At 72.0% G+C, this 57,671-nt stretch carries 43 protein-coding genes and 1 pseudogene (2 of these 44 running past the window's edge); 15 read left to right on the forward strand and 29 right to left on the reverse strand.

Annotation, left to right across the window (positions count from 1 at the left end):
- From ABZY45_RS01735 to ABZY45_RS01810, 16 genes are all read right to left on the reverse strand, one after another.
- Window positions 1-1,989: the 5' portion of an FtsX-like permease family protein gene (locus ABZY45_RS01735; RefSeq protein ID WP_356735029.1), read on the reverse strand. Its footprint begins 1,359 nt before the window's first position; only the first 1,989 of its 3,348 coding nucleotides appear in the window; it begins with the start codon at window positions 1,987-1,989; its stop codon lies beyond the left edge, outside the window.
- Window positions 1,990-2,154: 165 nt separating this feature from the next.
- Entirely contained in the window at window positions 2,155-2,559 is a 405-nt protein-coding gene (locus ABZY45_RS01740; protein ID WP_356735031.1) for a globin, read from the reverse strand.
- An 84-nt stretch (window positions 2,560-2,643) separates the two neighbouring features.
- Entirely contained in the window at window positions 2,644-4,050 is a 1,407-nt protein-coding gene (locus ABZY45_RS01745; protein ID WP_356735033.1) for an FHA domain-containing protein, read from the reverse strand.
- A 111-nt stretch (window positions 4,051-4,161) separates the two neighbouring features.
- Window positions 4,162-5,526: a VWA domain-containing protein gene (locus tag ABZY45_RS01750; RefSeq protein WP_356735035.1), complete on the reverse strand. Its 1,365-nt coding sequence runs from the start codon at window positions 5,524-5,526 to the stop codon at window positions 4,162-4,164.
- A 130-nt stretch (window positions 5,527-5,656) separates the two neighbouring features.
- On the reverse strand, window positions 5,657-7,018 hold the full coding sequence (locus ABZY45_RS01755) for a protein phosphatase 2C domain-containing protein (protein WP_356735037.1): 1,362 nt from the start codon (window positions 7,016-7,018) through the stop codon (window positions 5,657-5,659).
- A gap of 2 nt (window positions 7,019-7,020) precedes the next feature.
- Window positions 7,021-9,753, reverse strand: a complete 2,733-nt coding sequence (locus tag ABZY45_RS01760; RefSeq protein WP_356735039.1) for a tetratricopeptide repeat protein — start codon at window positions 9,751-9,753, stop codon at window positions 7,021-7,023.
- Window positions 9,750-11,081 (reverse strand): hypothetical protein, encoded by a 1,332-nt coding sequence (locus ABZY45_RS01765; protein WP_356735041.1) that lies wholly within the window; start codon window positions 11,079-11,081, stop codon window positions 9,750-9,752. The genes ABZY45_RS01760 and ABZY45_RS01765 overlap by 4 nt, the downstream gene beginning before the upstream one ends.
- A 47-nt stretch (window positions 11,082-11,128) precedes the next feature.
- A complete protein-coding gene (locus ABZY45_RS01770) occupies window positions 11,129-12,163 on the reverse strand; it encodes a glutamate ABC transporter substrate-binding protein (RefSeq protein WP_356735043.1) in 1,035 nt (344 codons plus the stop codon).
- An 11-nt stretch (window positions 12,164-12,174) separates the two neighbouring features.
- Window positions 12,175-13,563, reverse strand: coding sequence for a hypothetical protein (locus ABZY45_RS01775; protein WP_356735045.1), 1,389 nt, complete (start codon window positions 13,561-13,563; stop codon window positions 12,175-12,177).
- Between the two features lie 289 nt (window positions 13,564-13,852).
- Complete coding sequence (locus ABZY45_RS01780; protein WP_356735047.1) at window positions 13,853-14,821, reverse strand: BadF/BadG/BcrA/BcrD ATPase family protein; 969 nt, start codon at window positions 14,819-14,821, stop codon at window positions 13,853-13,855.
- Complete coding sequence (locus ABZY45_RS01785; protein ID WP_356735049.1) at window positions 14,812-16,077, reverse strand: 6-phospho-beta-glucosidase; 1,266 nt, start codon at window positions 16,075-16,077, stop codon at window positions 14,812-14,814. Before ABZY45_RS01785 ends, ABZY45_RS01780 begins: the two co-directional genes overlap by 10 nt.
- A 5-nt stretch (window positions 16,078-16,082) precedes the next feature.
- Complete coding sequence (locus ABZY45_RS01790) at window positions 16,083-16,985, reverse strand: carbohydrate ABC transporter permease (protein WP_356735051.1); 903 nt, start codon at window positions 16,983-16,985, stop codon at window positions 16,083-16,085.
- A gap of 1 nt (window position 16,986) precedes the next feature.
- Window positions 16,987-17,985, reverse strand: coding sequence for a sugar ABC transporter permease (locus tag ABZY45_RS01795; protein ID WP_356735053.1), 999 nt, complete (start codon window positions 17,983-17,985; stop codon window positions 16,987-16,989).
- A gap of 11 nt (window positions 17,986-17,996) precedes the next feature.
- Window positions 17,997-19,337: an ABC transporter substrate-binding protein gene (locus ABZY45_RS01800; protein ID WP_356735055.1), complete on the reverse strand. Its 1,341-nt coding sequence runs from the start codon at window positions 19,335-19,337 to the stop codon at window positions 17,997-17,999.
- A gap of 152 nt (window positions 19,338-19,489) precedes the next feature.
- A complete protein-coding gene (locus ABZY45_RS01805; RefSeq protein ID WP_356735057.1) occupies window positions 19,490-20,650 on the reverse strand; it encodes an ROK family transcriptional regulator in 1,161 nt (386 codons plus the stop codon).
- 248 nt (window positions 20,651-20,898) lie between these two features.
- Window positions 20,899-21,966, reverse strand: coding sequence for a mechanosensitive ion channel family protein (locus ABZY45_RS01810; protein WP_356735059.1), 1,068 nt, complete (start codon window positions 21,964-21,966; stop codon window positions 20,899-20,901).
- A 319-nt stretch (window positions 21,967-22,285) separates the two neighbouring features.
- On the opposite strand from ABZY45_RS01810, the gene ABZY45_RS01815 reads away from it, so the two are divergent.
- Window positions 22,286-22,822 (forward strand): HNH endonuclease, encoded by a 537-nt coding sequence (locus tag ABZY45_RS01815; protein WP_145801502.1) that lies wholly within the window; start codon window positions 22,286-22,288, stop codon window positions 22,820-22,822.
- A gap of 37 nt (window positions 22,823-22,859) precedes the next feature.
- On the opposite strand, the gene ABZY45_RS01820 is transcribed toward ABZY45_RS01815, so the two are convergent.
- Entirely contained in the window at window positions 22,860-25,844 is a 2,985-nt protein-coding gene (locus ABZY45_RS01820) for a beta-N-acetylglucosaminidase domain-containing protein (RefSeq protein WP_356735061.1), read from the reverse strand.
- Window positions 25,845-26,115: 271 nt separating this feature from the next.
- On the opposite strand from ABZY45_RS01820, the gene ABZY45_RS01825 reads away from it, so the two are divergent.
- From ABZY45_RS01825 to alc, 5 genes are all read left to right on the forward strand, one after another.
- Window positions 26,116-26,430 (forward strand): hypothetical protein, encoded by a 315-nt coding sequence (locus ABZY45_RS01825; RefSeq protein WP_356735063.1) that lies wholly within the window; start codon window positions 26,116-26,118, stop codon window positions 26,428-26,430.
- Window positions 26,431-28,608: a 4-alpha-glucanotransferase gene (malQ, locus tag ABZY45_RS01830; RefSeq protein WP_356735065.1), complete on the forward strand. Its 2,178-nt coding sequence runs from the start codon at window positions 26,431-26,433 to the stop codon at window positions 28,606-28,608.
- A 38-nt stretch (window positions 28,609-28,646) separates the two neighbouring features.
- Window positions 28,647-28,859 carry a hypothetical protein gene (locus ABZY45_RS01835; protein WP_356736544.1) on the forward strand — a complete coding sequence of 71 codons (213 nt, stop codon included), beginning with the start codon at window positions 28,647-28,649 and terminating at the stop codon, window positions 28,857-28,859.
- Between the two features lie 77 nt (window positions 28,860-28,936).
- Window positions 28,937-29,890 (forward strand): LysR substrate-binding domain-containing protein, encoded by a 954-nt coding sequence (locus ABZY45_RS01840; protein ID WP_356735067.1) that lies wholly within the window; start codon window positions 28,937-28,939, stop codon window positions 29,888-29,890.
- Window positions 29,891-29,949: 59 nt separating this feature from the next.
- A complete protein-coding gene (gene alc, locus ABZY45_RS01845; protein WP_356735069.1) occupies window positions 29,950-31,095 on the forward strand; it encodes an allantoicase in 1,146 nt (381 codons plus the stop codon).
- A gap of 64 nt (window positions 31,096-31,159) precedes the next feature.
- On the opposite strand, the gene pepN (ABZY45_RS01850) is transcribed toward alc, so the two are convergent.
- Window positions 31,160-33,736 (reverse strand): aminopeptidase N, encoded by a 2,577-nt coding sequence (gene pepN / locus ABZY45_RS01850; protein WP_356735071.1) that lies wholly within the window; start codon window positions 33,734-33,736, stop codon window positions 31,160-31,162.
- Window positions 33,737-33,850: 114 nt separating this feature from the next.
- Between pepN (ABZY45_RS01850) and ABZY45_RS01855 the strand changes: the two genes are divergently transcribed.
- From ABZY45_RS01855 to ABZY45_RS01865, 3 genes are read left to right on the forward strand one after another with little or no spacing between them, the layout of a single operon-like run.
- The gene (locus ABZY45_RS01855) at window positions 33,851-34,351 is read left to right on the forward strand and encodes a DUF1203 domain-containing protein (RefSeq protein WP_356735073.1); all 501 of its coding nucleotides are present in this window, start codon (window positions 33,851-33,853) and stop codon (window positions 34,349-34,351) included.
- A 46-nt stretch (window positions 34,352-34,397) separates the two neighbouring features.
- On the forward strand, window positions 34,398-34,628 hold the full coding sequence (locus ABZY45_RS01860; RefSeq protein WP_033299349.1) for a ribbon-helix-helix domain-containing protein: 231 nt from the start codon (window positions 34,398-34,400) through the stop codon (window positions 34,626-34,628).
- Window positions 34,615-34,962: a type II toxin-antitoxin system PemK/MazF family toxin gene (locus ABZY45_RS01865; RefSeq protein ID WP_356735075.1), complete on the forward strand. Its 348-nt coding sequence runs from the start codon at window positions 34,615-34,617 to the stop codon at window positions 34,960-34,962. The genes ABZY45_RS01860 and ABZY45_RS01865 overlap by 14 nt, the downstream gene beginning before the upstream one ends.
- Window positions 34,963-35,029: 67 nt before the next feature.
- Here the strand turns inward: ABZY45_RS01865 and ABZY45_RS01870 are convergent, their stop codons facing one another.
- The 4 genes from ABZY45_RS01870 to pepN (ABZY45_RS01885) all read right to left on the reverse strand — a co-directional run bounded on the left by ABZY45_RS01870 (window position 35,030) and on the right by pepN (ABZY45_RS01885) (window position 43,462).
- A complete protein-coding gene (locus tag ABZY45_RS01870; RefSeq protein WP_356735077.1) occupies window positions 35,030-36,058 on the reverse strand; it encodes an aspartate-semialdehyde dehydrogenase in 1,029 nt (342 codons plus the stop codon).
- A 184-nt stretch (window positions 36,059-36,242) separates the two neighbouring features.
- Window positions 36,243-39,551 carry a S8 family serine peptidase gene (locus ABZY45_RS01875; protein WP_356735079.1) on the reverse strand — a complete coding sequence of 1,103 codons (3,309 nt, stop codon included), beginning with the start codon at window positions 39,549-39,551 and terminating at the stop codon, window positions 36,243-36,245.
- 143 nt (window positions 39,552-39,694) lie between these two features.
- Window positions 39,695-40,702, reverse strand: coding sequence for a hypothetical protein (locus tag ABZY45_RS01880; RefSeq protein WP_356735081.1), 1,008 nt, complete (start codon window positions 40,700-40,702; stop codon window positions 39,695-39,697).
- Between the two features lie 171 nt (window positions 40,703-40,873).
- Complete coding sequence (gene pepN / locus ABZY45_RS01885; RefSeq protein WP_356735083.1) at window positions 40,874-43,462, reverse strand: aminopeptidase N; 2,589 nt, start codon at window positions 43,460-43,462, stop codon at window positions 40,874-40,876.
- 133 nt (window positions 43,463-43,595) lie between these two features.
- Between pepN (ABZY45_RS01885) and ABZY45_RS01890 the strand changes: the two genes are divergently transcribed.
- From ABZY45_RS01890 to ABZY45_RS01900, 3 genes are all read left to right on the forward strand, one after another.
- A complete protein-coding gene (locus tag ABZY45_RS01890; RefSeq protein WP_356735085.1) occupies window positions 43,596-44,246 on the forward strand; it encodes a DsbA family protein in 651 nt (216 codons plus the stop codon).
- A gap of 144 nt (window positions 44,247-44,390) precedes the next feature.
- The gene (locus tag ABZY45_RS01895) at window positions 44,391-45,764 is read left to right on the forward strand and encodes an MFS transporter (RefSeq protein WP_356735087.1); all 1,374 of its coding nucleotides are present in this window, start codon (window positions 44,391-44,393) and stop codon (window positions 45,762-45,764) included.
- Window positions 45,754-47,223 carry an aminotransferase class V-fold PLP-dependent enzyme gene (locus ABZY45_RS01900; protein WP_356735089.1) on the forward strand — a complete coding sequence of 490 codons (1,470 nt, stop codon included), beginning with the start codon at window positions 45,754-45,756 and terminating at the stop codon, window positions 47,221-47,223. Before ABZY45_RS01895 ends, ABZY45_RS01900 begins: the two co-directional genes overlap by 11 nt.
- A gap of 136 nt (window positions 47,224-47,359) precedes the next feature.
- On the opposite strand, the gene ABZY45_RS01905 is transcribed toward ABZY45_RS01900, so the two are convergent.
- From ABZY45_RS01905 to ABZY45_RS01925, 5 genes and pseudogenes are all read right to left on the reverse strand, one after another.
- Complete coding sequence (locus tag ABZY45_RS01905) at window positions 47,360-48,001, reverse strand: superoxide dismutase (protein ID WP_124276476.1); 642 nt, start codon at window positions 47,999-48,001, stop codon at window positions 47,360-47,362.
- 125 nt (window positions 48,002-48,126) lie between these two features.
- Window positions 48,127-48,779, reverse strand: a pseudogene (locus tag ABZY45_RS01910) (glycerophosphodiester phosphodiesterase family protein); the annotation flags it as partial.
- Between the two features lie 8 nt (window positions 48,780-48,787).
- Window positions 48,788-49,435, reverse strand: a complete 648-nt coding sequence (locus ABZY45_RS01915; RefSeq protein WP_356735092.1) for a CatB-related O-acetyltransferase — start codon at window positions 49,433-49,435, stop codon at window positions 48,788-48,790.
- Between the two features lie 36 nt (window positions 49,436-49,471).
- Complete coding sequence (locus ABZY45_RS01920) at window positions 49,472-50,887, reverse strand: amino acid permease (protein ID WP_356735094.1); 1,416 nt, start codon at window positions 50,885-50,887, stop codon at window positions 49,472-49,474.
- Window positions 50,888-51,005: 118 nt separating this feature from the next.
- Entirely contained in the window at window positions 51,006-52,451 is a 1,446-nt protein-coding gene (locus ABZY45_RS01925) for an amino acid permease (protein ID WP_356735096.1), read from the reverse strand.
- A gap of 263 nt (window positions 52,452-52,714) precedes the next feature.
- Here ABZY45_RS01925 and ABZY45_RS01930 point away from each other — a divergent pair, with 263 nt between their 5' ends.
- A complete protein-coding gene (locus tag ABZY45_RS01930; RefSeq protein ID WP_356735098.1) occupies window positions 52,715-53,308 on the forward strand; it encodes a biotin transporter BioY in 594 nt (197 codons plus the stop codon).
- Here ABZY45_RS01930 and ABZY45_RS01935 read toward each other — a convergent pair.
- The gene (locus ABZY45_RS01935; RefSeq protein ID WP_356735100.1) at window positions 53,289-54,596 is read right to left on the reverse strand and encodes an FAD-dependent oxidoreductase; all 1,308 of its coding nucleotides are present in this window, start codon (window positions 54,594-54,596) and stop codon (window positions 53,289-53,291) included. The genes ABZY45_RS01930 and ABZY45_RS01935 overlap by 20 nt on opposite strands.
- Before the next feature lie 90 nt (window positions 54,597-54,686).
- Window positions 54,687-56,126: an amino acid permease gene (locus ABZY45_RS01940; RefSeq protein ID WP_356735102.1), complete on the reverse strand. Its 1,440-nt coding sequence runs from the start codon at window positions 56,124-56,126 to the stop codon at window positions 54,687-54,689.
- A gap of 250 nt (window positions 56,127-56,376) precedes the next feature.
- Between ABZY45_RS01940 and ABZY45_RS01945 the strand changes: the two genes are divergently transcribed.
- The gene (locus ABZY45_RS01945; RefSeq protein WP_356735104.1) at window positions 56,377-56,865 is read left to right on the forward strand and encodes a ribose-5-phosphate isomerase; all 489 of its coding nucleotides are present in this window, start codon (window positions 56,377-56,379) and stop codon (window positions 56,863-56,865) included.
- Window positions 56,866-56,938: 73 nt separating this feature from the next.
- Window positions 56,939-57,671, forward strand: the 5' portion of a protein-coding gene (locus ABZY45_RS01950; protein ID WP_356735106.1) for a DNA-formamidopyrimidine glycosylase family protein. The gene runs 89 nt beyond the window's last position; only the first 733 of its 822 coding nucleotides appear in the window; its start codon is at window positions 56,939-56,941; the stop codon falls past the right edge of the window.

Below are 57,671 nucleotides of genomic sequence, written 5' to 3' on the forward strand. Positions count from 1 at the left end.
CAGCACCCGGGTGCTGCCCTCGGGCAGCACCACCCCCGTCCGCGCGGTCCTCGGCGGGGCGATCGCGGCGAAGAGCCGCTCCGCAGACGCGCCCGCCAGGTCCTTCCGCATCAGCATCCCCTCGTCCGCGTGCGCGGTGTCGAGGGCCAGCACCTCGGCCGTCCGTCCCCCGGAGAGCTCCGCCGTCGTGCGGAACGCGGGAGCCGCCTCCCGTACGCCCGGGAGATCCGTGTACGCCGCCGACTTCGCCGGGTCGCCGGCCGGCGCCCCCACCACGCGTACCGAGGCGCCCGACCTGAAGTCCGCCTGGTCGCCCTGCGAACGGTCCCAGGACGCGCTCTGCCCGACGGCCAGCATGCCCATCGCGACCGAAAGGACGAGCAGCAGCACGGGGCCCGCACCCCGCAGCGGCCGGCGGCTGAACTGCCAGCCCGCCAGCGCCGTGAACAGCCCTCGCCCGCCGGCCGCGCGCCGCTCGGCGAGCCGGGCCGCGGGGGGAAGCAGCCGCAGGGTCAGTACGGTGCCGGCCAGCAGGGCCAGCGCCGGAGCGGCCACCAGCAGGGGATCGATGCCCAGCTCGCCCTTGCGGTCGCCGGTGAGGGCGCCGCCGCCCGAGGACCCGGTCTGCCGGTCCAGCTGCCAGTACGCCACCCCCGCGACGAGCAGCAGCCCGAGGTCGGCGCCGGCGCGTACCGGGGTGGGCAGCGCCGTGGCCCGGGAGCCCCGGCGCCCGGCCGCTCCCGCCGTCAGCGCGGGGGCGACCACCGCGAGCGCGCAGGCCAGCGCGACGGCCGCGGCGACCAGCCAGACCGTGCCGTCCACACCGCCGTCGAGCCGCAGCCCGATCCGCCCGAGGTCGCTGCGGTCCGCGAGCAGCCGGGTCAGCGGCCCGGCGAGCAGCGGGGCCACCACGGCGGCCGGTACGGCGAGCAGCAGCGCCTCGATCGCGGCGAGCGAGGTGATCCGGCCCCGCGAACCTCCCCGCGCGCGCAGCAGTTCCGTCTCACCGCCGCGCTCGCTGCTGAGCAGGCGGGCCACGAGCAGCAGGGCGTACCCGGCGAGCAGGACCAGCTGGACCGCCACGATCATGATCGTGGAACGGGAGACCAGCAGCGCCCGGTCGATCTGGTCGATGACGGTCGGCAGCGACGTCCGTACCGTGGCCCCGTCGCCGAAGACCGGGGCCGCCGACAGCGCCTTCGGCCCGTCCGTCGCGGCCCGGCGCAGCGCCTCGGTCCGGTCGGTCGTGACCGTACGGAAGTCGGCGGCGGCCAGCCAGGAGACCGGGCCCGCGGTGAGCCGGCCCGAACCCAGCACGGCCGGGTCGGCGAGCAGCGGGCCGTAGGTGGTGAAGACGACCTCGCGGACCCCGCGCCCGCTCAGCGGGTCCAACTGCCAGTAGGGATCGGTCTGGTCGGACGCCTCGTACAGACCGGTGACCTCGATCCGCAGCGGTGCGTCCTTCAGCCGGTCGGTGAGGGTCAGCCGGGCGCCCGGCCGAAGTTCCAGGGCCTCGGCGGAGGCGCGTGGCAGGGCCACCTGCACGGGGTCCCCGGCGGCTCCGGCCCCGGCGTCCGGCATGCGGCCGTCGGTGAGGCGGACACGGCTGCGGTCGAGGGAGGCGAGATGCGTCAGATCGGGCTCGCCACGCCGCTCGGCGGGCGTCTGGAGACTGCGGGGGAGGGCGTACGGTCCGGAACTCTCCAGCTTCCGTACGGTCACCGGCAGCCCGCCGAAGGTGTCGCGGGCCGCCCGGCGCACCGTGGCGTCGGCCTCCTCGCGGCGCTCGCGGTCCACGTCGGCGGAGACGAAGAGCGATGCCTGCGCGGCGGAGCGGTGGGTGAGTGTGTGCCGCAGGGCGGCGTTGCCTATGGAACCCGAGAACGCGGTGAGGGCGGCCAGCACACAGGTGGTGAGCAGGACGGCCAGCACGGCCGCCGTGAGCAGCAGCCGGTGCGCGCGCACCCGCAGAAGGACGAACCCCGTCACCTGATCCCCCGAACCTCAGCAGCGCCACGCCCCGTACACCCCGTACGCCCCCGACGTCCCCCGGATGCTTTCAGAGCGCGCGGGTCCTGGAAACCGCCTGTGGGCGCACCTTGATGGGATCGTGACCGTTATGCGGCGGTGGAGTACCGGAATCCGCACACGGAGTCAGTCCGCCGTGTTGACCATCGAGGCGGCGGCGTAGGTGAGGTAGTCCCACAACTGCCGCTCCAGCTCCGGGGGCAGCCCGAGCTCGTCGAGCGCCACCCGCATGTGACCGAGCCAGGCGTCATGAGCCGCCCTGTCCACCTGGAAGGGGGCGTGACGCATCCGCAGCCGGGGATGCCCCCGCTGGTCGCTGTAGGTGCGCGGACCGCCCCAGTACTGCATGAGGAACAGGGCGAACCGCTCCTCGGCGGGGCCGAGATCCGCCTCCGGGTACATCGGACGCAGCAGCGGGTCGTCCGCGACGCCCTGGTAGAAGCGGTGGACCAGGCGCCGGAACGTCTCCTCGCCGCCGACCTGCTCGTAGAAGGTCTGCTCCTGAAGCGTGTCGCGCGGAATCTCTGTCACCCGTCCATCGTCGCAGACGCACCGGCCGAGGACCGGGGTCCTAGGACCCCGGTCCTCGGCCGCGCGCTTCCCCGGCCCGCCTGATCAGTCGCGGCGGACCGTGATGGTCGTCCACGCACCGACGTGCACCTGGTCGCCGTCCTGGAGCGGGACGGGGACGTACGGCTGGATCGGGTCCTCGGCGCCGTTGAGCGTGGTGCCGTTCGTGGAGTTCTGGTCGACGACCGCCCAGCTGCCGTCCGGCTGCTGCACCAGCACGGCGTGCTGGTGCGAGACACCCGGGTCCTCCGGCGGCCTGGCCAGGTCGATGTCGGGGGACTCGCCGGTGCTGTGCCGGCGGCGGCCGATGGTGATCTGGTTCCCGGTGAGCGCGAGGCGCTGCTCCGGGGAGTACGCCGGCAGGTTGAGCCCGGTCGCCTCGGGGCCGCTGCGCTGCATCATCGCCAGGAAGTAGTCACGGTCCGGAGCGATGACCGCCGTCCAGCTGCCCGGCCCCTGGTCCCTGCCGCTCTGGACGGGGCCCTGCCCCGGAGCCTGCCCGTGAGCCTGGCCCGGGAACTGCTGCTGGGGTGCCTGGGGCTGCGGCGCCTGCTGCTGCGGTGTCTGCGGGCCCTGCTGGAAGCCCTGCGGAGGCTGCTGGCGCGAGGGCGGCGGCAGCATCCAGTCGTCCTCGCCGCCGGGCTGGGGTGCCTGGGGCTGCGCGGGCGCGGGCGGCGCGGACTGCTGCTGGAACGACGGCGGGGCCGGCGGGCCCGGCCGCTGCGGGTCGAAGGGCGAGGGCGGGGCCTGCGTTCCGCCCTGCTGACCCTGCGGACCGCCGGGCTGCCCCTGCGGAGCGAACGGTGAGGGCGGGCCGGGCGGGCTCTGCTGCCCCTGCCGGCCCTGCTCCTGCTGCTCGAACGGCGACGGCGACTGCTGCTGGAAGGCCGGCGGAGGCGGCGGTCCCTGCTGGAACGCCGGGGGCGGAGGGCCCTGCTGGAACGAGGGCGGCGGAGGCGGTCCCTGCCGCTCACCCTGCTCCGGAAGACCCGGCCGGGAACCCTGCTCCGGCGAGAGCGGCTCGGCGGGCCGGTTCACCTGCGAGGGCCGGGAGCCCTGGTACTCGAACGGGTCCCGCTGCTGCTGCGGCGGCGGACCCTGCTGGGCCTGGAAACCCGGCGGGAGGTTCAGCCCCGGCACTCCCGAGCCCACGCCGCCCTGCGGGGCGAGCGGGGTGTACGACGTCGCCGTGTTCGTGAGGAAGTTCCAGCGGCACTCCTCGCAGAACGGCGCCATCGCCTCACGCGGGGTACGGCACTGCGGGCAGAGCTCGGCCTGGGCGGTCGGCTCCCCGGAGCCGGGCCCCTGCGGGTAGCCGTAACCGGGTGCGGGCGGCGGGGGAGGCGGCGGCGGGACCGCGCCCGCGGGCGCGCCCGCTCCGGCCATGCGGTGTCCGCAGACCTCGCACCAGTCCTCGGAACCCGACTGGTGTCCGTTCGGGCAGGTCGGCATGTCGGCGCTTCCCCCTCTCCTCGTCCGGCCCGGAGGCCGCCATGCTTGTCGGTGCACCGTCCGGTCGGCCGGGTCGGCTCTCCGTGCGGTTGTGTCGTTGTCGTTGGCCTGCTACTTCTTTACGCGAACGGTCTTGGTCGAGCGCGTTTCGAGTGTCATCTCGTCCGCTTCGGCCACCCTCGCTTTCAGTCGCACAGTACCGGTCGCCGCGTCGACGACGTCGACCACCTTCGAAAGCAGTTTCGCAGTATCCGCGTTTCCGGAAGCCGACGCGAGCTGCACCGCCCGGCCCAGTTTCGCCGTGGCCCCGTCGAAGTCTCCCGATTTGCGCGCATCGAGCCCCTGCTGGATGACTTGCGCCAGTTCCGCCTGTCCCGTGTAGTGCGCGACCTGGGGATTGATCGAGGTGGACGCCGCCATGTCGTCCGTCCAGACCGCCCGTACGAGGCCCTGCGAAAGGGTCTGCGCCGGGGTGCCGTCCGAGGCGGGCGGCAGGATCAGGGACACCCGCGCCGCCAGCATCTCCTGACCGATGCCGGCCTCCGGAACCCTGACGCACACGTGGTAGTCCCGGGACTCGTCGCCCCAGGAGCCCGTCGGATAGTCCCCGGCGCGCGGTCCGGCCTCCGTGCGGCGGCCGGTCAGGTCGGTGACCGTGGGCGCCACCTGCTTGACGAACATGATCTCGACGCCGACGGGGGTCCAGAGCCGCAGGGCCACGTCCGCGACCTCCTTGCCCATCGCGTTCTCCATCATCCGCGTGAAGTCCGCGGTGAGGCCCGCCGGATCGGCGACGATGTCGGCCGTGCCGAGCAGCGCGGACGCTATCCCTGTGACCTCCTTCACCTCCCAGTCGGTGCCGACACCTCGTGCGTCACAGGTGAAGCGGCCCGCGCAGGACTCCAGGGCGGCCCGCAGGTCCTCGGGGGACTCGTGCTCGTTGCGCCCGTCCGTGAGGACGATCCCGTGCCGGATGTCCACATCGGCGGCCCCCAGCAGCCGGTCCGCCAGCCGGAGCCAGGTCCCGATCGCCGTGCCGCCGCCCGCGCTCAGCCGGCGCAGGGCTTCCTTCGCCTGCGCCTTGGTCCGCGCGTCGGCGGTCGCCAGCTGCCCGTTGCCCGGGTACACGTCCTTGGCCACATGGGTCCCCGCGACGACGGCGAACCGCGTGCCGTCGCGCAGGGTCTCGATGGCCGCCGCCGTCGCGTCGCGGGCGTTGCGCATCTTGGTCGGCGGGTAGTCCATCGAGCCCGAGCAGTCGACCATGAGCACCACCGCGGCGTCCGGTGCGCGCCCCGGTGCGTGCGTGTGTCCGGGCGTCGCATCACCGGGCAGCGGCACGCCGCCGGTCGTACCCCCGCCCGTCGAGGTGACGGTGACGATCGCGTTCACCTCACGCCCGCCTTCGGGCAGGTAGGCGTTCTGGTACACCTCGACGGAGAACTGCGGCACGTTGGACTTCGAGAAGTTGGCCATCTGATCGGCTCCTTGAGGCTCCACATAGGTCAGACGAAGACAGAGGTGCGGACCGCGTTCCGGACGGGGAACGGGCAGGGCGGGCGCGCGAGGAGACGGGACGGGCAGGACGAGGGGGCCGTGGCCCGGCTCAGGCCGATCCTGCCCCTCGGGCCGCCACGGCGAACGGCAGCAGGGCCACTGTTACGTTGTCGTGGCCCCCGCCGTCGAGCGCGTGCCCGACCAGCACCCGGGCGCCGTGCAACGGCCGTTCGTACGCGTCCGCCGGAACGGCCGCGGCCATGTCCGCCGCCGCCTCGGCGTAGTTCCAGAGGCCGTCGGTGCACACGACGACGAGGCCGGGCCGGTCCGGTTTGAACGACGCGGTGTGCGGCTCCAGTTCGTAGGCGTCGGCGCCGAGCCAGCCGGTGATGGCGTGGGCGCGCTCGTCGGCGTACGCCTCCGCCTCGCTCATCAGGCCCGTCGCCACCATCTGCGCGGCCCAGGAGTCGTCCTCCGTGAGCCGGGCGGGCGGGCTGGAGCGGTCCTCGGGAACCCAGTAGACACGGCTGTCGCCGACCCAGCCGACGACGAGCAGGTCACCCGCCGTGATCGCGCCGACCAGGGTGCAGGCCGGGGCGTTCTGATGGCGGTGCTGGTCGTGTTCCATCGCCTGGCCGGGCTCCTGCGCGAGGGAGTTGACGGCCTCGGAAGCGGCCAGGATGGCCTCGTGCAACGCCTGCTGCGGATGCGTGCCGCGCGGCAGCGACTCCAGCAGCGACTCGTTGGCGGCGCTCGCCGCCGCGGCCGACGCCTCGTCGGGGCGGCTCGCGGACGAGACGCCGTCGCACACGATCGCGACGACGGCGGGCGAGCCGTCGGGCAGAGCGGTCGAGGACACCGCGAACGCGTCCTCGTTGCGGTGGTGGCGCAGGCCCCGGTCACTGACCGCGGCCACCGAACCGAGCTCCTGCTCCATGTGGTCCCGCTCGCGCGGCTGGGCGTGGCCGCAGTTCTCGCAGTAGCCGTCCGCGTCCACATGGCCCGAGCGGCACGCCACGCACAGCTTGGCACCGGCCACCGACCCGGCGGCGGAGTGCTCCACCGTACGGGGATCGGGCGCGGCCGGCCCGAAGTCGCCCGAGGCGTCGCCCGACTCGTCCCCGGAGGCGGCCGGGCCGTCCGGTTCGTCGAAGCGGACCGCCGCCGGGGCGGCGGTGGGCAGGGGCGTGCCGCCCGAGTCCACCCCCGGCAGGTCGGCGGGACGGTGCGTGGGGGCCGGCAGATCGGAGCTGTCGGTCTCGGAGGCACGCGGCCACTCCACCTGACCGGCGCCAGGCGCGCCGGCGCTCCGCGCGGGCACCGTGATGGCGACCGTCGGACGGTCGTCCGGCGGCGCGGGCACAGCCGACAGGTCGTACCCGCACGCACCGCAGAACAGGTCGCCCGACTCCAGCGGTTCCTCGCAGCTGGGGCATCCCGGCAAGGAGGCCTGCTGGTGGCTCTGTGACATCTTCACACCCAGGTCCGGGGGCGGAAACGGTTGGCCCGCTCCACCAGTTCGATCCTCTCGTCGCCCCGCTGCGCGAGCCGGGCGAGCATCCGGTACGAGCGTTCCAGGCCGAACCTGAGGCCCCGCTCGTCCAGTTCGCTGCCCAGCACCGCCCTCGGGCCCGCGGCAGCGGGCGAGGCCGGACCGGACGGCTGAGCTGTGGGACTACCGGAGAGTACCCAGTCGAGTGCCGTACCCAGTACCTCGGTCGACAACCGCTCACGCCGCACCGCGTCCAGGCCGAAACCCTTCAGCGCCGTCACCTGGTCGGCGGCGGCCGAGAGATCGTGGATCAACGGCTCCTGCGGGGCCCGCCCGCGCAGCCGGGCCCGCACCGCCGCCACCCGCGCCGCCGTGTAGTGGATCGACGACTCCGGTACGGATTCCAGCGTGCGCACCGACCCGGCCCGGTCGCCCGCGGCGATCTGCACCCGGGCCAGGCCGAAGGCGGCGCTGACGAAGCTGGGATCGGTCGCCCACACCAGCCGGTAGTACTCCGCCGCGTTGTCCAGCTGGCCCAGCACCTCGGCGCAGATGCCCAGCGCCAGCTTCGGAGCGGGCTCACCGGGGAAGGCGTCGTAGACCGCGTCGAACGACAGGGCGGCGTTCTCCTTGTCGCCGGTCACCAGCGAGGTGATCCCGCGATACCAGACGACCCGCCAGTCGTCCGGGTGCTGCGCCTCGACCGCCGTCAGGGCCCGCACCGCGGAGTCGAGGTCGCCCAGCTCCAGACGGGCGCGCAGCTCCCGCAGCCTGGTCTCCAGCGAGGCGGCCGGAACCGAGTGCAGCGCCGAGATCAGCTCCGCCGGCGCCGAGGTCATCACCCCGGCGAGGAACCCGGCGTTGGGATCGTTCGGATCGACCCGGGGGACCGGAAGGGCCAGCGAGGTCGCCCGCGCGTCGAACACGGTGAGCCGGAGGCCGGCCGCCGGGAGCCGCACGGGCTCGGAGAGCGCGGCGCGCGGCGCCGGGACGGCCGGCTGGGGCTGCGCGTACACGGCCCCGCCGCCCCCGGTGCCGCCCCGGACATGGGTGTCGGGCGCGTACACCGGGCCCGCGCCCGCCGGTACGTGCTGCGGGGCCGCGAAGGAAGAGGGCACGGCCGCCACGGCCGCCGGAGCGGGAGAGGGGAGGGCGGCGGCGGAGGCGGCCGTGCGACGGCGGCCGAAGCCTCCCCGCCCGCCCGCCCGGTCCCCGCGCACGCCGAGCAGGGACACCTCGCCCGTCAGCTCCGCGAACAACTCCGTGTCCGTCACACGCAGTTCCGTGCCGAACAGCGTCGAGAGGGCCGGGCGGGGCCGCCCCGTCTGCAGGGCCACCACCTCCCGCAGCACCCCGGTCAGCTGCTCCGCCATCTCCGAGGCCGAAGCGAACCGGCGGGCCGGATCCGGGTCCGTGGCCCGCACGAGCAGCCGGTAGAACGACTCGTATCGCCGGAACACCTCGATGTTGTCCGGGTCGGGCAGCGAGTCCACGAAGACGTTCGTGTACCCCTGGAAGTCGAAGGTGAGCACCGCGAGCGTCCGCGCGACGGTGTAGAGGTCGGAGGCGACGGACGGGCCTGTCTCGGCCACCTCCGGAGCCTGGTAGCCGACGGTGCCGTAGATGGCCGACTCGTCGTCGTCCATCCTGCGCACCGCGCCCATGTCGATGAGCTTGAGCTGGTCCTCGGTCTGTATCGCGTTGTCGACCTTGAAGTCGCAGTACAGCAGATTGCGGCTGTGCAGATGGCCGAGGGCCTCCAGCGCCTCGATGCCGTACGCACACGCCTGCTCGACCGGCAGCGGATCGCGCTTCCCGGCCGGGGTGCGGCGCTCGTTGGCGATCTCCTTGAGCGCCTTCCCGCCGACGTACTCCATCACGATGTAGCCGTCGAGCGAACCGGTGCGCTGGTCCAGGTGCTCCACGAAGTTGTAGATGCGCACGATGTTGGAGTGCTCGATCTCCGCGAGGAAGCGCCGCTCCGAGATGGCCGCGGCCATGGCGTCCTGGTCACCGGTGTCCAGCAGGCCCTTGAGGACCACCCAGCGGTCGGAGACCGCGCGGTCCACCGCGAGATAGACCCAGCCGAGCCCGCCGTGCGCCAGGCAGCCCGCGACCTCGTACTGCCCGTGCACGATGTCGCCGCCGCGCAGCTTGGGCACGAAGGAGTAGGGATGCCCGCACTTGGTGCAGAACCCCTCGGTGCGGCCGGGCCGATCGCCACGCGACCGGCCCACCGGGGCACCGCAGTCGGAGCGCGAGCAGAAGCGCTTCCGCTCAGGCACCTCGGGATTCTCCATGACCGCCGTGTACGGGTCGGGCCGCGGCACGTCGGGCACGAGCACCAGTCCCGCGCCCAGCCTGCCGCGCCCCGAGGCGGCGCTGGTGGACGATCCGGAGGAGCGCACCGACACCGAACGGGACGTGGAACCGCCCGACAGTGAACGCGAGAGCCGCCCGGAGACCGAACGCCGGGACGTCGAGGAGCGGGACGAGGAGCGCGAGGACGGCTGGGAACCGGTGCGCCGGGAGGTGCTGGCGCTGTCCCGCCCACCGGGGGCCCTGCCGCCGCCCGCGATGCCCGTGGGCGGCGAACTCACCATGCCCGTCGGTGACACGACCGGCGCGAGGCCGCAGGTGTCGCAGTACAGCTCACCGCCGCCCATGTCCTCGTAGGCGCCCTCGCACGAGGGGCGCTGGCACTGCGTACTCATGATCTCTCCCCCAGTCCGTCGTGCTCGTCCCGGCGGCGCGGTGTCAGCAGGTCCGCGGCGGCCTGCTGATAGCGCAGCACCGCCTGCCCGGCGACCCGCAGATCGCACGGCGCGCTCCACAGCATCCGGCGGGCGGCGTCGTACCGCTCGATCAGGAGCGGATCCTCCGCCATGCCGTGCCGGGCAACCTTCGCCTTGTACGCGTCCAGCCGGCCGCGCAGTTCCGCACGGACCGCGAGCGGCGCGGTCACCGAGGTCAGCGAGTCCCGGGCGCGCAGCAGTTCGTCCTCGGCCTCCCGCTCCAGCGAGTCAAGCAGCGGCGACAGCCGGTTCCACTGGGCGTGCCTGCGGTACTCCGACGCGGCGGCCAGCCGCTCCTGCAGCGCGGTCGGCGGCCCGCTGACCGCGGGCACCTCGGACGCGGCGATCTTCGCCAGCACCTCACCGCGGGCGGAGCGGGCCTCGGCGAGCGTGCGGTCCGCCCGCGAGAGCACGTCCCGCAGCCGCGCCAGGCGCTGTTCGGCGTCCTGCCGGACCGCGAGCACCGCCTCGACCTCCCGGCGTACGTCCTCGAGGGCCCGGGCCGCCCGGTCGTAGCGCGAGGTGTCGGGGCGTCCCCCGCCGGGCGCCGCGCTTCCGGGGCCGGGCAGCCAGAACGCCAGCGGATCGGAGATCACCTGCACCCGCAGCGTGATCAGCTCCTGGGTGATCGACTCCAGGTCGTCCCCCGCCGGGTGCTCCCCGGGCCGCACGCCGACGGAGTGCGCCAGCGAGCGGGTGCGGCGCAGCTCCGCCGCGAGCAGGTCTATCCGGGCGGGCAGTGCCGACCACACGGAGTCCGCGGCGACGACCATGTCCAGCGAGCCGGCGTACAGGTCGTTCATCCGGGCGACCAGTTCCTCCAGCGTGAACCGCTCGGCGAGCCTGGCCGGACCGCCGGCCGAAGCCCTCGCACCGGCCGGGTTGGCGACCGTCACGCTGTCGCCGCGCAGCAGCTCGGTCAGCGCCGCCAGATCGTCCCTGCTGGGGTGACGGCGCGCGGCACGGATCTCACGAGCCCGGACGAGCGCGCCCGCATAGGCGTCGAAGTACCCCCACAGCAGCGTGATCGACTGCTCGGTCGCGGCCCAGCGTTCCTTGGTGACGCCGGTCAGGTCGGCGCCCTCCAGGAGCCGGCGGCCGGCGTGGTCCTGCAAGGCGAGCAGCGAGGTCTCGATGGCCTCGTGCTCCGCACCGAGCCGGGCCAGCGCACGGTCCGCCTCGTCCCGGTCCATGACCGGGCCGGGGGGCCTCCCCGCGAAGCCGGGGAAGGATCCCGCCACGCCCATCGATCACCTCTCCACTCGTGCCGCCGGGCCTGCGGGCCCGGACAGGTTCAGTTGCTCCGGTACTTGGGCGCCGGGGGACCCTTGATGCCGGGCAGTCCCTCCGCCAGCCACTGCCGGTACGACTTCATCCAAGGACTGTCCGCGCCACCCGCGCGGTATTCGACCAGCACGTGGTTGACCCGGGCCACCAGGTCGTCGGCGCCGAGCTTCGTTGCGACGCCGTAGTACTCGGTGGTGAACGGCTTGTCGCCCTTCAGCTCCACCGAGGGGTCCTGCGCCGCCTGGCCGGCCGCCAGCGCGTTGTCCGTGACCACCGCGTCGACCTCGCCGAGCTGCAGGCGCACCAGGCAGTCCAGCTGGTTGGGGACGGTCAGCTGGTCCTTGTCGCGCTCGGTCCCGTCGTGCTCGTCCTCGAAGACCGCGCCGAAGGAGTTCTCGTGCAGCGCGTCGTACGCCGTCGAGCCCTCGGCCGTGCAGACGCGCTTGCCCTTCAGCGACGCGTCGTAGCCGTCGATCCCGGACTCCTTGGGGGCCAGGACCTGCTGGCCCGCCTGGAAGTACGCCGTGGAGAAGGAGACCTGTTCGAGGCGCTTGCAGTTGATCGTCATCGTGCGCACGACGACGTCGACCCTGTCGTTCTCCAGCGCGGCGATGCGCTGGTTGGTGGGGATGGCGCGGAAGATCACCGCGTCGGGGTCGCCGAGGATGTCCTTCGCGATGGCCCGCACGAGATCGATGTCGAAGCCTTCGAGGGTGCCCGTCTCGGGGTTTCGGTAGCCCCAGCGGAAGCTGTTCTGGTCGACGCCCGCTATCAGCTTCCCGCGCTCCCGGATCTTCGCGATGCTCGGGCCGTCGGCGTCCTGCGGGGGAAGACTCGCCTCCGGGTCCGTGCACTCCTCGGCCACGGCGGGCACCGCGGACGTGGTGCCGTGGCCCGCGCTCAGGCCGCCGAACGTCCCGTCGCCGTGCGCGAGCGGCAGCAGGGTGAGGGAGGCGGTGACGGCACAGGCCACCGCCATGCCCGTCACCCCGCCCCAGCCGCGCAGCCTTCCCCGTGCGGCCCAGCCTTTCGCCCTGGTCATCCCTCGTCCCCTCACCGGTACTCCGAGAGCCTGCGGTTGACCCCGAGGATCGCGGCCACCGCGCCCAGCACGGCGAGGACCGCTGCCCCGGCAGGCAGCCCGCCCAGCGCCCCGCGGCCGTCCCCGGCCGCCGCGTCGAACTCGTCCTGTTCATGGGCGAGCGCCCGCTGCAACGCGGCGTCGACCTGTTCGAAGCACTCACCCGTGGAGTCCTTCGGCCCGATGATCTGCTCCAGCGCGCTCTCGTACTCGCCCCGGTCGTCCGTCGTCCGGGCCTTGCCGTGGCGGTCCTGCCACTCGGACACACCGCGCACGGCCGCCGCCACCGGCTCGCTCCCGCGGGAGTCGTCCGCGAGCCTCTCCGCGCTCTCCAGCTGCGCGCCGAGGGCCTTCATGCCCGTGCTGTAGTCGGTCTCGTACTTGTCCTGCGTGCCGTCCGGGGTGAGTACGGCACCACGGGCGACCAGCGTGAGGTTCTCATTCGCGCGCGCTTTCAGCGAGTTGATCCGAGCCTTGTTCAGGACGTCGAGTGATTCCTGCCCGTGCACCATCGCGCCATGCAGCTCGGCCCTGGCCACCGTGTGTCCCACCGCCAGCCAGAGCAGGACCACCGTGGCCGCGGCCGTCGCCGCGAGCAGCCCGTGGTTGAAGACGCGGTTCGTCCTGCGGTAGTTGCGTCGCTGCGCCCAGACCAGCACCGCCAGCGCCAGGATCCCGGCGCCCAGCGAGAGGAAGGGCCACCGCCGTGCGTCGGCCGAGTCCGTGCCGAGCCGGCCCGTCTCCGCCGCGTACAGCCGCTCGGCCGCCGGGAGCAGCTCGTTCGTCATCTTCTGGTTGGCGTAACGGAGATAGGCCCCGCCGAGCGGCAGTCCCTGCCGGTTGTTGGCCCTGGCACGCTCGACCAGGCCCGTGTACTCGGGGAGCAGCTCGCCCAGCGTCGTGATCTCCCGGTGCGAGGAGGTCGAGGCGTCGGTGCTCGCCGCCGCCCGGACCAGCAGCCGGGAGGCCTCCTTGATGTCCCGTTCGTACCGCGCGTGCACGTCCGCGGGTTCCTGGGCCCCGGCGAGGAAGCCGCTCGCCGCCATCGTGTCCGCGTCGGCGAGCGAGCGGTAGATGCTCGCCGCGTCCGCGCTCAGCGGCTGACTGCGCTCCACCACGTCGTGGGCCGCCGAGGCCCGGGCGGAGATCTCCAGATAGGTGACCGCCCCGAACACCACGACCAGCAACGCCAGAGCCGCGCCGATGAACTGCAGCCTGCCCGGCTCGGTCGTCGCGGCGGCACGGATCCGGTGCACGGCCTCGGACGCGACGGCACGGCGCTGCGCGGGTACGGTCACTGGCGCGGACGGCCGGTCCGGACCGGGCTCCCGCGGCGCGGTCCCGCTCGGCGGGTATGTCACTTGACCTCCCCCTGGGTCACTGACGGCGGCCCCACCCCCCGGCCGACGGGGGACTGGTGCCCGGCCAGAAGTATGGCCGCAGGGAACGGCATTCACCAGGAATACCCCGATCCCGCGTCGTTCCCCGTATTCGATCAGGGCGCGCGCGAGTGATCAAGGCGATCGGCCGGGCCGCTCCCGGTGGACTGATCTCCCCACCATGAACACGTCCGGGGCGACCGATCGGTTCCCGCACACGCGAGGGGCGCCCCGTGCGGTCGATGCCACGGGACGCCCATGTCAGCAGGGTTCAGACGTACTGGGCCCGCAGCCTGTCGTGCGTACGGGGACCGGCACCCGTCCGGTCCAGGCCCAGCAGCGCGGCGCCCAGCACCGGCGGCGCCGAGACGACGCGGACGACCGCCTTCGGGGCGCGTACGGCCAGGAGTTCGGCGATCCTGCTGTCCAGCGCCGGGTGGCGGGCCGCCAGCACGCCGCCGCCCAGCACCACCGGCACCTCCTCCTCCAGCAGGCCGAGCCGGGCCAGCGCGACCGAGGCCATCGCCACGACCTCGTCGCCGAGCCGGTCCACCAGGCCGCGCGCGACCGGGTCGCCGGCCGCTCCGGTGGCGAACAGCACCGGGGTCAGTTCGTGCCGGCGTCCGGGCGGGATGTGCCCCAGGTGCAGTGCCTCGATCAGCGCGTACATCGATTCGAGCCCGAAGTGCCCCGGCAGGGTCCGCGCCAGTTCGGTCGGCTCCCCGCGGCCGTCCTCGGCCCGCGCCGCGAACCACATCGCCTCCTCCGCGAGCCCCGAACCGCCTCCCCAGTCACCGGAGATACGGCCGATCGCGGGGAACCGGGCGGTGGCACCGTCCGGCCGCATGCCGACGCAGTTGATCCCGGCGCCGCACACCACGGCCACCCCGCGGGGCTCGTCCACCCCCGCGCGCAGGATCGCGAACGTGTCGTTGCGCACCTCCACCGTCCGGCCCCAGCCGCGGGCCCGGAGGGCGTCGGCCAACTCGGCCTCCTCGACCGGGAGATCCGCGTTGGCGAGACAGGCCGACACATGCTCGACTCCGGTGACCCCGGCCTGTTCGAGCGCGGGAAGCACCGCCTCCGCCAGCCCGTCCACGGCCACGTCGATCCCGACGACCGGCGGCTGGAAGCCACCACCACGCCCGGCCCCGAGGACCGTGCCGTCGGCGCCGATCACGGCCACGTCGGTCTTGCTGTTGCCCGCGTCGATCGCGAGCACATGTGCGGTCAGGCCCACGCCAGGTGCTCCCGGTTGTGCGCGATCAGCTTGTCGGTGAGTGCTTCCGCGTACTCGAACTGGCCGATCAGGGGGTGGGCGAGCAGAGCCTTGAACACCCGGTCGCGGCCTCCGCGCAGCGCGGCGTCCAGGGCCAGGTCCTCGTAGGCGGTGACATGCCCGATCAGCCCGGCGTACATCGGGTCCAGCGCCGGCACGGCGAGCGGAGCCGCGCCGGAGCCGTCGACCCGGGCCTGCACCTCGATCACCGCGTCGTCCGGCAGGAACGGCAGCGTCCCCTTGTTGTACGTGTTGACCACCTGCACCGCGGAGCCGCCGCCGCCGAGCAGCGAGGACGCCAGGTCCACGGCTGCCTCGGAGTAGAAGGCCCCACCCCGCTTGCCGAGCAGCGCGGGCTTCTCGTCCAGGGCCGGGTCGCCGTACATCTCCAGGAGTTCCTTCTCCATCGCGGCGACCTCGGCGGCACGGGACGGCTTCGTGCCGAGCTCCCTCACCACCTCGTCGTGCGCGTAGAAGTACCGCAGGTAGTACGAGGGGACGACACCGAGCCGGTCCACGATCTGCCGGGGCATGCGCAGGTCGCCGGCGATCGCGTCGCCGTGCTCCGCGAGCAGCTTCGGCAGGACGTCCTCACCGGCCGGGCCGCCCACCCGCACCCCGAGCTCCCACGTCAGGTGGTTCAGCCCCACGTGGTCGAGGTGCACCTCACCGGGCGTCACGTCGAGCAGCGCGGCGAACTTGCGCTGGAAGCCGATCGCCACGTTGCACAGGCCGACCGCCTTGTGCCCGGCCTGGAGCAGCGCCCGGGTGACGATCCCCACGGGGTTGGTGAAGTCGATGATCCAGGCATCGGGATTGGTGCGGCGCACCCGCTCGGCGATGTCGAGGACGACCGGCACCGTGCGCAGCGCCTTGGCCAGACCACCCGCGCCGGTGGTCTCCTGGCCGACGCAGCCGCATTCGAGCGGCCAGGTCTCGTCCTGGTTGCGGGCGGCCTGCCCGCCGACGCGCAGCTGGAGCAGCACCGCGTCGGCGCCGGCGACCCCGGCGTCCAGGTCGGAGGTGGTGACGATCCTGCCCGGGTGGCCCTGCTTGGCGAAGATCCGCCGTGCGAGGCCGCCGACCAGTTCCAGGCGGTCGGCCGCCGGGTCGACGAGCACGAGCTCCTCCACCGGCAGGGTGTCCCGCAGCCGCGCGAATCCGTCGATCAGTTCGGGGGTGTAGGTGGACCCGCCACCAACTACTGCGAGCTTCATGGTTCTCAGCCCTTTACTCCGGTGAGGGTGACGCCTTCTACGAAGGCCTTCTGTGCGAAGAAGAACACGATGACGACCGGCGCCATGACGAGCAGTGTCGCCGCCATCGTCAGGTTCCAGTTGACCGCGTGGGCGCTCTTGAAGGACTCCAGGCCGTAACTCAGGGTCCAGGCGCCCGGATTCTGCGCCGCGTAGATCTGCGGCCCGAAGTAGTCGTTCCAGCAGTAGAAGAACTGGAAGAGTGCCACGGCCGCGATTCCCGGCTTGGCCATCGGGACGACGATCTTGAGCAGGGTGCGGAACTCGCCGCACCCGTCGACCTTCGCCGACTCGATGTACTCCTGCGGAATGGTCAGCAGGAACTGCCGCAGCAGGAAGATCGAGTAGGCGTCGCCGAACGCCATGGGGATGATCAGAGGCCACAGCGAGCCCGAGAGGTGGAACTGCTGGGCCCACACCAGGTACATCGGGATGATGATGACCTGCGGCGGCAGCATCATCGTGGAGATGACGAGGATCATCGCCGTACGCCGGCCACGGAAACGGAACTTGGCCAGGGCGTAGGCGACCGGCACCGACGAGCACACGGTGAACACGGTGCCCAGCAGCGCGTACATCAGCGAGTTGCGCCACCAGTCGAGGAATCCGGGTGTGTGGAAGACCGTCGAGTAGTTCGACCAGTTCCAGGAGCCCGGCCACAGATCGCCGCTCATCGCCTGCTCGTCGCTCATCACGGACGTGAGGAACACGAACACGAAGGGCAGCACGAAGAACAGGGCGAGCGCGACGGCCACCGAGTGGACCGCGATCCAGTTCAGGATCCGCTTACGGCGCTGCCCGGCCGTGCCGGCGCCGCTCGGACGGCTCGGCACGGCGGCGTCCGGCCTGGTGAGAGTGGTGGTGGTCATGTCAGTCCTCCGCCGGGATGAGGCCGACGCTCTTACGCATCAGCAGAAGGGTCACGGCCATGGCGATGGCGAAGAGCACGAGGGAAAGGACGCACGCGGCGCCGGTGTTGAAGTTCTGGAAGCCCAGCGAGTAGACGAGCTGCGGGACCGTCAGGGTGGAGTGGTCCGGATACCCGGGCTGGATCACCGTGCCGGGGCCGATGGAGACGCCCGAGGCGAGCTTCCCCGCGACGAGGGCCTGCGTGTAGTACTGCATCGTCTGCACCACCCCGGTGACGACGGCGAACAGCACGATCGGGGTGATGGCGGGCCAGGTGACGTAGCGGAACTTCGTCCAGGCGCCCGCGCCGTCGAGCTCGGCGGCCTCGTACTGCTCCTTGGGGACGTCCAGCAGCGAGGCCATGAAGATGACCATCAGGTCGCCGATGCCCCACAGGGAGAGCAGGACCAGCGAGGGCTTCGACCAGTTCGGGTCGTTGAACCAGTTCGGCCCGTGCAGGCCGAACCACGACAGCACCTCGTTGACCGGCCCGGTGGACGGGTTGAGGAGGAAGACGAAGGCGACCGTGGCCGCGACGGGCGGGGCCAGGTACGGGATGTAGAAGGCCGTGCGGAACAGCCCGACACCCGACTTGATCTTCGTGATCAGCAGGCCGATGCCGAGGCCGAAGACCACGCGCAGCGCGACCATCACCACGACCAGCCACAGCGTGTTCCACAGGGCCGGGCCGAACAGCGGCATCTGCTCCAGCACGTACCGCCAGTTCCGCAGTCCCACGAAGGTGGGCGCCTTGATCTGGTTGTAGTGCATGAACGAGAAGTAGACGGTCGCGATCAGCGGGTACCCGAAGAAGACGGAGAAGCCGACCAGCCAGGGCGAGAGGAACCCCAGGGTGCGCAGCCGCTCGCGGTTCCGCTTGCGCCGCAGGGGGGAGTTGCGGGGGGCCGGTTCGGTCGCCCGCCCGGCGGACTTCGCCGGGGTGGAGAGGGACAGTGCCATGAATCGGCTCCTCAGCTTTCCGACTGGAGGTTGTCGGCATCGATCTGTTCGTCGAGTTCCTTCAGGGCGCGGTGCAGGTCCTTCGTCCTGCCCGCCTCGACGGACTGCGCGAAGTCACCGAACGAGGTGATGTACTGCCCGCCGTTGTTCGAGGGCGGGACCGCCTGGCTGTGCGGGTTCTGGGCGATCTCGATGAAGGCGCGGAAGGCCGGATCGGCGTCCAGGGCGGGGGATTCGAGTGCCTTGAAGGTGGACGGCACGTTGTGGATCGCGTTGGCGAAGTGGACGACCGGCTCGGTGTCGATCGTCAGGTACCTGACCAGCTCCCAGGCCGCGTTCTGGTGCCGACTGCTGTGCGCGATGCCGGCCACGGTGCCCGTCAGATAGCCGCGCCCGTAGGTGTCCGCCTGGTCGTCGGGGACCGGCAGCGGGGCGACCGCCCAGTCGAAGTCCGCTTTCGCCTCGTCGAGCATCAGCCCGCGCCACTCACCGTCCAGGTGCATGGCGAGCTTGCCGGTCAGGAAGCCGTTCTGGGACGACATCTCGTCACCGAAGCGGGCGCGGAGCCTCTCCATGGCCGCGTAGCCACCTTGCGCGTCCGTGAGTTCGCGCATCGTCGTGAAGAAGTCCACGGTCTTCGGCTCGTCGGCCAGCTTCGCCTTGCCCTCGTCGTCGAAGTACTCGGGCCCCCACTGCGCGAACATCCGGTCGGGGGAGTTCTGGTAGAGCTGGAAGTTCGGCATGAAGCCGGCGCGCTTCAGGGAGCCGTCCTTGTTCTTCTGCGTCAGCTTGACCGCATCGGCCTTCATCTCGGACATGGTGCGCGGCGGCCGGGTGATGCCGGCCGCCTCGAAGGCGTCCTTGTTGTAGTACATACCGAAGGCGTCGGCGAGCAGGGGCGTCGCGCACTGGACGCCCTCGTACCGCGTGTAGTCCAGCAGGGTCTTGGGGAAGACCTTCGCCTTGTCGATACCGCTCTTCTTCATGAAGGGGTCGAGGTCCACCCACATACCGGACGAGCAGTACTGCCCGACGTTGTTGGTGGTGAAGGACGTGACGACGTCGGGTGCGTCGCCGCCGCCCGCACGCAGCGCCTGGTTGATCGTCTCGTCGCTCACGTTGCCGGTGGACACGACGTCGATGTTCGGGTGGAGCTTCTCGAACCGGGCGATGTTCTCGTTGATCGCCTTGACCTCCCCGGGGGCCGACCACCCGTGCCAGAACTTCAGCGTGACGGGCTTCGTGGGGTCGTCGGTGTTGCTGCCGGTACTCGGATTGGCGCAGCCGGACAGCAGCAGCGCGGCTGCGCCGAGCGCCAGGGGCACGCGGGTACGAAAGCGCCAGAGCGCCATAGCGGACTTCCTTTGCGGCGGTACTTCGCGGGGGAAAGAGGAACGGGGGAACGGGGGAACAGAGGGACGGGAGGTGGGGAGTCCTCCGGGTATGGGGGTGCCTTACGCACCGCCCTGTACGGGCGGCGCGGTGGGGCGGGGTGCCGGGCGGGTCAGGCGGTGTCGAAGACGCTGTCGCGGGCCTGGGAGAGTGCCGTCCGCAGCGCGCCGGTCAGGATCGGGTCGCCCTCGATGTCACTGACGCGGAGCAGCGGCCGGGGCAGTGCCAGGCCGGTCATCTCGGCCTCGACCCGCGCGCGGAGTTCCTCCCCGCCGGCCTGGGCGACCCGGCCGGAGAGCACGACCAGTTCGGGATCGACCACGGCGACGACCGAGGCGAGGCCGGTGGCCAGCCTGCGGGCGACCTCGGCCCGCACGGACGCGTCGGCGAGGGCTTCGTCCAGCGGCCTGCCTCCGGCCAGGTCGCGTACGGCGGGGCAGGAGACCTGGCTCTGGAAGCCGCCTCCCGCGTCGGGGCCGGCCCAGTCGGCCGCGCCGCCCCGGGCGAGGGGGGCGCCGGGCAGCGGCATGTAGCCGATCTCCCCCGCGCCGCCGGTCGCGCCGCGCAGGAGGGTGCCGCCCAGGACGATCGCGGCCCCCACGCCCTCGTCGAGGTAGGCGAGCACGAAATGATCATGGTCCTGGGCCGCGCCCTCGTACTGCTCGGCGATCGCCGCGAGGTTCACGTCGTTCTCGATGACGACGGGCCGTCCGACCACTTCGGCGAGGTCGGCGAGCAGGGTGCGGGAGTGCCAGCCGGGCAGATGGGGGGCGTAGCGCAGCTGGCCGGTGTGCGGGTCGATCGCGCCCGGTGTCCCGATCACCACGGAGGAGAGATCGTCGTGGCCGAGACCGGTCGGACGCAGGGCGCCGTCCACGGCCTCGGCGACGAGCTGGGCGGTGCGGTGGCGTACGTCCTCCGCGACGGCCTCGGCCTCCACGCGGCAGGAGCCGGCCACGGCGCCGGTGATGTCGGCGACCACGGCGTCTATGCCGGTGGGCCCGACGGAGAGCGCGGCGACGTGGGCGGCGCCCGGGTCGATCTCGTAGAGCACGGCGTTCGGCCCGGGCCGCCCGCTCTGGCTGCCCGTCGAGCGAACCAGGCCCGCTTCCTCCAGCCTGGCCAGCAGCTGGGAGGCGGTGGGCTTGGAGAGCCCCGTCAGCTCGCCGATGCGCGTGCGGGTGAGGGGCCCCTGGGTGACCAGGAGGTCGAGCGCCGCCCGGTCGTTCATGGCACGCAGAACGCGGGGGGTTCCCGGTGTGGTTCCGGCCATGAGCGGCGCTCGCCTTCTGTTAGGAAACTTTACTGTTGATGAGGAAGGTAGGACTCGCGTCACCGGATCGTCAATGGGGTGGGGCCGCAGATCTACCGAAGCGTTACCTGAGGCCCGCCGCCGCGGCGGGACGAGGGCTTCCGGGCCGGTCGCCACGAGCCGGCACCCGGCGGACGCGGGAACGGGCAGGGCGACGCACGGCAAGGGGCGCCCCGCGGTCTCGCGGGGCGCCCCTTGCCGTGCGTGTGCTACTTGGTCAGGTTGGTGGGCGGCGGGATGGGGGTCGTCGCCAGCGACTGCGGCGACGTCGTCGACGCGTACGCCGACGGGGCCGCCATGGCCGCCGTCGGGTCGGCGGTGGACTCGCCCTCGGTCAGGAGGGGCACGGCGCCGACCATCCGGATACCGGCCGCGTCCAGCGCCTGCTTGATCCGCCAGCGCAGCTCCCGCTCCACGCCGAGCGACTTGCCCGGCATCGTCTTCGCCGTGACGCGCACCGTCATCGAGTCGAGCAGCACGGCGTCCAGGCCGAGGATCTCCACCGGACCCCACAGCCGCTCCGACCAGGGCTCCTCCTTGGTCATGGCCTCGCCGGCCTCGGTGATCGCCGCGCGCACGCGGTCCAGGTCCTCCGTGGGACGGACGGTGACGTCGACACCGGCGGTGGACCAGCCCTGGCTGAGGTTGCCGATCCGCTTCACCTCGCCGTTGCGGACGTACCAGATCTCGCCGTTGTCGCCGCGCAACTTGGTCACCCGCAGGCCCACCTCGATGACCTCGCCGGAGGCGACTCCGGCGTCGACCGTGTCACCGACGCCGTACTGGTCCTCCAGGATCATGAAGACGCCGGAGAGGAAGTCGGTGACCAGGTTGCGCGCACCGAAGCCCAGCGCCACACCGGCGACCCCGGCGGAGGCCAGCAGCGGGGCCAGATTGATCTGGAACGCCCCGAGGATCATCAGCGCCGCCGTACCGAGGATCAGGAACGAGGTGACCGAACGGAGTACGGATCCGATGGCCTCGGAGCGCTGACGACGGCGTTCCGCGTTGACCAGCAGGCCGCCGAGCGCCGTGCCCTCCACCGCCTGGGCGCTGCGGTTCATCCGGTCGATGAGGTTGGTGAGGGCGCGCCGGATCAGGTAGCGCAGCACGATCGCTATCGCGGCGATGAGGATGATGCGCAGACCGGTGTTCAGCCAGGTGGACCAGTTCTCCTCGACCCAGCCCGCGGCGTTCCCGGCCCGCTCGGCGGCTTCGTCCAGCGAACCGGCTGCTCCGGGGGACGGAGCCGCGGCCAACAGGGCGGACAGGGACACGACGGGGACCTCCAGGTGGGGCGACAGCAGACCAACCACAGTAACGAAGCGGGGGGAGTGGTTCGTTGCCGCGGAGCGGGGAGAGACACGTCTCACCCGCCGGTGCGGAGGGTGCGGCTCCGCGTCTGCGGGCCCCGGCCGCCCTGTCGCAGCGGTCGTTCCGGTGTCTCCGGGCGGTGCCCGCGGGGGGTGACGGTGAGAAAAATCCTTCCGGCCCGTTACCCGCACGTGGTGGCGCTCGGACCAGGCATGAGGAGAGACTGAGATCGGATCGTCCCGGCGCGAGCCACGCGCCGCCGGCGTACAAGGAGGCATCCACGTGCCGCACGTCCTGGTTCTCAACGCGTCGTACGAGCCGCTCGGCGTCGTACCGCTCCGCCGCGCACTCGTCCTCGTCCTCGAGAACAAGGCCATCTGCCTCGAGGAGTCCGGTGCCTTCATGCACAGCGCCACCCGTGCTCTGCCGGCGCCCAGTGTCATCCGTCTCAAGCGCTTCGTGCGGGTCCCGTACCGGGGGCCCGTGCCACTCACCCGCCGCGCCCTCTTCGCGAGGGACGGCGGTCGCTGCATGTACTGCGGGGCCGCCGCGACCAGCGTCGACCACGTCATTCCGCGCAGCCGCGGGGGGCAGCACGCCTGGGACAACGTGGTGGCGGCCTGCCGCCGGTGCAACCACGTCAAGGCCGACCGCCACCTGCCCGAGCTTGGCTGGCGGCTGCGCCACCAGCCGGCACCGCCCAGCGGCCTCGCCTGGCGGATCATCGGGACCGGGCACCGGGACCCGCGCTGGCTTCCCTACCTGCAGCCGTTCGGCGCGGACGACGTGATGGCCCGGATCGACGGCGTGTCGGCCTGAGCTGCCGGGCGGCCTTCGCCGCCCGTGCCCCGGACGTTCAGCCCTGGCCGTCGACCGCGTACGCCTCCAGGGACCACAGCGAGTAGCCGTACGGCGTGGCACGGCCGTCGCCCTGGACCCTGATGAAACGGGTGTCCTTCGCGTCCATCCGGACCGACTCGCGCCCGCCACCGCCCTCCCGGACCGTCGCGGCCGTACGCCACGTGCGCCCGTCGGACGACACCTGGACGCGGTAGCGGGAGGCGTAGGCGTCCTGCCACCGCAGGACGACCTGCCCCAGCCGCACCGGCTCGGGCAGCTCGGCCTGCCACCAGGCCCCGTCCTCGGCGGGTGAGGACCAGCGGGTCCCGGGGTCGCCGTCCGAGGCCGCAGCCGCGGGGAAGTCCGGGGTCTCGTCCCCGGAGGAGGACGCCCGGGCGCCGCGCAGCAGATCGGGGCCCGAGGTGGGGGGAAACGCCCGCACGGTCAGCGTGCTCTCCTCGCCGCCGAAGCTCAGCGGGACCTCGTACTCACCCGCCGGGGTGTCCGCCGGCACGGTGATGTCCACCGGTACGTCCGCACGCGAGCCGCGCGCCACCGTGGTCTGCTTCGGCACCTCGACCTCGATGCCCTCGGGCGCCTTCGCCCGCAGCCTGCCCCTGACCTCGGTGGGACGCCCGCCGGCCAGCCGTGCCTCGACCCGCTGCGTACCGCCGCCGATCACGGCGTCCGTCCGGTCGCGTACGAGAGCGAGCCGGGCGGCCGGCTCGTCGCCGAACCACGGGACCAGCGCCCGCACCGACACGGGCGCCCGGTCCGATGTGCCCGTGACACCCGGCGCCGGCGGGCCGACCAGGACCGGGCGGGCGGCCGGGGCCGTGACCCGCAGCGCGTCCGCCCGCAGGCCCTTCACCGCCGTCTGCGTCCATCCGTCCGCCGACAGGGGGCCGAGACGGCGCCAGCCCTCGCCCGGCACGTGTACCTCCAGGACCGCGCCCTTCGTCCCCTCACCCGGCCGCGCGAGCGTGGTCACGGCCTCCAGGGGACGGGCCCGGTCGAGCCGGACCGTGTGGGCGTACGCGTCCCGGCTGACCTTGCCCGCTTCGCGGTCGGTGCCGTTCCAGGCGTCGGCCTCCTTGCGGACCCGGTCCAGGAAGGGGCCGAGAACACCCTTGCCGACCGTGGCCCCGGCCGCCGCGATCTCCTCGCGCAGCGGCTCCAGCGCGAGGAGGGCCTGCCAGGCGGCGGCCCCGTCGCCGCGCTCCTGCGCCCGCAGCAGATCGACCGCTAGCTCACCCGCCCGGCCGTACCGGGCCAGCTGCGCCGTCCACGGCCGCACCTCGTCCTCCAGCCGCCCGCTCGCGGTGGCTTTCAGCCGTTCGGGGGCCTGGCGCATCACCCCGAAGGCTGCCCGCAGCTCCCGCGCCGCCCTGTCGCGGGCCGCCGCGTCCGCGCCCTCAGCGGCCGAACGGGACTTCCAGAACGCGGCCAGCAGCGGCTTCAGGTACGCCGACTCGTCACCGCCCAGCACCGAGGCGGTGCTGTTGCCCGCCAGGGCTTCCAGGGCCGCCCGGGCGGAGGCGTCGCCGCCCGCGAGATCGTCCAGCGCCGCTCGCCAGGACTCCTGCGGCTGGTACCCCTTCGGGTTCCAGGCGAAGTCGGCGGCCGTGAACAGCGGGACGCGGGACGCCGACGCCTGCTCCATCGCGTTGGCGAGCAGCGCCGCCGAGCCGGCGGCCACCGCGGGGTCCCGGCCGGTGTACGGACCGAGGAAGATCCGGTCACGCGCATAGTCGTTGACCGGGTAGTTGTCCATGGTGACCAGGGGATGGCGGAAGGCCGCCCGTGCACCTGCCAGCTCGCGCCCGGTGATGGTCCTCGGCACGACCCCGACGCCGGTCCAGGCCACCTGCACCCGGTCGTCCAGCGCGGTGGCGAGTGCCGTGCGGTAGTCGGTCGCGCCGTCCTGGTAGAACTCGGTCGGCATCACCGTCAGCGGCTCCGAGCCCGGGTGCCGGTCCACGAGATGCCGGGCCACGGCGCTCGCGACCCGGGCCTGCGCCCTGGCCGCCGCCTCCGGGCCGCTGCCGAACATCTCCGCGTCCTGGTCGCAGTGCCATTCGCTGTAGCTGACGTCCTGGAACTGCAGCTGGAAGGACCTGACCCCCAGCGCCCACATCGCGTCGATCTTCCGGGTGAGGGCACGCACGTCCGTGTCCGAGGCCATGCACATCGCCTGCCCCGGGGAGACGGCCCATCCCAGCGTCACGTGCTCGGCCCGGGCCTTCGCGGCCAGCGCGCGGAAGCCGGCCCGCTCGTCGGCGGGGTACGGCTCGCGCCAGCGGCTCTGCCGGTAGGGGTCGTCCCCGGCCGCGTAGAGGTAGCGGTTCTGCTTCGTGCGCCCCATGAAAGCGATCTGGGCGAGCCGCTCCTCCCGGGTCCAGGGCTGTCCGTAGAAGCCCTCGGCCATCCCACGCACCGCGGTGCCCGGCCAGTCGCGGATCACGGCCCCGGAGACCTTGCCCTTCCGCACGAGCTGGCGCAGGGTCTGGACGCCGTGGAACAGGCCGTCCTCGCCGACCCCGTCCAGGGCGACGACCGGTCTGCCGTCCGCCCTGCCCACCGCCAGGCGGTAACCGCCGTCCGGCAGATCCGCCCGATCGGCCGCGCCGAGGGCCCGCAGCGCGCGCCCCGCGTCCGTACCGCCGAGCCGGATCACCGGGCCACCGCCCGGCAGGGCCTCGTGCACCGTGCGTACGCCGGCCTCGCGCAGCAGCGCCCTGAGGCTGTTCACGGCGTACGGATCGGCGCCCGACTCGGCGAGGAGGGTGACCTCGGAGCCCAGGGCGACGGAGTGCCCGGACGCCTTCACGGACTGCGGCCGGGGCCAGACGGCCGGCAGGCCTGACGCGTCGGGACGGTCCTGGGTGGTCGCTGTGGGGTGGACGGGGGCCGCGACGGCGGCCGGCGCCAACGGGCCGAGGAGTCCGCCGATCACCGCGACGGCGAGGGCCGTCGCGTGCCTTCTGCGCCCGAGCTGCACGCCGTACTCCTTCGTCCTGACCTCGCCCGGCAGTGACGTCCGAGCCCACCACCCGGGCGCGGGAGTGTCAATGCGCCTGGTCGTTATGACGGATATGCGCGAGATGTGGGCCGGGTGGCTGAAAAGTGCCCATACCTGGCGAACGAGGGAACCGGATGTGACCCACGGCACGTTGGGCTCGTTGTCATAACGCCTGTGTCACGTCCATGCCTGCCGACGCGCCCTCTGGGTAGGCCTGCTGTGTCCTGTTGTCCACGGCCAGGAGGCCACCTTGCCCGCTTCAGCGCAGCTTCTGCTCTCCGCCCTCTCCAAACAGGTGCCGAACCTCACGGGTCCCGAACCGCTGGCAGGCGGGACGGCCCCGACCCCCACCGCCCCTCCGATGATCAGCGAGCTCCCGCTCGCCGATGTCTCCCACCTGGCCGGTGAACCCGTGTTCGCCGACGCGGCCCCCCTCACCAGCGAGCCTCCGCTCGCCGACGCGACACCCCTCACGAGCGAGCCACCGCTCGCCGCCACCGCCCCTCTGACCAGCGAGCCGACAGCACCCGGCACCGCAGGGGGCATGGAGTCCCCAGGAGTCTGAATGGGCTTGTCCCGGCTCGCCGCACTGCACGGCGTCGCCACCTCCTTCTCCCCGTCCGCGGATGTCACGGTGTCCGTCCCCGACGACACGGTCACGGCCGTGCTCGCCGCCCTGGGCGTCGACGCCGGCACCCCCGTGGAGGTACGGAGATCACTCGCCGCGGCCGAATCGGCGGCGGCCTCCCGACTGCTCCCGCCGACGGTGGTGGCCTGGTCCGGGGAGCCGCTGCCGGCCGCGCTGGGCGAGCTGCCGCCCGGCACGGTCCTGACGATCGACCTCGAACCCGGCACCACCGAAGCGCCCTCGCCCCTGAGCCTGCGGGTGAAGTCCGCCCCGGCCGCGAGCCCGCCCGGCAGCACCGCCTGGTGGACCGAACCACCCCTGGGCGTCCACCGGCTCACCGTCCGCACCCCGGACCACCGGCAGGCCACCGCCACACTCGTCGTCGCTCCCGACCGCGTACCCCAGCCGCCCGGCCGCACGCACGGATTCCTCGTCCAGCTCTACTCGCTGCTCTCCGCCCGCTCCTGGGGCATGGGCGACCTCGCGGACCTGGCCGACCTCGCCGCATGGTCCGGGCGTGCCCTCGGGGCCGGCTTCGTCCAGGTCAACCCGCTGCACGCCGCCGTGCCCGGCAGCCCCACCGACCCCTCCCCGTACCGCCCCTCCTCCCGGCGCTTCCCCGACCCGATCCATCTGCACATCGAGTCGATCCCCGAGTACGGACACGTCGACGAGCCCGGCAGGACCGTCCTGGACGATCTGCGCCAGCAGGCCGCCGCGCTGCGCGAGGCCGTGCTGAACAAGGGCGCGCTGATCGACCGGGACGCCGTCTGGGAGCTCAAGAAGCAGGCGCTGGAGATCGTCCACCAGGTCCCCCTGACCCCCGGCCGCCGCGCCGCCTACTGCGACTTCCTCGCCGCCCAGGGGCAGGCGCTGGAGGACCACGCCCTGTGGTGCGCACTGGCCGAGGTGCATGGCACCCAGTGGCGCACCTGGCCCGAGGGCCTGCGTGACCCGCGCTCCCCGCAGAGTGGCCGTGCCCGCGCCGGGCTCCTGGACCGCGTCGACTTCCACTGCAGGCTCGCCTGGCTGACGGACACCCAGCTCGCCACCGCCCAGGCCGCCGCGCGTGAGTCCGGGATGGCCGTCGGCATCGTCCACGACCTCGCCGTCGGCGTCCATCCCGACGGCGCCGACGCCTGGGCCCAGCAGGACGCCTTCGCGCAGGGCATGTCCGTCGGCGCGCCCCCCGACGCCTTCAACGCCCACGGCCAGGACTGGGGGCTGCCCCCCTGGCGCCCCGACGCCCTGGCGGCATCGGGTTACGCCCCCTACCGGCACCTGCTGCGCGGTCTCCTCGCCCACGCCGGGGCTCTGCGCATCGACCATGTCATGGGCCTCTTCCGGCTGTGGTGGGTGCCCGAGGGCCGCCCGCCCACCGAAGGCGCGTACGTCTCCCACGACGCCGAGGCGATGCTCGCCGTCCTGGTCCTCGAAGCCCACCGGGCCGGTGCCGTCGTCATAGGGGAGGACCTCGGCACCGTCGAGCCCGGTGTGCGCGAGGCACTCGCGCGGCGGGGGGTTCTGGGTACCTCCGTGCTCTGGTTCGAGCGCGACTGGGGCGGCACGGGCCGCCCGCTCGCCCCCGAGCGGTGGCGCCGGGACTGCGTGGCCACGGCGACCACCCACGACCTGCCCTCCACCGCCGCCCGGCTGACGGGCGACCATGTGACGCTCCGCCACCGCCTCGGCCTGCTCGCCCGCGAGCTGGAGCAGGAACTCGCCCAGGACGCCGCGGACACCGCGGAATGGCTGGGCTACCTGGCCCGGCTGGGGCTGCTGCCCGAGGGGGAGGGCGACGAGGAGGCGGCCGTGCGCGCCGTCCACAGGTTCCTGCTGCGCACTCCGGCCCGGATGGTGGGGGTCTGGCTCCCGGACACCGTGGGCGACCGCCGCCCGCAGAATCTGCCCGGCACCTGGGACCAGTACCCCAACTGGCGTCTGCCCGTCGCCGATGCGGACGGCCATCCCGTCACCCTGGAGGAGATCGCGGCCTCACCCCGGCTGCACCGGCTCATGGACGTCCTCGTGCGCCGGGCGGACGCCGCGGGCGGCGCAGCCGCTCCGGAGGGCCCCAGGGCCCGTACGGCACCCCCGGACGCGCGTCCCTCGTAGGCGTTCGCTACGTTTGCACCGTGGACAAGAAGAACGCTATGCGCGCCGGCGCCGTCGCGGCCGGTACGACGCTGATGATGCTGCTCATGTCGTCCCCGGCGCTCGCGCTCACCCGCGACGACGGTGACGACCCGGGTCCGGGGCTGAGTGTGCTGGAGACCCTCGGCCTCTACGTCGCCCTGCCGATCGTCCTGTTCGTGGTGATCGCCGGTCTCGTCATGGTCCTCGACAAGTCCAAGAAGCAGGCCTAGGACGTCTCCCGAGTGCGCCGCCGGTACGCAGTACCGCGCGGCGCACCGGCATGTCCGGACGCGAGTAGGTTTCGGCCATGACCGAGTGGGACGTCAGGAAACTCCGCATCCTGCGCACCTTGCGTGACCGGGGCACGGTCACCGCGACGGCCGAGGCGCTCCTCATGACGCCGTCGGCCGTCTCCCAGCAGCTCACCAATCTGGCCGGACAGCTCGGCGTACCGCTGCTGGAGCCTCAGGGCCGCCGGGTCCGGCTCACCGACGCCGCGCACCTCGTGCTGCGCCACGCCGAGGCCGTCTTCGCGCAACTGGAGCGGGCCGACGCCGATCTGGCCGGCTATCTGCGGGGTGAGTCGGGCCAGGTGCGGGTCGGTGCCTTCTCGACGGCCGTGTCCGCCCTCGTCGTACCCGCCGTGCGGATCCTGGCGGCCGAGGACCGGCCGGGGCCCCAGGTGCGGGTACGGGAGGCGGAGGCCGCCGAGGCCTACGAGCTGCTGTCGGCCGGGGAGGTGGACCTGGCGCTCTCCCTCGCCGCGCACGCCCCGACGGCCCGGGACCCCCGCTTCACCCTGCTGCCGCTCCTGGCCGACCCGCTCGACGTGGCCCTGCCCGCCGGGCACCGCCTCGCCGGCGCGCCCGCCCTGCGCCTGGCGGACCTCTCCCGTGAAGCCTGGATCTTCGGCGGATCCGGCCCCTGGTCGGAGATCACCACCGCCGCCTGCGAGGCGGCCGGCTTCGTGCCGGAGCAGGCGCACAGCGCCGCCGGCTGGACCACGATCCTCGTCATGGTCCGCGCGGGCATGGGCGTCGCGCTTGTCCCCCGAATGGTCTCGGCCTCCGACCGGCCCCGCGACGGCGTGGTGATGCGGATCCTGGAGGCCGACCGGCCGTACCGCCACGTCGTGGCCGCCGTACGGCAGGGCGCGGAAGACGGTCCTGCGACCGCCCGGGTCCTGGCGGCGCTCCGGCTGGCGGCGGAGCGGTCCGTCCAGCAGGGTAAGTCCGTTCAGCAGACCGTTCAGCAGAACTGAACGGATCGTGCGAAAACTTTCGATGGACCTGATGGGTGGTGCGCCAGCACAGTGGACGCATGCCCACCGACACGAAGCACCCGGAGCCCTCTTCCACCGACCCGCACGCCAACGACGCGGCGCCGTACGGCGGCGGTGACCCGTACGCCGACTACCGCGCGGGCGACTTCCCCTTCACCGAGCTCGTCGACCTCGCCGACCGCCGCCTCGGCGCGGGCGTGATCGCGGCCAACGACGAGTTCTTCGCCGAGCGCGAGAACCTCCTGCTCCGCGAGCCGGCCGTCTTCGACCCCGAGCGCTTCGGTCACAAGGGCAAGGTCATGGACGGCTGGGAGACCCGCCGCCGCCGGGGTGCCGACGCGGGCCACCCCTTCCCCGCCCCCGAGGACCACGACTGGGCGATCGTCCGGCTCGGCACGCCCGGGATCGTCCGCGGCATCGTCGTCGACACCGCCCACTTCCGCGGCAACTACCCGCAGAGGGTCTCCGTGCAGGCGACGTCCGTGGAAGGCGCACCCGGGCCGGAGGAGCTCCTCGCCGACGACGTGAAGTGGGAGGAACTGGTTCCGCCGTCCCCCGTACGCGGCCACGCCGCCAACGGCTTCGAGGTCACGGGGGGCCGCCGCTACACCCACATCCGCGTCTGCCAGCACCCCGACGGCGGCATCGCCCGTCTCCGCGTCCACGGCGAGGTCGTACCCGATCCCGCCTGGCTCGCGGCGCTGGGCACGATCGACCTGATCTCGATCCTGAACGGCGGCACGTACGAGGACGCCTCGGACCGCTTCTACTCCTCGCCGGCCCAGATCATCCTGCCCGGTACCTCCCGGAAGATGGACGACGGCTGGGAGAACCGCCGCCGCAGGGTCCGCGACACGAACGACTGGGTCCGCTTCCGGCTGCCCGCACAGGGAGCGGTCCGCGCCGTCGAGATCGACACCGCCTACCTCAAGGGGAACGCGGCCGGCTGGATCAGCCTGCACGGCCGCGACGGGGACACCGGCGAGTGGTTCGAGATCATCCCCCGCACCAGGCTCCAGCCGGACACCCCGCACCGCTTCGTCCTGGACACCGAGGCCGTGGTCACCCACGTCCGCCTGGACGCCTACCCCGACGGCGGGGTGGCCCGGATGCGTCTGCACGGTTCCCTGACGGAGGCCGGTACGGCCGAACTGACCCGCCGCCACGAGGCCTCGGCCTCGTAACCACAGCTCCCGCCCGGCGGACGGCTGCGCGACAGCGCCTGCCCGCCGGGCGGTTTCCAACCGGCTAAGCGGTGGCCGCCGCCGCGTCCGCCGCCTGCGCCTTCAGCGCGCGCTCCACGCCCGCCCTGGACTCCGACATCAGGCGGCGCAGCGCCGCGCTCGGCTGCGCGGACTCCAGCCAGCCGTCCGTGGCGTCCAGTGTCTCCTGCGAGACCTGGAGAGCCGGGTACAGGCCGACCGCGACCTGCTGGGCCATCTCGTGGCTGCGCGAGTCCCAGACGTCCTTGACCGCCGCGAAGTACTTCTCCGTGTACGGGGCGAGCAGTTCGCGCTGGTCGGTCTGCACGAAACCGCCGATGACCGCCTCCTGGAGGGAGTTCGGCAGCTTGTCCGACTCGACGACCGAGGCCCACGCCTCGGCCTTCGCCTCCTCGGAGGGCCGGGCGGCCCGCGCGGAGGCCGCGTGGCGCTCGCCTGCGGCCGTCCTGTCGCGCTCGTACTCGGCGGCGATCTCCTCCTCGTCGAGCAGGCCCACAGCCGCAAGGCGCTGCACGAACGCCCAGCGCAGCTCGGTGTCGACGGCCAGGCCCTCGATCACCTGCGTGCCGTCCAGCAGCGACTGCAGCACGTCCAGGTGCAGCGGACTGCGGGCCGTCGCCGCGAAGGCACGGGCCCAGGCCAGCTGGTGGTCACTGCCCGGCGCCGCCGCGCGCAGGTGCGCCAGCGTCGCCTCGGTCCACTGGCTCAGACCCGCCTCGCGCCACTCCGGGGCGGAGTAGAGGTCCAGGGCCAGCTTCACCTGACGGTGCAGCGACTGGACGACGCCGATGTCCGACTCCTTGCCGATCCCGGAGAGGACCAGCGCCAGGTAGTCACGTGTCGCCAGCTCGCCGTCACGCGTCATGTCCCAGGCTGAGGCCCAGCTCAGGGCGCGGGGCAGCGACTCCGTGAAGTCGCCCAGGTGCGCGGTGACGACCCGCAGCGACTCCTCGTCGAGACGGACCTTCGCGTACGACAGGTCGTCGTCGTTGAGCAGGACGACCGCCGGGCGCGGCGTGCCGGCCGGGAACGGCACGGTGGTGCGCTCGCCGTCGACGTCCAGCTCGATCCGGTCCGTGCGGACCAGCTTGCCCGCCGCGTCGAGGTCGTAGCAGCCGATGGCGATGCGGTGCGGACGCAGCGTGGGCTCGCCCTTCGCGCCGGCGGGGAGCGCGGGGGCCTCCTGGAGCACGGTGAACGAGGTGACGTGGCCGTTCTCGTCGGTCTCGATCTCCGGGCGCAGGATGTTGATCCCGGCCGTCTCCAGCCACGCCTTCGACCAGGTCTTCAGGTCACGGCCGGAGGTCTCCTCCAGCGCGCCCAGCAGGTCCGACAGGCGCGTGTTGCCGAAGGCGTGCGCCTTGAAGTAGGCCTGCACGCCCGTGAAGAACGCGTCCTTGCCGACGTACGCCACGAGCTGCTTCAGGACCGAGGCGCCCTTCGCGTACGTGATCCCGTCGAAGTTCACCAGGACGTCGTCGAGGTCGCGGATGTCCGCCATGATCGGGTGCGTCGACGGCAGCTGGTCCTGCCGGTACGCCCAGGTCTTCATGGAGTTGGCGAACGTCGTCCAGGAGTGCGGCCACTTCGAGCCCTCGGCGTCCGCCAGGCAGGCGATCGAGGTGTACGTGGCGAACGACTCGTTCAGCCAGAGGTCGTTCCACCACTCCATGGTGACCAGGTCGCCGAACCACATGTGGGCCAGCTCGTGGAGGATGGTCTCGGCCCGCGTCTCGTACGCCGCGTCGGTGACCTTCGAGCGGAAGACGTACTGGTCGCGGATGGTGACCGCGCCCGCGTTCTCCATCGCCCCGGCGTTGAACTCCGGGACGAAGAGCTGGTCGTACTTGGCGAAGGGGTAGGCGTAGTCGAACTTCTCCTGGAACCAGTCGAAGCCCTGCCGGGTGACGGCGAAGATCGCGTCCGCGTCGAGGTACTCGGCGAGCGAGGGCCGGCAGTAGATGCCGAGCGGCACGGACTGGCCGTCCTTCTCGTAGCTGCTGTGCACCGCGTGGTACGGACCGGCGATGAGCGCCGTGATGTAGGTGGAGATGCGCGGCGTCGGCTCGAAGGACCAGACGTCGTCCTGGGGTTCGGGCGTCGGCGAGTTGGAGATCACGGTCCAGCCGGAGGGTGCCTTCACGGTGAAGCGGAAGGTCGCCTTCAGGTCGGGCTGCTCGAAGCTCGCGAACACCCGGCGGGCGTCCGGGACCTCGAACTGGGTGTAGAGGTAGGCCTGCTCGTCGACCGGGTCGACGAACCGGTGCAGACCCTCACCGGTGTTGGTGTACGAGCAGTCGGCGACGACCTTGAGCTCGTTGGCACCGGCCTGCAGGTGCTTCAGCGTGATCCGGGAGTCCCGGAAGACCGCGGCGATGTCCAGGTCCTTGCCGTTCAGCACGATGTCGTGCACGGCAGGGGCGACCAGATCGATGAAGGTCTCCGCCCCGGCTTCGGCGGAGTCGAAGCGCACGGTGGTGACGGACCGGTAGGTGCCGCCCTCCTGCGCGCCGGAGAGGTCGAGATCGATCTCGTACGCGTCCACGGTCAGCAGGCGCGCCCGCTCCTGTGCCTCTTCGCGGGTCAGATTCGTGCCAGGCACGCGGTCATCTCCTTCGATGTGCGAGTTTCTGGCCATCCTTCCACGTGGGGTGGCCGGAGCGCGATGTCCGTTTTCCGCCGGACCTGCGGGGGTTCCGGGGGCCACCCTCGGACCATGACCATGTACACGGCACTGCCCATCGGCCCCAGCACGCTGGAAGAGCTCCGGACGGCCGACGACGCCGGACGCCCCTGCGTCCCCTACACGGCCACGGAGAACGGTGACCCCCTGCGCTGCTGCCTGCGCGGCGCCGGGGCGGGGGAGCGGATCGCGCTCGTCTCGTACGCGCCGCTGCGGCGCTGGGCGGCCGAGACCTGGGCGCGCCCGGGTGCCTACGACGAACAGGGCCCGGTCTTCATCCACGCCGAGGAGTGCGAGGGCCCGGCCGAGGACCGGACCGGCTACCCGTTCTCGCGCGCGGGCGCCCTGCGCACGGTCCGGCGCTACGACGCGGAGGGCAGGATCGTCGGCGGCCGGCTGCTGGAGATCCCGGCCGACGAGGAGCGGGGCTTCGACGAGGCGCTCGCGGAGGCCTTCGCCGACCCGGAGGTGGCGCTGGTGCATGTGAGGGCGGTGGAGTACGGGTGCTACCACTTCGAGGTGCGCCGGGGCTGATACCTGCGGTAGCCAACTGATTCCTACGGGCGGTAGGATGGTCATCATGAAGATCAGTGTGAGCTTGCCGCAGGAGGATGTCGCCTTCGTCGACGAGTACGCCGCGAAGACCGAGGCAGACTCCCGGTCGGCGGTGATACACGCCGCCATCGAGGCTCTGCGCGCCTCCAACCTGGAGGCCGACTACGAGGCCGCTTTCGCGGAGTGGGACGCGAGTGAGGACGCCGCGTTCTGGGACCGGTTCTCCGGGGACGGGCTGACCGATGAAGCGCGGTGACATCTACCTGGTCGAGTACGAACCGGTCCGAGGCAGTGAGGCCAACAAGGCCAGGCCCTCGGTGATCGTCTCGAACGACGGCGCCAACGCGGTGGTGGACCGGACCGGGCGCGGCGTGGTCACGGTCGTGCCGCTGACCTCCAACACCTCTCGGGTCTACCCTTTCCAGGTGCTGCTGCAGGCGGACGAGTCAGGCCTGCCCAAGGACAGCAAAGTGCAGTGCGAGCAGGTGCGCGCGATGGCGCACGAGCGGTTCCTGAAGCGCGTCGGGACCGTGCCGCGTCAGCGGATGGGGGAGATCGAGGCAGCCCTGCGGCGCCATCTCGCCCTCTGACCCGAGGCGCGCGAAGGGGCGGCCACCCGGATCCGGTGGCCGCCCCTTCGCGCGGGCGGGGAGGGCGTCAGCCCTTCAGCTCCGCCGCCACCAGCTCCGCGATCTGCACCGCGTTCAGCGCGGCGCCCTTGCGCAGGTTGTCGTTGGAGACGAACAGCGCGAGGCCGTGCTCGACGGTCTCGTCGACGCGGATGCGGCCCACGTACGAGGCGTCCTTGCCGGCCGCCTGGAGCGGGGTCGGGATCTCGGAGAGCTCCACGCCCTCGGCGTCCTTCAGCAGCTCGTAGGCGCGCTCGACGCTGATCGGGCGGGCGAAACGGGCGTTGATCTGGAGGGAGTGGCCGGAGAAGACCGGGACCCGCACGCAGGTGCCGGAGACCTTGAGCTCCGGGATCTCCAGGATCTTGCGGGACTCGTTGCGGAGCTTCTGCTCCTCGTCCGTCTCGAAGGAACCGTCGTCCACGATCGAACCGGCGAGCGGCAGCACGTTGAAGGCGATCGGGCGCTTGTAGACGCCCGGCTCGGGGAAGTCGACCGCTTCGCCGTCGTGCGTCAGCTTGTCCGCGTCGGCGACGACCTTGGAGACCTGGCCGTGCAGCTCCGCGACACCGGCGAGCCCGGAGCCCGAGACCGCCTGGTACGTGGCGACCGTCAGCGCGTCGAGCTGCGCCTCCTGGTGCAGCGGGCGCAGCACCGGCATGGCCGCCATCGTGGTGCAGTTCGGGTTGGCGATGATGCCCTTGGGGCGGTTCCTGATCGCGTGCGCGTTGACCTCGGAGACCACCAGCGGGACCTCGGGGTCCTTGCGCCAGGCGGAGGAGTTGTCGATCACGACGGCGCCCTGCGACGCGACCTTCTCGGCCAGCGCCTTGGACGTGGCGCCGCCCGCCGAGAACAGGGCGATGTCGAGCCCCGTGTAGTCGGCGGTGGAGGCGTCCTCCACGGTGATGTCCGTGCCCTCGTACGCGATGGTGGAGCCCGCGGAGCGCGCGGAGGCGAACAGTCGCAGTTCGTCGACGGGGAACTTCCGCTCGGCCAGAATCCTGAGCATGACTGTGCCGACCTGACCGGTGGCGCCGACAATTCCGACCTTCACTGGGACTCCCTCACAGATGCGAACGGGCACGCTTGCCGGTCCATGATGCGTATGTCCCCGGCTTCCTTGTCCAATCCATTGTCCGGCAGGCGGACGCACCGCGCACAGAGCTGTGGGGCGGGAGCCCTTGAGAGCACCCGCCCCACAGTCATGAGGTGTCGTACGGATCACACCGTGGCGAGAGCTACGGCGCGACCTTCTCGATCACGACGCTGCCGGTGCCCGCCGCGGTGCCGCGGGAGTTCACCAGCTGCACCTCGCCGAAGAACTGCCGGCCCTCGGGAGCCGCTCCGGCGACCACGACCTCGGCGCCGACCTGGGCGGACGCGCCGTTGGCCAGGTTCACGGCCTTCGACTCGTCGACCTTGATCTCGCCGAGCGACGGGGAGTAGTACACGTCCCGGTAGTCGTACTCGGTGGTCCCGGCCGACACCGAGTAGCCCTCGATGACGATGGTGTACGTACCGGCCGCCGGCTTCACCAGACTGACCGACTCCTCCGAGCCCGCCGACGTGGAGGCACCGACCTCCGTCGCACCCTTGAGGACGCGCAGGTCGATGTCGGCGTTGGCGTCCGACGTGTTCCCGATGGCGACGTCCAGCTTCTCGACGCCCTCACCGATGGTGACCTCCTTGCGGTACTCGCCACCCGTGGAGATCGACGGACGCTCGACGTCGGCCGAGCCCAGTGAGCCGCCCTTGAGCTTGCCCTCCAGGTCGCCCGCGTTGTTGGTGACCGTCCACTCGACCGCGGCCGGGGTGCCGATCTTCGCCTCGGCGATGGTCTGCACCGCCGGGTCGAAGGTGGCACCGAGCAGCGAGACGTCCAGCTTGTACGGGTTGTCCAGCAGCGGCGACGTACGGCGGGACTCGACCTCGATCTCCCAGACGCCGGGCTGCGGGTCCTTGTAGGAGCGCGTGTCCGGGCGGCAGGTGTTGGTCGGGTTCTCGTAGTTCGGGTAGCAGTAGATCGTGGAGCTGTCCTCGACCGCGACACCGTACGGGTGGATGGAGATGAACCGCGTCTGGCTGCCCGAGCGCAGGGCGCTCAGTGCGACCTCGAGGGTCTCGGCGCCCTCCGGGACGTTCAGGAAGTACGACGTGGTGCCGTTGCGCTGCACCGAGCCGGTCGTCGAGAACGCGTAGGCCGGCTTCACCAGGTCCTTGGCGACGACCACCGTGGAGAGGATCTGCTGGTCCACGCCGACGGTCTTCGCGTCGTCCACCCGCAGGATGGCGCTGTGGACACCCGCCGTGCGGGGCTTCGCCTGCACCTTGACGGTCACCGGCTTGCCGAGCGGCAGCGAGACGGTGCTCGAACCGGTCAGGGAGAAGGTGCCGTCGTCGTTCTTCCACGACAGCTTGTGCTTCACGGCCTTGTCCGGGCCCGTGGTGCGGGTGATGACGATGTCGTACGACTTCTTCTGGCCGGCCTTCAGGCCGCCCTCGCGGTCGTACAGACCGGTGCCGAAGCCCGGGTCCTTCAGCGCGAAGTCGATCGCGGTGTCGACCGGGGCCCTCACCGTGTACTCGTGGGCCGCCGCGCCCTGCTTCTCGATCTGCTTCCAGGCGCCGATGATGTCGATCAGGCCGGAACCCTGGGCGTGCGCGGGCACGCCGTCGATGTGGGTGGCGGTGCTGGTCAGCGCGGTCCGCAGATCGGCCGGGGGCAGCTCGATGTTCTTCTGCTTCGCCGCGGACAGCAGGAGCGCGGTGGCGCCGGCGGCCTGCGGGGAGGACATCGAGGTGCCCTGCAGCATCGAGTAGCCGGCCGGGAGGGAGTAGCCCGCCTCCTTGACCGGGCCGCCGGGCAGCCAGGTCTGGGTGGTGTTGATGGACGCACCCGGGGCCGTCAGGATCGGCGCGAAGCCGCCGTCCTCACGCGGACCGCGCGAGGAGAAGGGCAGCATGTCGTACTTCTTGGTGACGTTCGAGCCGTAGTTGGCGGCCCAGGTCTCCTTGGAGACGGACGCGCCCACGGAGATGACGTGGTCGGCCAGGCCGGGGTCACCGATGGTGTTCACACCGGGGCCGTCGTTGCCGGCCGAGATGACCAGCTGGACGCCGTAGATGTCGATGAGCCGCTTGTAGAGCTCGGCACGGGCGTTGTTGCCGTCGTTGAGCGGCGGCAGACCGCCGATCGACATGTTGACGACGTCGACGCCGCGGTTCACGACGAGGTCGATCATGCCCTCGGTCAGCGCGATGTTGGTGCAGCCGCCGGACCAGGTGCAGGCGCGCGAGGAAACGACCTTGGCGCCGGGCGCGGCGCCGTTCATCTTGCCGCCGAACAGGCCGTTGGCCGCGGTGATGCCCGCGACGTGCGTGCCGTGCTCGCTCTCGATGACGCCGATGTTCACGTAGTCGGCCGTGGCGCCCGCCGCGTTGTAGACCACGTTCTTGCGGGTCTCGACGACGAACGGGATGCGCTCGACGACCTCGGTCGCCGGGTTGTCCTGGCCGAAGTAGCCGACCTGGTGGCCGTCCTTGTACGGCTTCAGTGCGGCCTCGTCACCGAAGTCCGCGTCGTTGTCCAGGTCCACACGGGCGGTGCCGGCGGTCGGGTCGTAGAGAACGGCCCAGACGTCGGTGGTGTCGCCGTCCCGGTTCAGGTCCCCGGCCATGTCGCCACCCCTGGTGGCGGCCTCCGAGAAGAGCTGGATCTTGTAGGACCCCTCAGGCGCCGAGTAGGTGCGACCGCCGATGGTGAAGGCCGGACCGGCGACCGAGGCCGTCATCCGCAGCCAGGTGCCGTCCCCGTCACTGACGGGGTCGGTGGCGGTCACCCAGTCGACGATCTTGCGCTCGCCGGTGGTGGTCTTCTGCAGCGCGGGGTGGCCGAGGTCGACACCGGAGTCCAGGACGCCGATGGTGATCCCGCGGCCGTCGGCCTTCGGGTGCTGCTTCACGAAGTCGACCGCGCCCGTCTCGAAGGACGGGTTGTACGGGTTCTTCGCCGGGGTGTTCCTGTCCGGCGCCGGGTAGCTGCCCGTGGCCTTCTGCTGCTTCGCTCCGGCGGCCCGGTCGCCCGCGGGCGTCGGGTCGTCGAGCTTGATCTCCTGCTCGAGATCGATGCCCTTGACGGAGGAGAGCTTCTGCGCCGCCTTGATGGTGGCCTCGGCGGTCGCGGTCGGCACGGTCGCGCGGACGTAGCCCAGCTTGTCGTACCGCTGCCCCGGCACGGAGCCCTTGACGGCGTCCAGTTGCGCGGTGACCTGCTCGGTCGCCCCGGGCGTGGTGGCGACCATCATCGTGATGTTCTTCTCGCCCTTGGCCTCGGCCTTCGCCAGCACGTCGGCGTCGGCCTCGCCCAGCTTGTCGCCCTTGGTGCTCGTGGCGGCGGGCTTCACCGGAGAGGAGGCCGGATCGTCGGCGGCGAAGACCGGGGCGGCGCCGGAGGCGGCCAGTGTGGCCGCCAGACCGGCCGCGGCCGCGATGCGCGCGGCGCGTCTCGCCCCGGGTATGGAGCTGGGGGATTCCTTGGTCATCAGCATCCCTGTTTGTGAAAGAAAGAGAGAGTCCGGAATTCGGTACCCGATGACCGCTCAGCCTTTCGTAAATGACAGGGGTTTGTGGAGAGTTGGCGGGGACGAGAACGGGACATGGCGTAGATCCGCCACCGGGAGCATTGCGCCACTTACCGTGGCAACACCACCACACAGGCCGCGGGTTCACGGTCGCAGGCCGCCATCAGCGCCGTGCGCAGCACCACCGCCTGCTGTGCCGCCGCCTCGCGCAGCTGCTTCGGCGTCACCCGCACCACGGCGATCCCGAGCCTCTCCAGCCGCTCACGCTCCGCCGCGAAGGCGACGGCGTCCTCCCGGGGGGAGCGGGCGCCGAGTTCGAGGGCGACGGCCTGTTCCGGCCAGTAGGCGTCCACACCGCCCAGGTGGCCTCCGCCCGGCAGGGACAGCTCCACGTTCCACACCGGCTCCGGCAGCCCGTGCCCGCGCACCATCTCGTACAGCCGGCCCTCCGCCACCGCCCGGCCCTCCATCAGCAGTGCGTCCACCGCGTCCACCACGTGGGCCCGGCCCAGGAGTTTGGCCGCGTTCAGTTCCCGTACGACCGGGCCCGGTTCGCAGTGTCCCCCTCGCACCGCCTCGGTCAGGAGCCTGCGCACCGTCGAGGCGTCCGTGAGCGCGGCCACCGCGTCGGCGACGGCCCGCTCCACCGGGGCCAGCGGAATCCCGAGCCTGAGCTGCGGCCGGGGGAGTGAGGCGGCCCGGGTCACCTGCACGAAGCGGGCGGAGCGCAGCCGCCGGGTGCGCGGCACCAGTACGTCGATGCGGTGCAGCGCGATCACCGGCGGCGCGGACGTGAAGCCGTACAGGGCCAGCGCCGCGAGCCCCGTCACCATGGCCTCCCCGTAACCGGGCCCGGGCTGGACCGGCACGGCCCGGCGGGCGGTGGCCGGGGGCCGTCCCGCGTACAGCAGCGCGCCGCGCACCCGGTCCTCGTTCGTCGGCGGGCCGGGGTGCAGCAGGTACACATCGGGGAGCAGTTGCTGCCACGGCCCGCCGGGCAGGCACCGGTCGGCGGTCTGTGCGGCGGTCACGCCCCGGGCGCGCAACTGCGCGGCCGACTGCACGCGGTGGCGCACATCGTGGGAGGCGCGGGGGGAGAGTGGGGTGTTCTGGGTCATGCCGGGGAGGTTCCCGCAGGCCCGCGGCGCGGTAACCCGTGTTACAGGTCCGTCGACATTTCAGGACGAGCCCGTCCTGAAGCACGGCAGTTCGAATGCCGAAAAGGGCGGTCGAGGCAGGGATTGCACGGCGCACGCCCCGCACGGTTGTGCGGGGCGTGCGCCGGAATCTCACGCCGCCGCGTCGCGCTCCTGCCCCCGCAGCGCCCGTGCCAGATCGTCCCGGGCCTCCAGGACCAGCCGCCGGAGTGCCGGTGCGGCCTCGGGGTGCGAGGTCAGCCACGCGTCCGTCGCGGTGAGGGTCGCGGGGTCGTCCTGGAGCCCCGGGAAGAGACCCTTGACCACGTCCATGCCGATCTGGATGGAGCGCTCGGCCCACACCCGCTCGATCGCCTCGAAGTACGAGGCGGTGTACGGCGCCAGCAACTCCCGCTGCGAGGGCTGTTCGAAGCCGGCGATCGTCGCCCCCACCAGGGCGTTGGACAGCTTGTCCGACTCCACGACCGCCGCCCACGCCTGGGCCTTGACCGCCGCCGAGGGCCGGGATGCCAGGCACCGCACGTGGTGGCGCTTGCCGGACGCCGTGTCGTCCCGGGCGAGTTCGGCGTCGATCACCGCCTCGTCGGCCACGCCGTGGGAGGCCAGCGGCGACAGGAACGCCCAGCGCAGCTCCTGGTCGACGTCCAGGCCCTCGATCACGGCGGAGCCGTCGAGCAGCCCGGCCAGCAGCTGGAGGTCCGCCTCGCTCTCCGCGACCGCGGCGAAGAACCTGGCCCACGTCAGCTGGTGCTGGCTGCCCGGCTCCGCGCGGCGCAGCTCCGCCAGCGCGCCCTCGGCCAGCGCCCTGCCGCCCTCTTCGCGCCAGGCCGGCGCGGCGTAGTGCACCAGGGCCGACTGCGCCCAGGCGTGCAGCATCTGGAGCACGCCGATGTCCGACTCGCGGCCGGCGGACGACAGCACCAGGGCCACGAAGTCCCGGGCCGGCAGCAGCGCGTCACGCGTCAGGTTCCAGAGGGCGGACCAGCACAGCGCACGGGCCAGCGGGTCGGTGATGTCACCGAGGTGCTCGCGCAGGGTGGCCAGGGACCCCTCGTCGAAGCGGATCTTGCAGTACGTGAGGTCGTCGTCGTTGACCAGGACCAGGTCGGGCCTCTCGGAACCCGCCAGCTCCGTGACCACGCTCCGCTCACCCGCGACATCGGTCTCGGCGCGGGCGTACCGCACCAGCTCACCCTCGGGGGACAGCCGGTAGAGACCCACGGCGACCCGGTGGGGCCGCAGCTCCGGGTGGGAGGCCGCGGCCTCCTGCGTCACGGCGAGCTCCGCGATCCGGCCGTCCTCGCCGTACGACACGACCGGCGTCAGGACGTTGACCCCCGCCGTCTGCAGCCACGCGCGCGACCAGGCCGTCATGTCCCGGCCCGAGGTCTCGGCCAGCACCGAGAGGAGGTCGCCCAGCTGCGTGTTGCCGTACGCGTGCTGCTTGAAGTAGCGCCGCGCGCCCTCCAGGAACGCGTCCCGCCCCACGTACGCCACGAGCTGCTTCAGCACCGACGCGCCCTTGGCGTACGTGATGCCGTCGAAGTTCAGCTTGGCGTCCTCCAGGTCACGGATGTCGGCCGTGATCGGGTGGGTGGACGGCAACTGGTCGGCGCGGTAGGCCCAGGCCTTGCGGTTGTTGGCGAAGGTGATCCAGCCGTTGGTGAAACGGGTGGCCTCCACCATCGAGAAGGTCCCCATGAAGTCGGCGAAGGACTCCTTCAGCCACAGGTCGTCCCACCACCGCATCGTGACCAGGTCGCCGAACCACATGTGCGCCATCTCGTGCAGGATGACGTTGGCGCGGCGCTCGTACGAGGCCGAGGTGACCTTGCCGCGGTAGATGTACTCCTCGCGGAAGGTGACGAGGCCCGGGTTCTCCATCGCCCCGAGGTTGTACTCGGGCACGAACGCCTGGTCGTACTTCCCGAAGGGGTACGGGTAGTCGAAGTGGTCGTGGAAGAAGTCCAGGCCCTGCTTGGTGATCAGGAAGACGTCGTCCGCGTCGAAGTGCCGCGCGAGTCCCTTCCGGCACATCGCGCCGAGCGGGACCTCCAGCTTCGTACCGTCGTCGAAGGTCCGGGTGTAGAGGTCGCTCACGTAGTGGTACGGCCCCGCGACGACCACCGTGATGTACGTCGAGATCGGCTTCGTCTCCGCGAAGCGGTGGACCTCGCCCTCCTGGGACTCCTCCTCGCCGTTGCTCCAGACCCGCCAGCCCTCGGGAGCCGTCACCTCGAAGCGGTAGGGCGCCTTGAGGTCGGGCTGCTCGAAGTTGGCGAAGACGCGGCGGGCGTCGGCCGGTTCGTACTGCGTGTAGAGGTAGACCTCGCCGTCCTCCGGGTCGACGAAGCGGTGCATGCCCTCGCCCGTCCTGCTGTACGCGCACCGCGCGTCGACCACCAGGACGTTGTCGCCCTCGGCGAGGTCCTCCAGCGCGATACGGGTGCCGTCGAAGACGGCCGCGGGGTCCAGGATCTTGCCGTTCAGGGTCACCGCGTCCACAGCCGGGGCCAGCAGATCGGCGAAGGTCGAGGCGCCGGCACGGGCGGCACGGAAGCGGATCGTGGTCTGCGAGCGGAAGGTGCGCGGACCGGCCTCGTCGCCCCCGTCGGGCTCACCGACGGCGGAGCGGAGGTCGAGCGCGACCTCGTAACCGTCGACGGTCAGCAGCTCGGCCCTTTCGCGGGCCTCGTCGCGGGACAGGTTCTCACCGGGCACGGAGCACTCCTTTGTGTCTCGTTCGAAGACCTTCGATCCTCCCATGCACCCTCCGGCGCCGGTGCACGGGAATGGCCGGAGGGCCCCGTGGTGTTCCGGCTCACAGGTGCAGACCGACCTCATGAGGAGAGACATGCCCGAGAACAGCACGGCCGCCGCCAAGGTCCCGGCCGACTTCTGGTTCGACCCGCTCTGCCCCTGGGCCTGGATGACCTCCCGCTGGATGCTGGAGGTGGAGAAGGTCCGCGACGTCGAGGTGCGCTGGCACGTGATGAGCCTGGCCGTCCTGAACGAGCCCCGGCTCGACGAGCTGCCGGAGGAGTACCAGGACATGATGCGCACCAAGGCATGGGCGCCGGTCCGGGTCGTGGTCGCCGCCCAGCAGAAGCACGGCGACGACATCGTCGGCCCGCTCTACACCGCGCTCGGCACCCGCATCCACAACAACGGGGAGGGCCCCACCCGCGAGGCGATCGCGGGCGCCCTGGCGGACGTCGGCCTGCCGGCCGACCTGCTGGAGTACGCCGACTCCGACGCGTACGACAAGGAACTGCGCGCCTCCCACCAGGAGGGCATCGACAAGGTCGGCCAGGACGTCGGCACGCCGGTCATCGCAGTGCCCGGCGCCGACGGCGAGCAGATCGCCTTCTTCGGCCCGGTCGTCACCCCTGCCCCCAAGGGCGAGGAGGCGGCGAAGCTCTGGGACGGCACCCTGCTGGTGGCCTCGATCCCAGGCTTCTACGAGATCAAGCGGACGCGCACGCAGGGCCCGATCTTCGACTGACCGGCCCCGCGCGCAGAGACCCGTCTGCGACCGACCCGCGCCTGCCGCGGGCGGGGCGGCCGTGCCCCGCCCGCCGTGTGGCGGTCATGTGTCACGGGCGGCCGGGGTCTTGCCGAAAAGATGAACATCGTTCAGGATCTGCCCATGCCAGCGGCCGGTTCGGACAACCACGCGGCCCCGCCCCTGCCGCGCACCGTGCGGATCGGCTACGGGCTCGGCTCGCTCTGCACCGGCACCTTCGCGACCGTGCCGGGCCTGATCCTCCTCTACTACCTCACCAACGTCCTCGCCGTGCCCGCAGCCGTCGCGGGAGCCGCCGTCTTCCTGCCCAAGGCCTGGGACGTCCTGATCAACCCCCTGGTCGGCGCGCTCTCCGACCGCAGCCGGCTGCGTGGCGGCCCGCGCAGGCCGTTCCTGCTGATCGGCGCCTGCACCCTGCCCCCGCTCTTCGCGCTGATCTTCGCCGCGCCGCCGCTGCGGGGCGCCGGGGCGGCCGGCTATGTCGCGGTCCTGTTCGTGCTGGCCGCCACCGCCTACGCCGTCTTCCAGGTGCCGTACGTGACCATGCCGGCGGAGATGACCGAGGACCCGCACGAACGCGGCCGGGTCCTCGGCTGGCGGGTGGGGTTCCTCGGCGTCGCCATCCTGCTCTCCGGCGCGCTGGCACCCGCGATCGCCCACGCCGACGGGGACACCCCGGAGAGCTACCGGCTGATGGGCGCGGTCGTCGCCGTCCTGCTGGCCGTCGGCATGTTCGGCGCGTGGCTCGCCACCCGCCGCGCCCCGGCCGCCGCCCGCAGCGAGGCCGAATCCTCACTCCGCGCGCAGCTCGCCGCCGCCCGGTCCAGCACGCCGTTCCTCCACCTCGCCGGGATGTGGACCTTGCAGGCGCTCGCCATCGGCGTGATGCTCGCGGGCGTCCAGTACTTCGCGACGTACACCCTCGGCTCGGCGGACGCGGTGACCCCGCTGTTCGCCTGTCTGATCGGCCCGTTGGTCCTCTTCATGCCGCTGTGGAACCGGCTCGCCCGCCGCAAGGGCGTGACGTACGCCCAGTGGTGCGCGTCGCTCCTCTACACCGCCGGGGCGGTGCTCCTCGCCTTCACCGGGGCCGCCGGCCCGGCCATCGGCTACGCGGCGGTCGGCCTCGTCGGCATCGCCTACGCCGGGCTGCAGTTGCTGCCCCTCACCATGCTCGCCGAGACGCTGGCCGCCGACGCGGCCGTCACCGGCAGACGCCGGGCCGCGACCTTCACCGGGCTGTGGACCGCGGCGGAGACCCTCGCCTTCGCCCTGGGCGCGGGGGTGTTCGCCCTGGTGCTCGCCGTCACCGGTTTCCGTTCCTCCGACGCCGCGCACCAGGCGGACCAGCCGGCGGCGGCGCTCACGGGCATCACCGCCGGGATGAGCGTGCTGCCCGCCGTCATCGCCGCCGCGAGTCTCCTGCTGCTGCACCGCTACGGCGCCGCCCCCACCCCGCCCCGCCCTCTCCAGGAAGAGCCCGCACGTGCCGACTGAACCCGCCCTCCCCGACGGCCGGCGCGCCCGCGAGGTGCTCGCCGAACTCCGCGCCCTGCGCGCGGCGGACGCGCCCACCCGCGGGGGCCGCACCTTCGCCTACGTCTACGACGCCGGGCTGGAGGGCCTCGACGAGCTGGCCGCCGAGGCGTACACCGCCTTCGCCACGGTCAACGGGCTCGACCCCACGGTCTTTCCGAGCGTGGCCCGGCTGGAGAACGACGTGGTCGGCGCGGTGGCCGCCCTGCTCGGTGCCCCCGGCGCCCAGGGCACCTTCACCAGCGGCGGCACCGAGAGCATCCTGCTGGCCGTCAAGACGGCCCGCGACCACGCCAGGGCGGAGCGGGGCATCACCGAGCCACAGCTGCTGCTGCCCTCCACCGCACACGCGGCCTTCCACAAGGCCGCCGCCTATCTGGCCGTGGAGCCCGTCGTCGTCCCCGTCGACCCCCGCACCTTCCGCGCCGACGCCGGAGCCATGGCAGCCGCGATCACCTCCCGCACGGTGCTGGCCGTCGCCTCGGCCCCCTCGTACGCCCACGGAGTGGTCGACCCCGTCGCCGAGATCGCCGGGGCGGCCGCCGCCCGGGGAGTGCTCTGCCACGTCGACGCCTGCATCGGCGGCTGGATCCTGCCCCACCTCCGGCGCGCCGGACGGGAGGTCCCGCCCTTCGACCTGTCCGTGCCCGGGGTTACCTCGCTCTCCGTGGATCTGCACAAGTACGCGTACGCCGACAAGGGCGCCTCGGTGGTCCTGTACCGCGACGCCGGCCTGCGCCGCCACCAGTACTTCGCGCACGCGGGCTGGCCCGGCTACCCCGTCGTCAACCCGACCGTGCAGGGCACCAAGTCCGGTGGTCTGCTGGCGCAGGCCTGGGCGGTCCTCCGGTACGTCGGCGAGGAGGGCTACACCGCGCTCGCGGGCCGGGTCGCCGACGCGTCGGACCGGCTGCTGGCGGGGCTGCGGGCGAGTGACGGCGTACGGGTGCTCGGCGAACCCGCCGCAGGGCTGGTCTCCTTCACCGTCGCCCGGGCCGAGGGCGGCACCGCCGACCTCGGCCTGCTCCTCCATCTCGCCGACGAGATGCGCGCACTCGGCTGGTACCTCCAGCCGCAGCTCTCCTTCGAAGGTCTTCCGCCCAACCTCCACCTCACGCTGACGCCCGCCACGGTCGGCCAGGTCGACGCGCTGCTCGCCGACCTCGCGACCGCCCTGGAGAAGGCGCGCGCCCTGGAGCCGGTCACCGTGGACCCCGCGCTCGCCGCGTTCGCCGCCGGGCTGGACCCCGAGGCCCTCGGACCGGACGAGGTGGCGGCGGTCCTGGCCTTCGCGGGGCTCGGCGAGGGAGCGGGGCTGCCGGACCGGATGGCACCCGTACTGGTCCTGCTGGACGCCCTGCCGGGTGCGCTCAAGGAGCGGCTGCTCTCCGAGTTCCTCGGCTCCGTCTTCCGGATCTGAGCCCGGCCCTGAACGGAGCAGCTCCGGCCAGGGCATGGGAGAGCCCCCGCGAGTCAGGTCCTCGCGAGGGCTCTCCTTTCATCCGCCTGCCGGGTGAAGGTTGAGAAGACGATCACGAGGCAGGACGCTCTGGGCGTCAGGGAGCGAGCAGCAGCACGTCCGCGCGCTCCTTGGCGGCGGCGTAGCGCTTCGCCACGTCCTGCCAGTTGACGACGCGCCACATCGCCTCGATGAAGTCGACCTTCTGGTTCTTGTACTGCAGGTAGAAGGCGTGCTCCCAGGCGTCGAACACCAGGATCGGCACGGAGCCCTGGCCCACGTTGCCCTGGTGGTCGTAGACCTGCTCGACGATCAGCTTGCCGCTGACCGGCTCGTAGGCGAGGACGCCCCAGCCGGAGCCCTGCGTGGTCGCGGCGGCCTTCGTCAGCTGGGACTTGAAGCCGGCGTACGAGCCGAAGGACTCGGCGATCGCGTCCGCCAGGTCGCCCACACCGTCCGCCGCGAGGGGCTCGCCGCCGCCGTCACCGGTCATGTTGTGCCAGTAGATCGAGTGAAGGATGTGCCCGGAGAGATGGAACGCGAGGTTCTTCTGGAGGCCGTTGATCGCGCCCCAGGCCTCCTTGTCGCGGGCCTCTTCCAGCTGCTCCAGGGTGTCGTTCGCCCCCTTGACGTACGCCGCGTGGTGCTTGTCGTGGTGGAGCTCGATGATCTGCGGGTTGATGACCGGTTCGAGCGCCGCGTAGTCGTACGGGAGTTCCGGAAGCGTGTACGTGGCCATGGGTTCGAACCCTCCAACTGCTGCCTGGTTGTTGTTGCAAGTCTTTCGCAATTGCAGGCTAGCAGGAGGAAGGTCCGAAGGTGATCAGCCTTTGGTCCTGGTTCCCGAGAGCGTCGCGCGCTCGCGGCCACATCGGGGAAGTCCGTCACGACGGCGTCCACGCCCTGCCCGAAGTGGAAGGCGTACTCGGCGAAAGCGTCACCGAAGTCGTTCGGCGCGGTGCCCTTCCGGTAGGCCGCGGGCAGGTACTGGTTCTCGGCGCGGAAGGTGTAGGCCCCGACCTTCAGCCCCGCCGCGTGCGCGTCGGCCGGCAGGGTGGACGGGGGAACCAGCGAGGACTTGTCCGGTCCGATCCACCGGGCGTAGGCGGCGATCTCGCGCAGCCCGGCCGGCGTCATCATGTCCTTGTACGACGCCGGGTGACGTACGGCCCGCCGCTCGTGCCCAGTGCCTGCCACAGCGGGAGGCCGAGACTCGCCTCGGCGACCTCGCGGAGGCTGGACGGCTCGAAGGACTGGACGACGCAGTCGTGGGCGGTCAGCCGGTTCCGCCGGACGACCCGGATCAGTTCCGGCTCCAGTGGGAGGCCGACGGAGCGGAAGTAGGCCGGGTGCTTCGTCTCCGGGAAGACCGCGATCCGGTGGCCGTGCTCCTTCGAGAGGGCGCGGGCCAGGTCTACGACCTCCTGGAGGGTCATGACCTGCTCACGGCCGTCGAAGACGGTGTTGCGGTTGCGGACCAGGGGCAACCGCTCCACCGCGCGCGGGGTCTTCAGCTCCTCGGCGCTCAGCCCCGCTGAGGCGCCGCCGCTTCCAGGTCGTCGACGCCGCCGGACATGACGGTGCGGATGTGCTCGGTGAGGTGTTCGGCCGGCCAGTCCCACCAGGCGACGGCGAGGAGGCGGGCGATGTCCTTCTCGTCGTAGCGGGTGCGGAGCAGCTTCGCCGGGTTGCCGCCGACGATGCCGTAGTCCGGTACGTCGGACGTGACGACGGAGCCCGCCGCGATGATCGCGCCGTTCCCGATCCGCACGCCCGGCATCACCGTCACCCGGTAGCCGAACCACACGTCGTGGCCGACCACCGTGTCGCCCCGGTTCGGCAGCCCGGTCAGCAGGTCGAAGTGGTCGGCCCAGGAGCCGCCCATGGTGGGGAAAGGGAACGTGGACGGGCCGTCCATGCGGTGGTTGGCGCCGTTCATGATGAACCGCACCCCCGTCCCCAGCGCGCAGAAACTGCCGATGACGAGCTTCTCCGGACCGTAGTGGTACAGCACGTTGCGGGTCTCGAAGGCGGTCGCGTCATCGGGATCGTCGTAGTACGAATACGCGCCGACCTCGATGAGCGGGGACGTGACCAGCGGTGCGAGCTGCACCACCCGCGGCTGTCCGGGCATCGGGTGCAGCACGGTCGGGTCTGCGGGGAGAGGACTCATGCCCGGACCCTCGCAGAGCGACCGTGCCGCACGCACTCAGTTTTCGGCCGAGGTCACGCGCTCCGCCCGCTTCTGCCGCACCAGGCCGATCACGATCAGCACCGCCGTCAGCGCGCCCGTGGCCAGCAACTGGTCGCGGGTGTCCGGCTGGCGCAGCATCAGGACGAAGATGCCGATCATGGCCACCAGCGCCACGACGGTCAGGCCCGGGAAGAGCCACATACGGACGACGAGCCGGTCCGGGGCCTCCCGCTCCAGCCGCTTGCGCAGGATCAGCTGGGATACGGCGATGAAGATCCAGACGACCAGGATCACCGCGCCGATCATGTTGAGCAGCCACGGGAAGACGTCGTCGGGCCGCCAGTAGCTGAGCAGCACGCACAGGAAGCCGAAGACGGAGGAGGCGAGCACGGCGTTGCGCGGGACACCGGAGGAGACCTTGCCGAGGATCTTCGGGCCCTGACCGCGGGCGACGAGGGAGCAGGCCATGCGCGAGGAGCCGTAGATGTTGGCGTTCATCGCGGAGAGCAGGGCGACCAGGATGACCACGTTCATGATCTCCGCCGCGCCGCCGATGCCGAGGTGGTCGAGCATCGCGTAGAACGGGCCGACCTCGGCGACCTTCGGGTCGTCCCAGGGCACGAGGGTCACGATGACGGCCATCGAGCCGATGTAGAAGACGGCGATCCGCCACATCGCCGTACGCACGGCCTTGGCGACGCCCCGCACCGGGTTCTCCGACTCGGCCGCCGCGATGGTGACCGTCTCCAGACCGCCGTACGCGAAGACCGAGGCGAGCAGGCCGATGATGAGGCCCTCGGAACCGTTCGGCATGAAGCCGCCGTCGCCGGTGAGGTTCGCGGTGCCCGGGGAGTCCGTGCCCGGCAGCACGCCGAGGATCGCGAGGACGCCGAGGACCAGGAACAGCGCGATCGCGGCGACCTTGAGCGCGGCGAACCAGAACTCGAACTCGCCGAAGTTCTTCACGGCGGCCAGGTTCGTGCCGAGGAAGATCAGCATGAACAGGGCCACCCAGGCCCACTCGGGCGTGCCCGGGAGCCAGCCCGTCACGATCTGCGCGGCGCCGATGCCCTCCAGGCCCACGGCGACACAGAGCAGCACCCAGAACGACCACCCGGCGGTGAAACCGGCCCACGGCCCGATCGCCCGTTCCGCGTGGACGGAGAAGGAGCCGGACGCGGGGTTCGCCGCCGACATCTCGCCGAGCATCCGCATCACGAACATGACCAGCAGCCCGGAGATGGCGTAGGCGACGACGATCGAGGGGCCCGCCGCGGCGATGCCCGCACCCGAACCGACGAACAGCCCGGCCCCGATCACACCGCCCAGGGCGATCATCGAGAGATGGCGCTGCTTGAGTCCGTGGGTGAGCGCGGAGTCGGCGGCGGGAGCGGTTGCGTCCGTGGGGGGCGGCGCGGAGGTCCGGGACATGGACAGGCTCTGTTCACTGGTCGGGACAGGGGTCGCCCACAGTCTGGGCACGAGTACCGGCCACGGGGAACGTCTGTCCGCTATACGGTCACCAGGCTCACACAAGGTGCTCACCCGCCTACGGCCCGGCCCGCACTTCCCGTACGGCCGCCACGAACAGGACGAGACCGGTGGCCCCCGCCGACCACAGCACCTGGGGGCGGGCCGCCTCGTCGGTGAGCATCAGCAGCAGGACGGCCAGCAATCCGGCCAGGGTCGCCCAGGTCAGATACGGGAAACACCACATCCGCAGCGTCAGCGCGCCCGGCGCCTCACGCTCCAGCCGCCGTCTCAGCCGCAGCTGCGAGGCGGCGATCAGCCCCCAGACGAACAGCAGGACCGCGCCGACCGAGTTGAGCATGTAGAGGAAGACCGTGTCGGGCCATTTCAGATTCAGCAGCACCGAGACGAAGCCGAACGCCACCGAGGCCAGCACCGCCCGCCGGGGAACCCCGCCCCCGCCGGCCCTTCCACGCGACACCTTCAGCAGTCCGCGCGGGGCCTCGCCGCGCTCGGCCAGCGAGAAGACCATCCGCGAGGAGCCGTACAGGTTGGCGTTGAGCGCCGAGAGCAGTGCCACGAACACCACGATGTTCATGATCTGCCCGGCCGACGGCACCCCGATCGAATCCAGGACCTTCACATACGGGCTGAGTCCCGCCTGCTGCGCGGTCCACGGCAGCACGGTCACGATCACGAGCATGGAACCGACGTAGAAGAAGAGGATGCGCACCACCGCACTGCGCACGGCGCGCCCCACCGCACGCGCCGGGTCGTCGGTCTCGGCGGCCGCGATCGTCACGACCTCCAGTCCACCGAAGGCGAACACCACGGTGAGCACACCGGACACCACCCCGTCCCAGCCGTTCGGCAGGAAGCCGCCCTGGCCGGTGAGGTTGGTAAGCCCCACCGCACCGGTGTCCGGGAGCAGGCCGAACACGGCCAGCAGCCCGAGCCCCAGGAAGAGCACGATCGCGGCGACCTTGAGCGCGGCGAACCAGAACTCGAACTCGCCGAAGTTCCTCACGGCCGTGAGGTTGGCCGCGGTGAACACCACCATGAAGAGGAGCACCCAGAGCCACTGATCCACCGCGGGGACCCAGGAGTGGGCGATCCGCGCGGCTGCCGTCGCCTCCACGGCGAGGACCACCACCAGCATGAACCAGTACAGCCAGCCCACACTGAAACCGGCCCAACGGCCCAGCGCACGCTCCGCGTGCACGGAGAAGGAGCCGGACGCCGGCATCGCCGCCGACATCTCGCCGAGCATCCGCATCACGAGCATCGCGAGCGTGCCCGCGAGCAGGTAGGAGACCACGACAGCCGGCCCGGCGACCGCGATCCCGGCGCCGGAGCCCACGAAGAGCCCGGCGCCGATCACGCCCCCGAGGCCGAGCATCGTCAGATGGCGCTGCTTCAGCCCGTGAGCCAGGGGCTCGGACGGCAGCGGCCCGGACGCCGGGGGTCCGGATGCCGGGGGTCCGGACGGCGCGGAGGGGTGCGTGGGGGGAGACGCGTCGTGCATGGGCTGAGGATCACTCTCGGAACATTTATGGGGAACCTACAGTCTCATGCGCGGGCGCCCGCCTTCGAACGCAGAGCAGGGTCCACCCTCACCTCAGTGACCAGCGTCACGCCGACCGGTGATTGCGTACCCGTCTTTGTTCGAACCCCACTAAGCCCTCAACCGCCGCTTTGTGGGCGGCTGATGGTGATCGGGCGAGGCCCCGTCGGCTAACGTCACCCTCAGTCCGTCCCTGTCCTGCCGATCTCACCCGCGGAGTCCCGATGAGCACTGCTGCCGCCCCCATCCGTTCCGGAGCGGTCCTCGCCGACCTGCTGCCCGCGGTCCGCCACCGCTACGCCGTGGACACGGCGCTGGTCGTCGGCGGCGCGGCCCTCACCGGCATCGCGGCCCAGATCGCCGTGCCGGTCCCGGGCTCCCCGGTCCCGGTCACGGGCCAGACCTTCGCCGCGCTGCTCATAGGCACCGCCCTCGGCGCCCGGCGCGGCTTCCTCTCCCTCGCCCTGTACGCGCTCGTCGGCATGGCCGGCATGCCGTGGTTCTCGGAGGGCTCCTCGGGCCCCGGCGGCGCGTCGTTCGGTTACGTCCTCGGCATGCTGCTCGCCGCCACGGTCGTCGGTGGCCTCGCCCGGCGGGGCGGCGACCGCTCCGTCCTGCGCACCGCGGGCACGATGGCGGTCGGCTCCCTGATCATCTACGCGGTCGGCGTGCCCTACCTGGCGCTCTCCACCGGCATGTCGATGAGCGCCGCCGTCGCGGCCGGCCTGGTGCCGTTCCTCGTGGGTGACGCCCTCAAGGCAGCGCTGGCCATGGGCGCGCTGCCCGCCTCCTGGAAGCTCATCGGGCGTCGCGGCTGACGCCGTAGGCACCACCGAAGAGGCTCGCCGGGTCGTATCGCGACACCAGACCGGCGAGCCTCTCGCGTGTCCGGGGCTCGTGCAGGGCCTGGTAGGACTCCGCGCGGTCCCCGCCGCCGAAGGAGAAGTTGAGCGAGCGGCCCAGGTCGTACGGGGCCGTCGCCCCGGCCACCTTCGCGTACAGCGCCCGTACCGCCGTCACGTCCGTACCGTCCAGCGGCGAGAGCAGCCGCAGCAGGAAACCGGCCTCCCGGTACGGCACCGCGCTGTCGTGGGCGGGCGCGGCGGCCTGCGCGCCGCCCAGGTGGTTGAGCTGCACGACCGTCATCATCGGCGCCTTCGGGCCGGTCAGCTCCAGGACCCGGACGGCGGCCCCCGCGTCCAGGTCGCGGAGCATCAGGCCCTCGCCGTAGTAGGCGTGCGGGAAGGGCGGGTCGCTGTGGATCGTGTGGCTCTCGGTGTACGGCATCTCCCGCAGCGAGTCCGAGAGCACCGGCCCTGCGGCGCGCAGCGGCGCCACCAGCTCCTCGCCCCGCTCCGCCGGGCCGGTGTACGCGACGCGCACCGAGACCACGTACCGGCCGCGCAGGTGCTCCGGGAGCTGCGGTGCGTCGGGACAGCGCAGTGCCGCCACCGAGGAGGTGCAGGTGTCCGGCACGGTCCGGGTCCACTCCAGGTAGGACCGCAGCACCTCGGGGGCCGCCTCCCCGTCGAAGGCGAGTGAACCGCCGTACAGCCGCTCCACGGCCACCAGGCCGATCTCCAGCCCTGTCACGACGCCCAGCCGGTGGCCGCCGCCGCGCAGCCCCCAGAAGAGCTCGGGCTCGGCGTCCGGGGTGACATGGCGCAGGACGCCGTCGGCGGTCACCACGTCCAGCGAGCGGACGTGATCGGCGGCGTAGCCGAACTCCCGGGCCAGGATGCCCAGCCCGCCGCCCAGGGTGTACGAGACGGCGCCGACGCCGGGGGACGAGCCGTTCAGCGGGGCGAGCCCGTGCGGGGCCGCGGCGGCGATCACCCGGCCCCAGGTGACGCCCGCCCCGATCCGTGCGGTGCGGCGGAGCGGATCCACCTCCACCTCGTCCATCCGGCGCGTGCTGATCAGCACCCCGCCCTCCACCGGGCCCGGCAGCCCGTGCCCGGTCGCGTGGACGGCGACGCGCAGCCCGCGCGAGGCCGCGTCCCGTACGGCCTCCCGCACGCCGACGGGCCCCACGGGCTCGACGACGCGCTCGGGGGCCAGCGTGAAGGCGGTCTGGAAACTATCGGGCGGGGTGTGCGTGGTCATGGGAAAGGCTCTCCGTTCGCTCGCGGGATCGCGGGGCGAGGGAGAGCCTCCCGGGTAAACCTGACATCGGCCGTCAGGTATGCGTGCCGGTCACTCGACCGGCGCCGCCGCCTTCCTGCTGCGGGCGTCACGGATCAGCGAGACACTCACGACCAGGGCCGCGACCAGCAGCGAGAGCAGCACCTGCTCGCGCCCGGCGTCGTCGGTCAGCATGTAGACGAGGACGAACGAGATCATCGCGATCGTCGCCCACGTCAGATACGGGAAGAGCCACATCCGGACGACGAGCTTCTCGGGCGACTCGCGCAGGATGATGCCGCGCATCCGCAGCTGGGTGAAGCAGATGACCAGCCAGACGAACAGGGCCACCGCGCCGGAGGAGTTCAGCAGGAAGGCGAACACCGTGTCGGGCCACTGGTAGTTGAAGAACACGGCCACGAAGCCGAACACGACGGACGACAGGATCGCCGCCTGCGGCACGCCCCGCTTGTTCACCCGGGAGAAGGCCTTGGGCGCGTCTCCCCGCTGCCCCAGCGAGAAGGCCATGCGCGAGGCCGTGTAGAGGCCGGAGTTGAGACAGGACAGCACGGCCGTCAGCACGATGACGTCCATGACCTGGCCGGCGTGCGGGATGCCGATGACGTTCAGCGCGGCGACGTACGAACCGTCCTCGACGATCGACGGGTCGTTCCACGGCAGCAGGGTGAGGACGATGAAGATCGAGCCGAGGTAGAAGATGGCGATACGCCAGATCACGCTGTTGGTGGCCTTGGAGACGGCGCGCCGCGGGTCCTCGGACTCACCGGCCGCCAGGGTGACGATCTCACTGCCCATGAAGGAGAAGACGACCATCAGCACACCGGTGAGGATGGCCCCGGGTCCTTCGGGGAAGAACCCTCCGGTGTCCGTGAGGTGGGCCAGGCCCGACCCCGCGTCGTCCGAACCCGGCAGGACGCCGAAGACGGCGAGCAGCCCGACGACGACGAAGGCGCCGATGGCCACGACCTTGATCCCGGCGAACCAGAACTCGAACTCGCCGTACGAGCCGACGGAGACCAGGTTGGTGGCGGTCAGCACGACCATGACGATCAGGGCCCACGCCCACTGCGGTACACCAGGGACCCAGCTCTCCAGGATCTTGGCACCCGCCGTCGCCTCGACGGCGAGCACCACGACCCAGAAGAACCAGTACAGCCAGCCGATGGAGAAACCGGCCCAGCGGCCCAGGGCCCGGTCGGCGTAGGCGGAGAAGGAGCCGGAACTCGGCCGGGCGACGGCCATCTCGCCGAGCATCCGCATGACGAAGACGACCATCAGGCCGACCAGCGCGTACGACAGGAGAATGGCCGGTCCCGCGGCGGCGATACCGGCGCCGGAGCCGACGAAGAGGCCGGCTCCGATCACACCGCCGATGGCGATCATCGAGAGGTGGCGGTTCTTGAGACCGGCCTGAAGCCCGTCGGGGGCATCCGGCTTGCCGGGCTCGCCGGGCTGGTGGCCCGGATCAGCCACAGTCGTCTGCGACGTCATGGATCGAATCCTTACGTTTTCTGATCATGTGTGTCGGGTTCATGCCCTCGGCGGGGGTGGTGCGAGGGCAAGGCCACGCATTCAAGCCCGAACGACACCAGAAGCGGAACCCCTTCATCCGGTTCCTTGACCCGATCGTTGCCCGAGTGGCATTGCGCACAGCCCCGGATCCCGGCCGGCCCCGGGAAAGGCCTGTGGCTCCCGACCCCGCTGACGGCTACCCGGTCCGGTCCGTGCCACACTTCGCACCATGCGCGTGTACCTCGGCTCCGATCATGCTGGCTACGAACTGAAGAACCACCTGGTTGAGTGGCTCGCGGCCCACGGCCACGAGGCCGTCGACTGCGGTCCTCACATCTACGACGCCCAGGACGACTACCCGCCGTTCTGCCTCCGCGCCGCCGAGCGGACGGCTGCGGACAAGGGCAGCCTCGGCATCGTCATCGGCGGCTCGGGCAACGGCGAGCAGATCGCCGCGAACAAGGTCAAGGGCGTACGCGCCGCACTCGCCTGGAGCGAGCAGACCGCCGCGCTCGGCCGTGAGCACAACGACGCCAACGTCGTGGCCATCGGTGGCCGGATGCACACGGTCGAGGAGTCCACCAAGTTCGTCGAGATCTTCCTCGGCACCCCGTACTCGGGTGAGGAGCGCCACACCCGCCGCATCGAGATGCTCTCGGCGTACGAGAGCACCGGCGAACTCCCTCCGATCCCGGCCCACCACCCGCAGCAGGGCTGACCGGCCCGCACCCGCTTCCCTCGTGCCGCCGGGTACCGCCCGGCGGCACGAGCGCGTTTCCAGGAGACACGCCGTGCCCGAGGGGCATACGATCCACCGCCTCGCCGCCGACCACCACGAGCGCTTCGCGGGCCGCCCCGTGCGGGTGAGCAGCCCGCAGGGCAAGTTCGCCGGAAGCGCGGCGCTGCTGGACGGCCGGACCCTCACCGGCGTCGACGCCCACGGCAAGCACCTCTTCCTGGGCTTCGAGGGCGCCGCCTGGGTCCACGTCCACCTCGGCCTCTTCGGCAAACTGGGCTTCGGCACGACCCCGGCCCCGCCGCCCACCGACACCGTCCGGCTGCGCCTGCTCAACGACGCCCACCACGCCGACCTGCGCGGTCCCACCACCTGTGCCCTGATCACCGGCCCCGAGAAGCGCGCGATACACGACCGGCTCGGTCCGGATCCGCTGCGGGCCGACGAGGGCGGCGAGCGGGCCTGGCGCAGGATCTCGCGCAGCCGTGTGACGCTGGCGGCTCTGCTGATGGACCAGAAGGTCGTCGCGGGCGTCGGCAACGTCTACCGCGCCGAGGTCCTCTTCCGGCACGGCATCGACCCGTACCTCCCGGGCAAGGACCTCACGCGCGGCGAGTGGGACGCGATCTGGGCCGACCTCGGCGTGCTGATGCGCGAGGGCGTGCGGAACAACCGGATCGACACCGTGCGCCCCGAGCACCTCCCCGAGGCGATGGGCCGCCCTCCGAGGGTCGACGACCACGGCGGCGAGGTGTACGTCTACCGGCGGGCCCGGCAGGGCTGCCACA

Source organism: Streptomyces sp. NPDC006516 (genome assembly GCF_040611875.1).
Classification (GTDB): Bacteria; Actinomycetota; Actinomycetes; order Streptomycetales; family Streptomycetaceae; genus Streptomyces.

Bases quoted from the DNA above. Each gene is read 5' to 3' on its own strand.
- ABZY45_RS01750 (WP_356735035.1), bottom strand. From the start codon at position 5,526: ATGGCCAACTTCTCGAAGTCCAACGTGCCGCAGTTCTCCGTCGAGGTG.
- ABZY45_RS01925 (WP_356735096.1), bottom strand. From the start codon at position 52,451: ATGCACGACGCGTCTCCCCCCACGCACCCCTCCGCGCCGTCCGGACCC.
- ABZY45_RS01795 (WP_356735053.1), bottom strand. From the start codon at position 17,985: ATGGCACTGTCCCTCTCCACCCCGGCGAAGTCCGCCGGGCGGGCGACC.
- ABZY45_RS01920 (WP_356735094.1), bottom strand. From the start codon at position 50,887: ATGTCCCGGACCTCCGCGCCGCCCCCCACGGACGCAACCGCTCCCGCC.
- ABZY45_RS01785 (WP_356735049.1), bottom strand. From the start codon at position 16,077: ATGAAGCTCGCAGTAGTTGGTGGCGGGTCCACCTACACCCCCGAACTG.
- ABZY45_RS01800 (WP_356735055.1), bottom strand. From the start codon at position 19,337: ATGGCGCTCTGGCGCTTTCGTACCCGCGTGCCCCTGGCGCTCGGCGCA.
- ABZY45_RS01790 (WP_356735051.1), bottom strand. From the start codon at position 16,985: ATGACCACCACCACTCTCACCAGGCCGGACGCCGCCGTGCCGAGCCGT.
- ABZY45_RS01835 (WP_356736544.1), top strand. From the start codon at position 28,647: ATGCGCGCCGGCGCCGTCGCGGCCGGTACGACGCTGATGATGCTGCTC.
- ABZY45_RS01765 (WP_356735041.1), bottom strand. From the start codon at position 11,081: ATGGGCGTGGCGGGATCCTTCCCCGGCTTCGCGGGGAGGCCCCCCGGC.
- ABZY45_RS01770 (WP_356735043.1), bottom strand. From the start codon at position 12,163: ATGACCAGGGCGAAAGGCTGGGCCGCACGGGGAAGGCTGCGCGGCTGG.
- ABZY45_RS01860 (WP_033299349.1), top strand. From the start codon at position 34,398: ATGAAGATCAGTGTGAGCTTGCCGCAGGAGGATGTCGCCTTCGTCGAC.
- alc (WP_356735069.1), top strand. From the start codon at position 29,950: ATGCCCACCGACACGAAGCACCCGGAGCCCTCTTCCACCGACCCGCAC.
- ABZY45_RS01890 (WP_356735085.1), top strand. From the start codon at position 43,596: ATGCCCGAGAACAGCACGGCCGCCGCCAAGGTCCCGGCCGACTTCTGG.
- ABZY45_RS01905 (WP_124276476.1), bottom strand. From the start codon at position 48,001: ATGGCCACGTACACGCTTCCGGAACTCCCGTACGACTACGCGGCGCTC.
- ABZY45_RS01755 (WP_356735037.1), bottom strand. From the start codon at position 7,018: ATGTCACAGAGCCACCAGCAGGCCTCCTTGCCGGGATGCCCCAGCTGC.
- ABZY45_RS01855 (WP_356735073.1), top strand. From the start codon at position 33,851: ATGACCATGTACACGGCACTGCCCATCGGCCCCAGCACGCTGGAAGAG.
- ABZY45_RS01865 (WP_356735075.1), top strand. From the start codon at position 34,615: ATGAAGCGCGGTGACATCTACCTGGTCGAGTACGAACCGGTCCGAGGC.
- ABZY45_RS01805 (WP_356735057.1), bottom strand. From the start codon at position 20,650: ATGGCCGGAACCACACCGGGAACCCCCCGCGTTCTGCGTGCCATGAAC.
- ABZY45_RS01945 (WP_356735104.1), top strand. From the start codon at position 56,377: ATGCGCGTGTACCTCGGCTCCGATCATGCTGGCTACGAACTGAAGAAC.
- ABZY45_RS01760 (WP_356735039.1), bottom strand. From the start codon at position 9,753: ATGAGTACGCAGTGCCAGCGCCCCTCGTGCGAGGGCGCCTACGAGGAC.
- ABZY45_RS01930 (WP_356735098.1), top strand. From the start codon at position 52,715: ATGAGCACTGCTGCCGCCCCCATCCGTTCCGGAGCGGTCCTCGCCGAC.
- ABZY45_RS01940 (WP_356735102.1), bottom strand. From the start codon at position 56,126: ATGACGTCGCAGACGACTGTGGCTGATCCGGGCCACCAGCCCGGCGAG.
- ABZY45_RS01880 (WP_356735081.1), bottom strand. From the start codon at position 40,702: ATGACCCAGAACACCCCACTCTCCCCCCGCGCCTCCCACGATGTGCGC.
- ABZY45_RS01915 (WP_356735092.1), bottom strand. From the start codon at position 49,435: ATGAGTCCTCTCCCCGCAGACCCGACCGTGCTGCACCCGATGCCCGGA.
- ABZY45_RS01935 (WP_356735100.1), bottom strand. From the start codon at position 54,596: ATGACCACGCACACCCCGCCCGATAGTTTCCAGACCGCCTTCACGCTG.
- ABZY45_RS01840 (WP_356735067.1), top strand. From the start codon at position 28,937: ATGACCGAGTGGGACGTCAGGAAACTCCGCATCCTGCGCACCTTGCGT.
- ABZY45_RS01895 (WP_356735087.1), top strand. From the start codon at position 44,391: ATGCCAGCGGCCGGTTCGGACAACCACGCGGCCCCGCCCCTGCCGCGC.
- malQ (WP_356735065.1), top strand. From the start codon at position 26,431: ATGGGCTTGTCCCGGCTCGCCGCACTGCACGGCGTCGCCACCTCCTTC.
- ABZY45_RS01745 (WP_356735033.1), bottom strand. From the start codon at position 4,050: ATGCCGACCTGCCCGAACGGACACCAGTCGGGTTCCGAGGACTGGTGC.
- ABZY45_RS01875 (WP_356735079.1), bottom strand. From the start codon at position 39,551: ATGCTGATGACCAAGGAATCCCCCAGCTCCATACCCGGGGCGAGACGC.